Source organism: Nocardioides sp., assembly GCF_030655615.1.
Classification (GTDB): Bacteria; Actinomycetota; Actinomycetes; order Propionibacteriales; family Nocardioidaceae; genus Nocardioides.
In genome coordinates, this window is sequence record NZ_JAURVJ010000108.1 from 1 (window position 1) to 45,413 (window position 45,413).

Consider the following 45,413-nt stretch of genomic DNA (forward strand, 5'->3'; position numbering starts at 1 on the left):
CGGCCCCGCCGGACCGACCGGACCCACCGGTCCTGCCGGCCCCGCCGGACCGACCGGCGCCGCGGGCACCGGTCGTTGGCTCCTGGTCGACCGCGACGGCACAATCATCGCCCAGTCGGGTGGCTTCTCGATCCGCACGGCCTACGACCAGGTCAACAACTCCGGCGCAGCCGTTCCGGCGGGCGCGGTGGGCAACGCCTACATCGACGCCAACGAGAACCTGTCCAACAACGGGATCACCGCCACGATCGCGCTGCAGAACCAGTTCGAGCAGAACAACAACGGCAACGTCAACGGCCGCGCTGCCGGCGCCGACTCCAACCCGGAGTTCTCCGGCGAGATCACCGCGACCGCCTGCGCGATCACCGGCGTGGTGGCCTGCGCCCCGACCGGTGCCAACACGCGCAACACGTTCGTGGTCAGCCCCCGCAACAGCGACGGCTCGTTCACCCAGACCGGTGCCATCCCGGCCGACGTGACCAACCCCAACACGCACAAGCGGTTCTACGTGATCATCACCGGCGACTCGAGCGACTACGTCGCCCCGACCCCGGCGATCCCGGCGGTCCCGCTGCCCGCCTCCTGACCGGCGGCACCAGCGCGACCAGCGACACCTGAGCGGGTGCCGGGCCCCATGGGGGGCTCGGCACCCTTTCGCCGTCCCGGGAGGAATGCCGGCCGTCGCGCCCCGGTTGTCGAGGAGATGACCTCCCTGCCTGCGCTCTCCGTCCTCGACCTCGTCCCCGTGCGGTCCGACCAGACCAGCGGCGACGCCGTCCGCTCGTCGCTCGCCCTGGCACGGGTGGCCGACGACCTCGGCTACCGCCGCTACTGGGTCGCCGAGCACCACAACATGCCGGCCGAGGCGGCCACCAACCCGCCCGTCCTCATCGCGATGATCGCCGGCGCGACGGAGCGCATCCGGGTCGGCAGCGGGGGCGTCATGCTGCCCAACCACGCACCGCTGGTCGTCGCCGAGCAGTTCGCCCTCCTCGAGGCCGCCCACCCCGGCCGGATCGACCTCGGCATCGGCCGCGCGCCGGGCACCGACCCGGTCACCGGCTACGCGCTGCGCCACGGCGCCGGCGGGGTCAGCGACGACAACGTCACGAACTTCCCCGACTACGTCGACAACGTGATCGCGATGATGGACGCCGACGGCGTGGGCCTGCGGGTCCAGGGGCGCACCCACGTGCTCAACGCGACCCCCCGGGCGACGAGCGTCCCGATGATCTGGCTGCTCGGCAGCAGCGACTACTCGGCGCAGCTCGCGGCCGCGAAGGGCCTGCCCTACGTGTTCGCCCACCACTTCTCCGGCTCGGGCACCGCCGAGGCGCTCGACCTCTACCGCTCGCGCTTCCAGCCCTCGCCCGAGCTGGCCGAGCCCCGCACCTTCCTCACCGTCAACGCGGCCGTGGCGCCCACCGACGAGGAGGCCAGGCGGGTCGCCCTGCCCAACCTGCTCACCATGCTCGCCCTGCGTTCCGGGAAGCCCCTGCACGCCCAGGAGCTCGTCGAGGAGGCCGAGAAGCGCGAGCTGACGGCCGCCGAGCAGCAGCTGGTCGACACGATGGTCGCCCGCTGGGTGGTCGGCAGTCCCGACAGCGCCCGCGAGCAGCTGCTGGCCCTCGCGGCGGCCCACGGCGTCGACGAGGTGATGGTCAACCCGGTCGCCGGCGCCCACGTCGGCACCGAGCCCGACGCGGCTCCCGCCCGCGAGGAGACCCTCCGCCTCCTCGCCGGGTGAGCACCGTCCCGGCAGATTCGTGTTTCAGGGCCGCCAGACCCTAAACTGGTGTGTCGGCCCAACATGGGTCTGTTTCGTGACGCCTCGCGGCTGCTCGAGCCAGTGGTGACCACTCCAGCCAGAACGTTGGCAGAGGTGTTCAGCGCTGCGCCCGGGAGTGGCGTCCTGGGACGGCTGCATGAGGTCCACGGCTCCGCCGGAGTCGAGGTTCCCGGGTCGAACGGTAGAACACCACGACGCGATCGGATAGTGAGGCCATGCCAAAGAAAGAAGGCGTGATCGAAATGGAGGGCTCCATCACGGAGGCCCTTCCCAACGCGATGTTCCGGGTCGAGCTCAGCAACGGCCACAAGGTGCTCGCGCACATCAGCGGCAAGATGCGTCAGCACTACATCCGGATCCTCCCCGAGGACCGGGTGGTGGTGGAGCTCTCGCCCTACGACCTCACCCGTGGTCGCATCGTCTACCGCTACAAGTAGCCAAGCAGCCGAGAACAGAAGGTCCTGACATGAAGGTCAAGCCGAGCGTCAAGAAGATCTGTGACAAGTGCAAGACGATCCGTCGTCACGGCGTCGTCATGGTGATCTGCGAGAACCCGCGTCACAAGCAGCGTCAGGGCTGACCCAGCCCCTCGCTGCTGCACCACAACTCAACACACACCACCAACGCGATCGCTAGGCAGGTCCTGACCTGCCGAACCACCTCCGGAGCAGACGGCCGGAGCTGGGCCCCCACGAGGGGGAACACCCCAGACGCATCGCGCACGAAACCGCTGCAGAATCCGAAAGGCCATCACATGGCACGCCTCCTCGGCGTCGACCTCCCGCGCGACAAGCGCGTCGAGATCGCGCTCACCTACATCTACGGCATCGGCCGTACCCGTTCCCAGCAGCTCCTCGAGCTCACCGGTGTCGACCCCAACACGCGGGTGCACCAGCTGGGTGACGACGAGCTGGTCAGGCTCCGCGACGAGGTCGAGCGCCTGGACTTCAAGATCGAGGGTGACCTCCGTCGCGAGGTCCAAGCCGACATCCGTCGCAAGATCGAGATCGGCAGCTACCAGGGTCGCCGCCACCGCCAGGGACTCCCTGTCCGTGGACAGCGCACCAAGACCAACGCGCGCACCCGCAAGGGCCCCAAGCGCACGGTTGCCGGCAAGAAGAAGGCCAAGTGACGCGTCGCCCTCTGCCTTCGCAGGGTGCGCCCGCACTGCCCTCTCACCTCACAGACCAGCTCACAAGGAGATAATCGATGCCTCCCAAGGCTCGCGCGGCCGGTGCCAAGAAGGTCCGCCGCAAGGAGAAGAAGAACATTGCTCAGGGCGAAGCCCACATCAAGAGCACGTTCAACAACACGATCGTCACGATCACCGACCCCACCGGGGCGGTGATCTCGTGGGCCTCGGCCGGCACCGTCGGCTTCAAGGGCTCGCGCAAGTCGACGCCCTACGCCGCCCAGATGGCCGCCGAGGCCGCTGGCCGTCGCGCCATGGACCACGGCATGAAGAAGATCGACGTCTTCGTGAAGGGTCCCGGCTCGGGTCGTGAGACCGCGATCCGCTCCCTCGGTGCCATCGGCCTCGAGGTCGGCACCATCCAGGACGTGACCCCCGCCCCGCACAACGGATGCCGCCCGCCCAAGCGCCGGCGCGTCTGACCCGAGACAGAACAGGAGACTGACCCATGGCCCGTTACACCGGACCCATGACCCGGAAGTCGCGCCGTCTCGGTGTCGACCTCGTCGGTGGCGACGCAGCTTTCGAGAAGCGTCCCTACCCGCCCGGACAGCACGGCCGCGCCCGCATCAAGGAGAGCGAGTACCGCACTCAGCTGCAGGAGAAGCAGAAGGCTCGCTTCACCTACGGCGTGATGGAGCGCCAGTTCCACAACTACTACGTCGAGGCCTCGCGCCGCACCGGCAAGACCGGCGAGAACCTCCTGCAGCTGCTGGAGTGCCGCCTCGACAACGTGGTCTACCGCGCCGGCTTCGCCCGCTCGCGCCGCCACGCCCGTCAGCTCGTCGTCCACGGACACTTCGTGGTCAACGGTCGCAAGGTCGACATCCCGTCGTTCCAGGTGACGCAGTACGACATCATCGACGTCCGCGAGAAGTCGCTGCAGATGACGCCGTTCATCGTGCAGCGCGAGACGTTCGGCGAGCGCATTGTCCCCGCCTGGCTGCAGGTGCTCCCCGAGCGGATGCGCATCCTCGTGCACTCCGTCCCGGTCCGCGCCCAGATCGACATGCCGATCACCGAGCAGCTGATCGTGGAGTACTACTCCAAGAAGTGATCCACCCAGGCCCGTCGCGCGGTGATCCCGCGCGGCGGTCCTGAACCTTCCGTCACCACCGGCAATTGCAATCTGGGCCCTCATATAGCGGTAGGCCCGGGAAGGAAACAAACAAGTGCTCATCGCACAGCGCCCCACCCTGTCGGAAGAGACCGTCGGCGACTTCCGGAGCCGGTTCGTCATCGAGCCCCTCGAGCCTGGCTTCGGCTACACGCTCGGCAACTCGCTGCGCCGTACCCTCCTGTCGTCGATCCCCGGTGCCTCCGTCACCAGCATCAAGGTCGACACCGTCCTCCACGAGTTCTCGACCATCGAGGGCGTCAAGGAAGACGTCACCGAGATCATCCTCAACCTGAAGGGCCTCGTCGTCTCCTCCGAGCACGACGAGCCCGTCACCATGTACCTCCGCAAGTCCGGTGCCGGTGACGTCACGGCCGCCGACATCGCGCCCCCGGCCGGTGTCGAGGTCCACAACCCCGACCTCAAGATCGCGACCCTGTCCGACAAGGGCAAGCTCGAGATGGAGCTGGTCGTCGAGCGTGGCCGCGGCTACGTCTCGGCCGTCCAGAACAAGGGCAACGACAACGAGATCGGCCGGATGCCGGTCGACTCGATCTACAGCCCCGTGCTGAAGGTGACCTACAAGGTCGAGGCCACCCGTGTCGAGCAGCGCACCGACTTCGACAAGCTCGTCATCGACGTCGAGACCAAGCCGTCGATCCTGCCCCGCGACGCCATCGCGTCGGCCGGCAAGACGCTGGTCGAGCTCTTCGGCCTCGCCCGCGAGCTCAACGTCGAGGCCGAGGGCATCGACATCGGCCCGTCGCCCGTCGACGAGCAGCTCGCCGCCGACCTCGCCCTCCCGGTCGAGGACCTGCAGCTGACCGTCCGGTCCTACAACTGCCTCAAGCGCGAGGGCATCCACACCGTGGGCGAGCTCATCAGCCGCTCTGAGCAGGACCTCCTCGACATCCGCAACTTCGGTGCGAAGTCGATCGACGAGGTCAAGGCCAAGCTCGTCGAGATGGGCCTGTCCCTCAAGGACAGCGCTCCCGGCTTCGACCCGCACGCCGCCCTCGCCGCCTACGGCGACGACGACGACGACGCCTTCGTCGAGGACGAGCAGTACTGAGCTGAACTGCGCGCCGGACTGGTCGGCGGGGCCCGCCGACCAGCCGTCGCGCTGAGATCCCCGAGGGTCACCTCGGGTCGGTCTCGACCACATCCGCACCACCACCTCTAGCCCGGGTACCTCGTACGGCCCGGGAGGATCGAGAAGCACGATGCCCGCACCCAAGAAGGGCGCCCGTCTCGGCGGCAGCCCGGCCCACCAGCGCCTCATCCTGGCCAACCTGGCGACCCAGCTCTTCGAGCACCGCCGGATCACGACCACCGAGGCCAAGGCGCGCACGCTGCGTCCGCACGCCGAGAAGCTGATCACCAAGGCCGTCAAGGCGCACAAGGGCGACAACCCGCTCCACCAGCGTCGCGAGGTCCTCAAGGTCATCCGTGACAAGGGCGTCGTGCACGAGCTCTTCACCGACATCGCGCCCGTCTTCGCGGAGCGTCCGGGTGGCTACACCCGGATCACCAAGCTCGGCCCCCGCAAGGGCGACAACGCGCCGATGGCCGTCATCGAGCTCGTGACCGAGGCCTACGAGCCGAAGGCGTCGAACAAGAAGGCCAAGCCGGCCGCTGCCGCCCCGGCCCCCGTGGTCGAGGAGCCCGTCGAGGACGAGGCCGTTGAGACCGAGGCTCCGGCCGAGGAGACGACCGACGAGGCCGCCGCCGAGCCGACCACCGAGTCGACCGAGGCGACCGAGGACGAGCCGAAGGCCTGACCTCACCGCACCACCCGGTGCCCCGCAGCACCCGAGGGCCCCGTCACCAGCAGGTGACGGGGTCCTCGTGCGTCTACGGTGTCGCCATGAGCCTGGCCGACCACGCTGCGGCCCGGGACGCCGCGACGTTCGTGGGCCGTACGGGCGAGCTCGCCGTGCTCGAGGCGCTGCTCGCCGACGTCTCCCCCCACCGCGTCGCGGTGGTCACCGGCGCGGCCGGGATGGGCAAGACCGCCCTGCTGCGCGAGCTGGCGCGGCGCTCCGACCGCGACGGGTTCGACGTCACCTGGCTCGATGCCCGCGAGCTCCGGGGCGGACGCACGACCGAGGACGCGGTGGCGGCTGCGGCTGGGACGTCCCGACCGTTCCTCGTCGTGGACTCGGCCGAGGAGCTGGGGACCGACGAGGCCTGGCTGCGCGAGCACGGCCTCGCGGTCCTGCCCGCCTCCGCCCGGGTCGTGCTGGCCTCCCGTCGCCCCCTCGAGCCCGGCTGGTGGGGCTCGGCGTGGGCCTCGTCCCTGGTGTCGGTGCCGGTAGGACCGCTGGTCCCGGCGGCCGCCACGACCTTCCTCGCTGCCCGGGGGATGCCGGCGGGGCCGGAGCGCGACGGGATCGTGGCCTGGGCCGAGGGGCACCCGCTGTCGCTGACGCTGGCGACCGCCGTACGCGGGTCCCGCGGCGCCATCGGGCCCGGCGAGCTCGCGGACCTCGAGACCGACCTGCTCGACCTGCTGACCGGGGGCCGTCTCGCCGGCCCCGACCTGGTGGGCGACGACCGGCTGGTGCTGGCCGTGGCGGCCATCGCCCCCGCCGTCGACGCCGACCTGCTCGACGCCGTCATCGGCCGCGGGAGCGGTGACCGGGCCGAGCGCTGGCTGCGGACGCTGCCGTTCGCCGAGCGGCTCGGCCACCGGGTGACCCTGCACCAGCGCGTGCGCCGCCTGCTGTCTTCCCGCCTGCGCGACACCGAGCCCGAGGTCGAGCGGGCGCTGCGGCTCCGGGTCATCGACCACCTCACCGCGCCAACCCGTGGGTCGCGCCCGCAGCTGGTCCTCGACGTGCGCGAGCTTCTGGCCCCGCCGCAGGACGGCGGCGTGACGCCGTCGCGGGCCCTGGCGTCGCCGTGGCGGGTCACCGACGCCCAGCCCGACGACCTCCCGAGGCTGGCGACGCTGCTGGCCGGCCAGGACCCGGCGTACGCCGCCTGGGTCGCGCGCTGGGTGGCCGAGGCTCCCGAGCACGTCGTGGTCGTGCGCGACCCGGTCGACGCCGACGTCGTCGTGGCCGTCTCGGTGTGGGCGACCGACCAGCGGGTGCCGGCGGCGCTCGCCCACGACGCGGTGCTGCGGCCCTGGCTCGACGCGACCCGCTCCTGGCGGGGCGGCACCCTCCTCAACCCCGTCACCGAGCTCGCGGTCGCCGGCCCCGACCTCGCCGAGGTCTCGGCGCTGGTGCTGCACACGGTCGTCCAGCGCTGCGGGCTCGCCGACTTCCGCCGGTGGGTGGTGCCGCGCAAGCCGCCGGCCCCCGACCCGTCGCACTGCGGTGGGGTCGCCGACCCGTCCCTCGACCTGGTCGTCGGCCGGCTCCGGCTGCCCGTCCACGTGATCGACTACGGCCCCGGCGGGGCGGTCGGCGCGATGCGCGACGAGGCGCGCGAGGTGCTGGCCCCGCCGGAGGCGCCGGTGTCCGCGCTGCCGGCGTCGCCCGCCGCGGAGGCGACGACCGAGGACGTCCGCGAGGCGCTGCGGCAGTTCCACGACCCCGTCGCCCTGTCGCGGTCGCCGCTGGCACGGGGTGTGACGCCCGCGGACCGGGCGGCCTCCGTGCGTGACCTGCTCCGCGCGGCCATCGCCACGGCGTACGGCGACAGCCCCGACGCGCGGCTCCTCCGCGAGGTCCTCCAGCGCGGCTACCTCGACCCCGACGCCAGCCACACCCGGGCCATGCACGCCCTCCACCTCAGCCGGACGACGTACTTCCGCCGGTTGCGCGAGGCCACGGGGACGCTCGCCACGTGGCTCGCGGCGACGCCGCGTCGATGACGGGCAACCATCGGACTGGTCCGGGTCGTAGACACCGACATGACCACCGACACGGCGCTCACGCCAGCGTCACCGAGGAGCGGGGACCCCGTGCCGGCCGGGGGTGAGCGGCGTGTCGACTTCGACGAGTTCGTCGTCGCCCGGTCCGGCGCCCTGCTGCGGACGGCGTACCTCCTCACCCGTGACCACCAGCTCGCCGAGGACCTGCTCCAGGCCTCGTTGACCAAGGCGTGGTTCGCCTGGGGCCGGACCCACGGCAACCCGGAGGCCTACGTCCGCAAGATCATCGTCAACACCTACAACTCGTGGTGGCGGCGCAAGTGGAACGGCGAGCTCGCCACCGAGGAGCTGCCCGAGGCCGGCGTGCCCGACGGCACCGCCGCCGTCGACGCCGGCAACGACCTGTGGGAGGCGATGGGGCGACTGCCGCGGCGGCAGCGGGCCGTCGTCGTGCTGCGCTACTTCGAGGACCTGACCGAGGCCCAGACCGCCGAGCTGCTGGGTTGCAGCGTCGGCACGGTCAAGAGCCAGACCAGCAAGGCGTTCGCCAAGCTGCGGATCGACCCGGCCCTGGCCGACCCGGACCACCCCACCGCCGACCTGGAGGAGACGTCATGAACGGCCTCGACGACCTGCGCACCACGCTCGAGACCCACGCCGCCGACGTGGCCCAGGGCGACACCACCGTCCGGCGTACGGCGATCCACCACCGGATCGGGGTGGTCCGGCGCCGCCGGCGCGTCGTGGCGTCGGGCGCCGTGGCCGCCGTCGTGGCGGTGGTCGGCGCGGTGTCCCTGCTGCCCGGGGACGACGCGGCCGGGCCGGACGCCGCCGCCCCGTCGGTCTTCGGGGTCGACGTGCCGCGCGAGATCGACTCGCTCGGCTTCCCCTACGACTACCAGGACCACTCCGCCGGCGAGGGTCGCACCACGCTCGAGCTCGGCGACTCCGACCGGCCGCGGCTGATCTCGTGGGGCACCTCGACGGCCGACCGCGTGGAGGTCGCGGTGGGGGAGGGCGACGCGCCGCAGGTCTTCGACGGGTCCGACTTCACCGACTGGACCTACCTGGCCCCCGGCGACGCGGTCGAGGTGACGGCCCGGGTGGCCGACGGCTCGGTGGCGCTGGCCGTCTACACGCTCGGCGAGGGCCGGCCCGACGGCGTGACGGCCGACGGCGTGACCTTCCGCGCGACCCGGGCCGGTTCGCCGCTGCTGGGCGCGACCATCGGCGAGCCGGGGCAGAACGACATCGTGGTGGAGCCGACCGAGCGCGCCGACCGGGTGTTCTACGCCTACTACTGCGCCGGCGGTCCGGCCGACGCCTGGGTGACCGTCGAGACGGGCAGCGGCGGGTTCGCCCAGGGTGCGTGCGACGGCAGCGTGCCCGTCGACCCGGCTGCCCTCGGCGGCATCGGGAGCCGGGTCCTCCCCGAGGAGAGCATGACGACGCGTCTCTACGTCACCGACGGCGAGGACGGGCCACGGGTCGAGAGCGACACGCTCCGGATCGGGCTCGGTGTGTACGCCGACCCGGCGGGGCGAGACGTCGGCGACGGGGTCCGACTCGCCGGGACGGTCGAGCACGGCGGGCACACCTGGCGGCTGGTCGACACCGTGGTCCCGGCCCTGGACCCCGACGGCGCCGTCGTCCAGGTGCCCGACCGCGAGGAGCGGATGATCGCCCTGGTCACCTCCCTGCGGACCCGCCAGACCCTGGTCTCCTACGCCGTCGACGGCGACCAGAGCAGCGGCACCCAGTCCGTCGGGGGCGGAACGTTCACCGTCGACCTCCCGGTCGACGCCCAGGAGGTCGCGTTCGAGCGCCGGGGTGGCGCCCCGCTCTCCGACCGGGCCGCCGTCGGGTTCGGCTTCTACGTCAGGGCCGACTGACCCCGAGCTCGGCCAGCAGCCCCGCCGCGGACACGGTCTGCGGCGGGGCTGCTCGGCGTACGAGGTCGTTGACGGTGCGCCGGGCCAGCTCGTTGGCCGGCGTCAGTAGGCCGTGCAGCCGGCCGAGCAGGACGATCTCGCCGTTGAGGTGGTCGGCCTCGACGTCGCCCGTGCCGCGCTGGACGCTCTGCCACGACGAGGAGCCGACGCCGTCGCGGTCGACGAGGGGACGAAGCAGCTCGCCGCGCCGCTCGCGGTCGTCGGCCTCGCCGGTGACGGGGATGCCGGCGGCGGCGAGGACGCGCTCGCCCTCGTCGCGGACGAGGCGGACCAGCTCGGTCGCCTCGTCGCCGGGCGGGCAGGAGGCGTTGACGGCGTTGCCGAGGTTCATCAGCAGCTTGCGGTGCTTCCACGCCATGACGTCGTCGCGCGGCACGCTGGCGAAGCCGGCCCTCTCGAGGTCGGCCGCGACAGCGCGCGACGTGTCGTCGACGCCGGACGGGAACCGGCCGACGTCGAGCAGCCCCGGCTTGCCGGCGGAGTGGATCGTAACCCGACCGGGCGACAGGTGGCTCGCCGGCATCATCACCACGATGCCCTGGACGTGCTCGACGTGGCGCAGGAGCGTGCGCTCGTTGGAGACGCCGTTCTGCAGGGAGACCACGGGCGTCGCGGGCGGCAGGTGGGGCGTCAGGTCGGCGAGGGCCGCCGCGGTCTGCTGCGACTTCACCGCGAGCAGCACGACGGTGTCGTCGTGCCAGACGACCTCGGCCGCCGAGGCCGCGGTCGGCACCGTGAGGGCGACCTCCCCGTCGTGGCCCACCGTGAGGCGGAGCCCGTCGTCGCGCAGCGCGGCGAGGTGGTTGCCGCGCGCGACCAGGGTCGTGTCGATCCCGGCGCGGTGCAGCAGGCCACCGACACCGCCGCCGATCGCGCCGGCACCGTAGACGACGTATCTCATGAATCCACTGTCTACCAGTGCCTCTCGTAGACTCGGCCCATGACCACCGACGTCGGCATGCCCGCGATCCTCAGTCCCGAGGAGGCCGAGCGCGCCGTGCTGCTCGCCGCGCCCCGCGGCTACTGCGCCGGCGTCGACCGCGCGGTCGTCACGGTCGAGAAGGCGCTCGAGCTCTACGGCGCCCCCGTCTACGTCCGCAAGCAGATCGTGCACAACAAGCACGTCGTCGCCGACCTCGAGTCGCGCGGCGCCGTCTTCGTCGAGGAGATCGCCGAGGTGCCGCACGGCGCCACGGTCGTGTTCTCGGCCCACGGGGTCTCGCCCGAGGTGCACCGCGAGTCGGCCGAGCGCGAGCTCAAGACCATCGACGCGACCTGCCCGCTGGTCACCAAGGTCCACCACGAGGCCAAGCGGTTCGCCGCCGACGACTACGACATCCTGCTCATCGGCCACGAGGGCCACGAGGAGGTCGAGGGCACCGCCGGCGAGGCGCCCGACCACATCCAGCTCGTGCAGAGCCCCGCCGACGTGCCCGGCATCGTCGTCCGCGACCCCGCCCGGGTCGCCTGGCTGTCGCAGACCACGCTGTCGGTCGACGAGACGCTCGAGACCGTCGCCGCGATCCGCGAGCGCTTCCCCCTGCTGCTCGACCCGCCCAGCGACGACATCTGCTACGCGACCCAGAACCGACAGCTCGCCGTCAAGGAGATCTCGCCCGGCGCCGACCTGGTGATCGTCGTCGGCTCCGCCAACTCCTCCAACTCGGTGCGCCTCGTCGAGGTCGCCCTCGACGCCGGCGCCCTGGCGTCCTACCGCATCGACGACGTCTCCGAGATCGACGAGGCCTGGCTCGACGGCGTCAGCACCGTCTCGGTCACCTCCGGTGCGTCCGTCCCCGAGGCCCTGGTCGACGGCGTCCTCGCCTACCTCTCCGAGCGCGGCTACCCCGACGCCCGCGCCGTCCACTCCGCCGAGGAGTCGCTGATCTTCTCGCTCCCCAAGGAGCTCCGCCGCGACCTGAAGGCCGCCGGCCGCTCCTGACCACCAGCGTCGGTCAGGCGGTGGCGGCGGTGGTCGCGGGCCAGACGACGTAGCGGTAGGCCGCGAAGTTGGCGACGAACGAGACGCCGATCGAGAGCACCTTGACGACGAGCAGCTCGTCGGCCACCTGGAGGAACAGGTGGATGAAGAGCGGCTGCAGGGCCCACATGACGGTTCCGGTCGTGGCGAGGAACAGCGCCGCGTGGCGCAGGGTCAGCCGGCCGGCCTTGAACGTGACCAGGCCGTTGACCACGAAGCTGAACGTCATGCCGGCACTCGTGGAGACGAAGTTGGCGAGCACGATGCCCAGGGCGTCGTGGAGCAGCAGGAACAGCCCGAGGTCGAGCAGCGTGTTGACGACGCCCACCCCGGCGAACCGGACCACGGTGGGCGACAGGGTCGGCCTCAGCGCCGGCCCCGTGGGGTCGCGTCGCCGTCACGGGGCCCGCGGGCGGTGAGGGCCAGCGAGTAGAGCGGACGGTCCTGGGCCTCGACGTAGACCCGGCCGAGGTAGCTGCCGATCACGCCCATCATGATCAGCTGGAGACCGCTGAGCAGGAACATGCCGACCCCGAGGAACGCCCAGCCGGGCACGGACTCCTCCGGCCGGAAGATGCGTACGCCGAGCACGTAGACCGCCAGCAGCACCGAGAACGCCGAGATCGCGAAGCCGAGCCGCGAGATCCACCGCAGGGGAGCGGTCGAGAACCCGACGATGCCGCTGGCGGCGAACCGGATCATCTTGCGCAGCGGGTAGCCCGTCTCGCCGGCGAAGCGCTCGTCGCGGTCGAAGAGCACCGCCTCCTGGCGGAACCCGACGTGGGCGACGATGCCGCGCAGGAACCGGTCCTGCTCGCGGTAGCGGGAGACCTCGGCGACGACCTTGCGGTCCATCAGCCGGAAGTCGCCGACGTTGCGGGGGATCTCGATGTCGGCCATCCGGTCGAGCAGCCAGTAGAAGCCGAAGGCGGTGGCGCGCTTGAAGCGCGAGTCGCGACGGCTGCGGCGCTGGGCGAAGACGACGTCGACGCCGTCCTCCCACATCTCCACCATCTCCATGCTGACCCGGGGCGGGTCCTGGAGGTCGGTGTCCATGACGACCACGGCGTCAGCGGTGGTGCAGGCGTCGAGCCCGGCGGTGACCGCGACCTGGTGCCCGAAGTTGCGCGAGAAGCTGAGCACGGTCACCCGGTCGTCGTCGCCGCGCAGCTTGAGCAGGTGGGCGAGCGAGTCGTCGCGGCTGCCGTCGTCGACGTAGACGAACTCGTAGTCGAGGTCGGCGCGGGTCGCGGTCGCCTCGACGAGCGCGGCGTGGAACGCCGCGATGTTGTCCTCCTCGTTGAAGACCGGGAGGACGTAGGCGACGGTGGCGCGCCCGGCGGCGGGGGTGTGGGTCACGCTGCTCCTCCTCGTGCGGTCCGGCGGGACCGTGCTGCACCTGTGCTACCACCGGACGTCCCGGCGTCAACTGTGCATCACCCAGGTGTCGGCTGGGAAACCGGGACACGCCCGCCCTGCGGCCCCGTCTGGAAGGATCGGGACATGGCCAGGTTTGTCGACATCCACCCCGAGAACCCGCAGCCCCGGTTGATCCGGCAGGTGGTCGAAGCCCTGCACGACGACGCGCTGATCGCCTACCCCACCGACTCGGGCTACGCCCTCGGGTCGCGGATCGGCAACCGCGACGGTCGCGACCGGATCCTGCGGATCCGCGGGCTCGACGAGCGGCACCACTTCACCCTCGTCTGCAAGGACTTCAGCCAGCTCGGGCAGCTGGTCCACGTCGACAACGCCGCCTTCCGCGCCATCCGGTCGGCGACGCCCGGTCCCTACACGTTCATCCTCCCGGCGATGCCCGAGGTGCCGAAGCGGCTGCTGCACCCCAAGAAGCGCACGGTCGGCGTCCGCATCCCCGACCACCGGCTGGTGCAGCTGCTGCTCGAGGAGCTGGGCGAGCCGTTGCTGAGCAGCTCGTTGATCCTGCCGGGTGAGACCGAGCCCCGCACGCAGGGCTGGGAGATCAAGGAGGACCTCGACCACGAGGTCGACCTGGTCGTCGAGGCCGGTGAGACCTCGGCCGAGCCCACGACCGTCGTCGACTGGTCGAGCGGGACCCCCGAGGTGGTCAGACGGGGAGCCGGCGACCCGGACCGTTTCGAGTAGCGACCTCGGAGCCGTCGACGTCGGGCTCGAGCGGCGGGCCGACCTCGTCGCGCACGCGGGCCACGCGCTGGCGCACGGCGAGCACCCCGAGCGCCAGGACGTAGGACAGCACCAGGGCGATGCTGTGGTGGGACAACCCGGACACGACCGCCTGGAGCAGACCGTCCTCGGCCTGGGCGATCGCCTCGGAGCGCGACATCGCCAGCAGCAGGAACGTCGACAGCATGAGCAGCGGCGGCAGGACCCCGACGGTGAAGAAGTCGGTCAGGCGTACGGCGAGCGCGAGGCCGACGCACAGGGCGACGAAGGCGAGGTCGAAGAGGACGCCGACGCGGCCGGTCAGCAGCAGGTCGACGGCAGCGGCGGTCAGGGCGAGGGCGACCCCGAGCGAGGCCACCTCGCGGCCGGGCTCGTGACCTTCCTCCCACAACGTGCGGTTGCCAGGCAGGCTCACAGTCCGACGGTACGGGGCGGAGGGGGCTCGCGGGCGTCGGCGCGCCGGGGGAGCGCGGACCCGTCGGTGCGGTCCGGGCGCTCGTCACGGTCGACCGCGCGCAGTTCCACCGCCCGGGGCGGGGTGAGCGGGACGGTGGCCGGTCCGGTGACCCCGAGGTCGTCGAACCGGCGGGCCTGGACCAGCACGCGTGACTCCAGCGACCCGACGGCGCTGTTGTAGTGGCCGACGGCCGCGTTGAGGGAGCGACCGACCTGGTCGAGGTGACCGCCGAACGTCGCGAGCCGGGCGTGGAGCTCGCGCCCGAGCCGGTGGATCTCGTCGGTCTGGGCCGACAGCGCCTCGTGGCGCCAGCCGTGGCTCACCGTGCGGAGCAGGGCGATGAGGGTGGTGGGCGTCGCCAGCACGACCTCGCGGCCCGCGGCGTGCTCGAGGAGCGACGGGTCGGCCTCGAGCGCGGCGGACAGGAACGACTCGGCCGGCACGAAGAGCACGACGAACTCGGGGGAGTCGGCCAGCGACCGCCAGTAGGCCTTGCCGGCGAGGACGTCGACGTGGGTGCGGAGCTGCCGGGCGTGGCGAGCCAGGTGGGCGTCGCGGGCCTCGTCGTCGTCGGAGGCGGTCGCGTCGAGGTAGGCGTCGAGGGGGACCTTGGCGTCGACCACGACCGAGCGCCCGCCGGCCAGGTGCACGACGAGGTCGGGCCGCAGGGCGCCGTCGTCGAGCCGGACCTGCTCGGTGAAGTCGCAGTGCCCGACCATCCCAGCCAGCTCGACCGCCTTGCGCAGGTGGAGCTCGCCCCACCGACCCCGCACCTGCGGCCGGCGCAGCGCGGTCGAGAGCGACCGCGTCTCACGTCCGAGGCTGTCGGTCGAGGCCCGCATGTCGAGGACCTGCTGGTGCAGCTGGCTCTGCCAGGCCACCCGACCGTGCTCGAGGTCGCGCATCTGGTCGTGCAGCCGCTCGAGGCTCTCGCGCACGACGGCCTGCTGGTCGAGCGCGTCGGCGATCCGGTCGTCGGCGGCGACGGGCTCGGGCGCCGGGACGGGTGTGCGCAGCACACCCGCGGCGTAGCCCACGGCCGCCCCGGCGGCGAGGCCGATCAGCAGCCCCAGGGCCAGGGTGAGAGCGGTCGAGATGTCCATGCCGCCCACTCTGACCTTCACCACCGACAGTTTCGCGGAGGTGGTTGGTGGGAGTTCTGTCGGAGGAGGTGGAGATTCACCGCCTCAGCGGAGGATTTCCACGCGGTGCGGCGCCGAGGGTTCTGGGACGGAACTCCCGCTTCTGGGCCGAAGTTTCGTCGGAGAAGGAGGAGATCCACCGCTGCAGCGGTGAATCTCCACCGCATCCCGCGCCGCTCACCCCTCAGGCAGGTACGTCGGCCCCTTGGCGGCCAGGTGCGCGAGGACCGACTCGGCCGGGGCGGGCGGGGCGAAGTAGGTGCCCTGGGCGAGGACGAGCCCGGACTCGCGGACGGCCTCGAGCTCGGCGGGGTTCTCGACGCCCTCGGCGACCGCGGTGCGATCGAGGTCGGCGAGCATGTGGGCGACGTGGCCCAGGACGGTGCGGCCGCCCTCGGTGCCGGCGTCGGCGACGAGCGCGCGGTCGACCTTGACCCACTCCCAGTCCCAGCCGGTGAGCAGGCTGATGGCGGAGAAGCCGGTGCCGAAGTCGTCGACGGCCAGGCCGACCCCGGCGTCGGCGAGCTCGGCCGCCATGGCGCGCTGGGCGGGGCTCCAGCGGGCGACGTGACGCTCGGACATCTCGAGGATCAGGTGGACGCCGCTGCCGCGGACCCGGTCGGGCAGCGAGCGCAGCAGCCGGCTGTCGGCGCGGAGCTGCTCGAACTCGATGTTGACGCTGAGGGCCACCTCGCGCCCCAGCTGGGCGGCGGCCGAGCCCATCACGCCCATCGACGCCTCGAGGACGACCTCGGTCAGCTCGTCGAGCATCTGGAGCTTGGTGGCCGCACCGACGAGCATCATCGGCGAGACGGGCCCGAACTCGAGGTGGCGGCCGCGCACGAGGGCCTCGTAGCCCAGGGCCTCGCCGACCCGCAGGTCGACGATCGGCTGGTAGGCGACCTCGACGCGGCCCTGCTCGAGCATGTCGCGCAGCACGGTGCGGTCGTCGTACCAGCGGGGCGGGAGGGCGTCGGGGCTGCGCGAGCGCTTGGCCTGGCGCATCCGGCGCTCGGCCTCGCGGAGCAGGTCGTCGGGGTCGTCGGCGCCGGAGACCGACAGGGACTGACCGATGCTGACCTCGATCGAGACCATGTTGTCGTTGACGGTCACGGGCTCCCGGAGCGTCTCGTGCAGACCGGCGACGATGCGGTCGAGGTGGCCGGCGTCCTCGAGGTGGCGTACGACGACGGCGAACTCGTCGCCGCCCATCCGGGCCGCGAACGACCCCTCCGGGAACACGTCCGAGCGCAGCCGGCTGCCGACCTCGCGCAGGACCTCGTCGGCGTCGAGGTGGCCGAGGTGCTCGTTGAGGCGCTTCATCCCGTCGACGTCGAGGAACAGCACCGCCAGCGTCTCGCCGAGGCGGGTCTCGGCCACCGTCTCGAGCAGCTCGCGGAAGTAGGCGTGGTGCCAGAGGCCGGTGAGGTCGTCGGCGTGCGCGGCCAGCTGCAGCCGGGCCTCGCGACGCGCGGCGTGCCGCGACGCGGTGGCCATCGTCGTCAGCGCCGCCAGCAGCCGCCGGTCGAGGTCGCTGAACGGCGTGTCGAGGAGCGAGCGACGGGCGACGAGATAGGTGCTCGTCCCGAACATCAGGCTCACGTCGGGCGGCGGCGCGGGCAGCATGCTGACCGAGACGTGGCCCTCGACCGCGCGCCGGGCGTAGCGGACCAGCCACTCCTCGATGGAGTCCTCCGGCCACGGCATCTCGATCGCGGCCTCGGTGAGGACCTCGATCAGGACCTGCTCGTCGCGCGTCATCCGTGGTCCCCACCGTCGAGATCGAGGTCGACCACCACCGGGGCGTGGTCGGAGGCGCCGGTGCCGGCGCGCTCGTCACGGTCGACGAACGCGCCCGTCACGCGCCCGGCGAACGGCGGCGAGCCCAGCACGAAGTCGATGCGCATGCCCCGGTTGCGCTCGAAGCGCTGCCGGTAGTAGTCCCAGTAGGTGTAGACCCCCGGGCCGGGTGTGTGGGGCCGGACCACGTCGGCGTACCCGTCCTCGAGGAACGCGGCGAACGCCGCCCGCTCGGGCGGGGTCACGTGCGTCGAGTCGGCGTAGGCCGCCACGTCGAACACGTCCTCGTCCTGCGGCGCGATGTTCCAGTCGCCCACGAGGGCGGTCGGGGTTTCGGTCCAGGTCGAGGCGGCCTCGCGCAGCCGCCCGAGCCAGTCGAGCTTGTAGAGGTAGTGCGGGTCGCCGACCTTGCGGCCGTTGGGGACGTAGAGCGACCACACGCGTACGCCGCCGCAGGTCGCCCCGATCGCCCGCGCCTCCGCCGCTGCGGGGTCGCCCCAGGTCGGCATGTCGGGGAACCCGACCTCGACGTCGTCGAGCCCGACCCGGCTGATGACGGCGACACCGTTCCACTGGCTGTAGCCCGCGGACGCGACCTCGTAGCCCAGGGACTGCAGGCCCATCAGCGGCAGCTGGTCCTCGCGGGCCTTGGTCTCCTGCACCGCGAGGACGTCGACGTCGTGGCGCTGCAGGAACGCCTCGACCCGGTCGATGCGGGCGCGCAACGAGTTGACGTTCCAGGTGGCCAGCCGCATCCGGCAACCGTATCGGCTGGGGTCGCTCGTCCGGGACGTCGTCCGGCCATGTCGCGCGCGGGGACCGCGAGCTCACGCGCGCGGCGTGAGCAGCTCCTCGAGCTCGGCGGCGGGGGTGCCGATCTCCTTCATCCGCACCGCGTAGGAGCGGTAGGCGCGACGGGCCTCGCCGTGGCGGCGCGCCTCGTGCAGGGCCGTGATCAGGTGGTGGTGGGACGGCTCGTCGTAGGGGTCGTCGGCGATGAGGCCGACCAGCCAGGGGATGGCGCGCTGCTGGTCTCCGCCGGCGATGAGCGCCAGCGCGAGCTCGCGCTTGACCTCGAGCGACAGCGAGAGCAGCTCGTCACGCACGTCGACGGTGAAGTCGCTGTAGGGGTCGTCCTCGAGGTAGTGGCCGGTGTACATCGCCGCCGCCCGCTCGAGCTCCTCGACGGTGCCGGGCTCGGTGTGCTCGCCGTGGTCACCCGACCGCAGCGCCCGCAGCGCGCTGGTGGCGGTCTGGGTGAAGACGACGGCGTCGACCTCGACGTGGTCGGTGTCGAGCCGCACGGCCTCGCGGTCGGCGCGCAGGTAGTGGTCGGACGGCTGGGCCTTCTTCGGGTCGAGCACGGACCGCAGGGTCGAGAGGACGACCGACAGGCGGTTGCCGCTGCCGTCGGAGTCGGGCCACAGGTGCTCGGCCAGCGCGTCGCGGGTGATCGGCCGCCCGCGCTTGCCGGCGAGGATCTTGAGCGCGTCGCGCGACTTGCGGGACTGCCAGGCCGACGCCGGCACCGGCTCGCCGTCGCAGAGCACGGCGAACGCGCCGAGCGTGCGGATGCTCACCCGGGCGCGGTCGGCGGTGCCGAGGGCCTGGAGGGGACCGGCGATCCGCGTGGCGTCGTCGCGTACGCCGAGCGCGCGCAGCCGCCGCCGGGCCGCCTGCTCCTGCACCGTGTCGCCGGTGGCGCGGGCCCGCAGCGCCTGGTTGGTCGCGATCCCGACCGCGTTGGCGGTGCTGCGCCACAGGGTCCCGGCCTCGTCGAGCAGGTCGAGGGCGCGGGGGCCGGTGATGAGCAGCGACTGCAGCTCGAGCGCCTCGGCGAGCCCGCGCGCGTCGTGGCGGCGTCCGGCCTCACGGACCGCCAGCCGGGAGAACTCGCCCGCGTCGTCGCGGTTGCCGATCGCCAGGCACACCCAGCCCGCGGCCAGGAGTGGGTCGACCTGGCCCACCGCGGCGGGCTGGTCGAGCGCCCGCTTGACCAGCCCCAGGGCCTCGTCGACGTCGTCGACCACCAGGGCCCGGGCCAGGCCGGAGGTGGCGGGCACGGCGATCTGCGCGTTGCCGGTGCGCTCGGCGATGACCAGGGCCTCGCGGTAGGCGATGGCGGCCTGGGTGGCGTTGCCGCAGAGCCGGTTGGCGTCGCCGATGCCGACGACCGCCAGGCCCAGCAGGGGACTCTCGGAGGTGCGGGTGAGGGCGCGGGCGAGGTGGAGCTCGGCGAGGCACTCCTCGACGCGACCGAGGCCGAGCAGCGAGTCGGAGCGGGTGATCAGGCTGAGGGCCCGCACCGGCGGCGGCGCGGAGACCGACTCGGCGAGGGCGATCGCCCGGTCGAGGTGGGGGAGCGCCTCGGTGTAGCGACCCTCGGAGTTGCAGCGCGAGCCGAGGTTGTTGTGGACGCGGGCCTGGGTGAGCACGTCGCCGGCGCGCTCGGCGGCGGCCAGGCCCTTCTCGTAGGCCACCAGGTTGGCGTCCAAGTCGCCCTCGAGCACGCAGACCAGTGCCTGGCTGACCCATGCGGCCGCGACCGCCGCGTCGTCGCCGCAGGCCTGGGCCGCGGCGAGTGCGGCGTCGGTCGCGGCCCGGCTCGCCTCGGCGTCGCCGGTCGCCCAGAGCGAGGACGCCTTGCTGGACAGCAGGAACGCCCCGTCGACGGGGTCGGGGTCGGGCTCGTCGTGGTCGGCGCGCGCATAGACGACCAGGGCGGCGGCGAAGCTGCCCGACTGGTGGAGGGCGTAGCCGAGACGCCACGCGAGGGCGACGGGAAGGGGGCCGCCGTCGGGGGCCACGAGGGTGGCCGCCCGATCGAGGAGAGCGACCTCGCCGGGGCGGAGCGACTCGTCCGAGGGGCCGGAGACCGCACGCAGCACCGCGTCGACGTCGCCGTCCGCGACCGCCCGCTCGAGCCCGCTGCTGGTCATGACCGTCCCGAAGATCCAGGTGAGATGGCGCTGGTGCCCCCGCCACAGACTAGGCGAGGACGTCGGTCCCGCCAGTGTTTCTCCGGCTACTTCACGAGTTCGTCACCTGTTGCCAGCCTGTGCCCGAGGTGTGCCCGGGGCCGGGTCGACCGGCGCCGGACCCGCGGGGCCGGACGGCGGGTACGACCGCCGTAGACTCGCCCCCCGTGGCACTCACCATCGGCATCGTCGGCCTGCCCAACGCCGGCAAGTCCACCCTCTTCAACGCGCTGACCAAGAACGACGTGCTCGCGGCCAACTACCCGTTCGCGACGATCGAGCCCAACGTCGGCGTCGTCGGCGTACCGGACGAGCGGCTCCCCCAGCTCGCCGAGGTCTTCAGCAGCGCCAAGATCCTGCCTGCGACCGTGGAGTTCGTCGACATCGCCGGCATCGTCAAGGGCGCCTCCGAGGGGGAGGGGCTGGGCAACAAGTTCCTGGCCCACATCCGGGAGTCGTCGGCGATCTGCCAGGTCACCCGCGTCTTCCGCGACGAGGACGTGACCCACGTCGACGGCGAGGTCAACCCCGGCAGCGACATCTCCACCATCCAGACCGAGCTGATCCTCGCCGACCTGCAGACGGTCGAGAAGGCCATCCCGCGGCTGGAGAAGGAGGCCCGGACCCGCAAGGACCTCGCCGCCAACCTCGACGCCGCCAGGCAGGCGCTGACCGCGCTCGAGGGCGGTACGCCGATCATCTCGACCTCCATCGACCGCGACCTGATCCGCGAGCTGTCGCTGCTGACGGCCAAGCCCTTCATCTACGTCTTCAACTGCGACGCCGACGAGCTCGCCGACGAGGCGCTCAAGGACCAGATGCGTGCCCTCATCGCGCCGGCCGAGGCGATCTTCCTCGACGCCAAGTTCGAGGCCGAGCTCGTCGAGCTCGGTGACGACGCCGAGGCCCGCGAGATGCTGGCCGAGATGGGCGTGACCGAGCCGGGCCTCGACACCCTGGCCCGCGTCGGCTTCGACACGCTCGGCCTGCAGACCTATCTCACCGCCGGCCCCAAGGAGTCGCGTGCGTGGACGGTCAGGAAGGGCGCCACCGCCCCCGAGGCGGCCGGCGTCATCCACACCGACTTCCAGCGCGGCTTCATCAAGGCCGAGATCGTCTCGTTCGACGACCTCATGCAGCACGGCTCGATGCAGAAGGCCAAGGAGGCCGGGCGGGTCCGCATGGAGGGCAAGGACTACGTGATGGCCGACGGCGACGTCGTGGAGTTCCGCTTCAACGTCTAGGCACGCCCAGACCTGCCAGGCACGACGCCGCTAGCGTTGCCGGGTGATCCCGGCTCCCACCGCACGTCTCCGGTTCCGCGAGATGGCCGACACCGACCTCGACCGGATGGCCGACCTGCTCGGCGACCCGGACGTCATGCGGTTCTACCCCCGGACCAGGACGCGCGACGAGGCGCTCGCCTGGATCGAGTGGAGCCAGCGCAGCTACGCCGAGCACGGCTACGGACTGTGGATCGTCGAGACCCACGCGGGCGAGTTCGTCGGTGACTGCGGGCTCACCTGGCAGCCGGTCGGCGGCCGGCAGGTCCTCGAGGTCGGCTACCACACCGTCCCGGCGATGCAGGGCCGTGGCTACGCGAGCGAGGCGGCACGGACGTGCGTCGACCTCGCGCTCGGGCCGGTCGGCGAGACCCACGTCGTCGCCATCATCAACCCCGCCAACGTCCCGTCGCGGCGGGTCGCGGAGAGGATCGGCCTGCGGGTCGAGCAGGAGACCGAGGTCCGTGGCCTCCCCGTGGTCGTCTACGGACGCGTGACTGACTGACGTCGTGCTCGTGGGTGAAGACCCACCGGCGTCGCACCTGCGAGGCTCGGGCCACCGCGGCCGACCCCCGGCGACGTCGTGGTCAGGTAAGTTGACTGGTTCGCACCAGATATTCGGGTCCCAGGCAGGCGGAGCAGTGACAGCACAGACAACGAGGTCGTGGCTCGCACGAGCCGCAGCGCTGGTGATCGTCGTCCTCGGCCTGGCCGTCGTCGGTACGCCGGGCGCGACGGCTGGCGACGAGCAGGACCGGCCGGTGCTGCGGGTCGGCACCGAGGGGACCTACCCGCCGTTCAGCTATGAGGACGGCGGTGACCTCACCGGCTACGACATCGACGTCATGAAGGCCGTCGCGGACGAGGCCGGCTTCGACGTCGAGTTCGTGGAGGCGCCGTTCGACGCGCTCTTCCCGGCCCTCGACTCCAAGCGGATCGACGTCATCGCCAACCAGGTGACGATCAACGACGAGCGCGAGGCGCGCTACCTGTTCACCGAGCCCTACACGTTCTCGCGCGGCGTCATCGTCACGGCGACCGACACCGACGACATCACGACCCTCGACGACATCGAGGGCAAGGTCGCGGCGCAGTCCGAGACCAGCAACTGGGCCCAGGTGGCGCGCGACGCCGGCGCCGAGGTGCAGTCGGTCGAGGGCTTCGCGCAGGCCGCCGAGCTGCTGGTGCAGGGGCGCGTCGACGTCGTCGTCAACGACAACATCGCCGTGCTCGACTACCTCGCCTCCACCGGCTCGACCGAGATCGAGATCAAGGGCCAGGTCGACGACGAGATCAGCAAGCAGGCGCTGGTCTTCCGCCAGGCCGACGGCGACCTGCGCGACCGCGCCGACGCCGCGCTCAAGAAGCTCGCCGCCGACGGCACGCTGGCCGAGATCTCCGAGGGCTACTTCAAGGCCGACGTCTCGGTGGAGGACGGCGGGGACGTCGAGGTCGAGGGCTCGGGCGGTGGTCGCAGCACCTGGGAGGTCCTCCAGGACACGGCAGGCCCCATGCTCGTGGGCGTCCTCAAGGGCACGATCCCGCTCACGATCATCAGCTTCGTGGCCGGCCTGGCCATCGCCCTCGGGGTCGCCCTCGCCCGGATGTCGTCGGTCAAGGCCCTCCGCCTGCCGGCGCGCTTCTACATCTCGCTCATCCGCGGCACGCCGCTCCTCGTGCAGCTGTTCGTCATCTTCTACGGGCTCCCGCAGATCGGCATCAAGCTGCCCGGGTTCCCCGCGGCCTGCCTCGCGCTGAGCCTCAACGTCGGCGGCTACGCCGCCGAGATCATCCGCGGGTCGATCCTGTCGGTGCCGCGCGGCCAGTTCGAGGCGGCGACGACGATCGGCATGCCCTACCGGCAGCTGATGCGCCGGATCGTCCTGCCGCAGGCCGCGCGGATCGCCGTACCGCCGCTGTCCAACACCCTGCTGTCACTGGTCAAGGACACCTCGCTCGTGTCGGTCGTCCTCGTCACCGAGGTGCTCCGCGAGGCCGACAAGGCCGCCTCGCTGACCGGCGAGTTCCTGCCGCTCTACTGCCTGTCGGCGCTCTACTTCTGGGTCATCTGCTTCGCGCTCTCGATCGGCCAGGACAAGCTCGAGAAGAAGCTGGGGAGGTATGCCGTATGAGCACCACCGGACACCTGATCGAGGTCGAGGGCCTCCGCAAGTCCTTCGGCGACACGGCCGTGCTCGAGGACGTCGGCTTCACCGCGTCCTCCGGGACCTGCACCGTGCTGCTCGGGCCGTCGGGCTCGGGCAAGACCACGGTGCTGCGCTCGCTCAACGTGCTCGAGACGCCCGACGCCGGTGTGGTCCGGATCGGCGAGGCGGCGGTCGACTTCGGCGAGCTGCCTCGCGACAAGGGCCTGCGCCGCAAGGAGATCCGCGACCTCCGGGCGCGCAGCGGCATGGTCTTCCAGAGCCACAACCTCTTCCCCCACAAGACCGTGCTCGGCAACATCGTCGAGGGTCCGGTGCAGGTCCAGGGCCAGTCGCCGGAGGAGGCCGAGGCCGAGGCGCGCCGCCTGCTCGAGCAGGTCGGGCTCGCCGGCCGCGAGACGGCCTATCCGGCCCAGCTGTCCGGCGGCCAGCAGCAGCGCGTCGGCATCGCCCGAGCGCTGGCGCTCAAGCCCGACGTCGTGCTCCTCGACGAGCCCACCTCCGCCCTCGACCCCGAGCTCGTCGGCGAGGTGCTCGCGGTCATCCGTGACCTGTCGCAGCAGGGCTGGACGATGGTGATCGTGACCCACGAGGTGCGCTTCGCCCAGGACGTCGCCGACCAGGTCCTCTTCCTCCACTCCGGCGTCGTCGCCGAGCGCGGAGGCGCCGAGGTGCTCACCGACCCGCAGCAGGAGCGGACGCAGCAGTTCCTGCGGCGCGTCCTCGAGGCCCGCTAGCGAGCGGGAATGCCTGCCCCGCCCGGGTGTTGAGGTGACATGACGCCGTACGAGCTCTACCACCGTGCCGACCGCCAGTTCGACCTGCGGGACTACCTCGGTGCCGCCAAGACGCTCGAGACCCTGCTGACCGACCTCGCCGCCGACGACGAGGGCCCCGGCCACGGGACCGCCCACGCGCGGCTCCTGCTCGCCCGTGCCTACTACCACTCGGCCCAGCTGGGCCGGGCCGAGACCGCCGCGCGAGCAGTGCTCGCGGAGTCGCCGACCGACGCCTACGCCGCCCTGCTCCTCGCCCGGACCCTCGAGCGCGGCTCGCGCCACGACGGGGCGCGCGACGCCCTGCGTCTCGCGACCGCGCTGGGTGCGCCCGGCACGTCCACCGACGCCGCCTGAGCGCCGCTGCCAGCCGTTGCCAGTCGTGCGCGACCACACCACACTGGGCGGATGAAGGTCCTCGCGGGGCTGGTCGTCGTCCCGCTCCTGCTGGCGCTGGCCGCCTGCGACGGCGACGAGGGGCCCACCGACGTGGAGGCACCGTCACAGACGGCGGTCGAGACCGCGACCGCCTCGGACGCCCCGAGCGACCCCGCCCTGCGCGACGAGCTGGTGGCGATGCTGCAGCGCGACCAGGACGAGCGCACCGGCATCGACTCCGACGACGAGACCGACCAGGACCGCGCCGACCGGCTCGAGGAGATCATCGCCGAGCGGGGCTGGCCGGGCTACGACCTCGTGGGCAAGGAGGGCGCCGAGGCGGCCTGGACGATCACGCAGCACGCCGACCTCGACCCGGCGTTCCAGGCCCGGGCCGCCGGGCTGCTGCGCGCGGCCGTCGAGGCCGGGCAGGCCGCGCCCGGCAACCTGGCCTTCCTCGAGGACCGGGTCGCGGTCGCGCGGGGCAAGGCGCAGACCTACGGCACGCAGGTCGACTGCGGGCCCGACGGACCCACGCCGGCGACCCCGGTGCGCGACCCCGACCAGGTCGACGCGCGGCGTACGGAGGTGGGTCTCGGCACCTACGAGGACTACCTCACCGAGATCTCCGAGGCCTGCGCCTCCGGCAGCTGAGCCGTCAGGACGCGAACACCGCCAGCGCCGGGAGGTACGACGCCACCGAGGCCGCGCCGGTCTCCGAGGACGCGGTGATCGCGGCGTCGTCGAGGTGCCCCGGGCGGAAGAACGTCTCGACGTAGACGGCGTTGCCGACGCGGGCCACGGTGACGAACGGGTCGCGACCCGAGGTGTCCTCGCCGCCGACGTCCTCGCTGAGCTCGTAGGCCTGCCAGGCCTCGTCGGCGCCGTCGACCGTGGCCGTGCGGACGAACCACTCCACGGGCTCGCCGGTGTGCGACTGCGGGCCCGCAGCGCCACAGGTCGCGGTCGCCTCGCGCCAGTCGGCCACCGCCTCGGTCGCGGCCGCCGGGTCGGCGTACACCCCGAGGGACTCGCTGGGGGAGGCGTCGGTGCCGTACTCGTAGAACGCCCGCCCGTCGGTCGGCGCCGGGTCGCGCAGACGCTGCGGCGGGTCGACGCAGATGCCGGGCATCGGGGACAGGTCGTCGCCGTTGCCCTTGACCTCCCAGCGGCCCTCGTGCGGCAGGCGGAGGTCGTCGGGGATGGTGGTCGGGACGGCGCTCCCGGTGGCGGGGGACGTCGGCTCGGCGGCGACCGGACGCGTGTCGGGCTCGGCGCCGGACCGGGTGTCGGTGCTGCTCCCGCAGCCGGTGACGAGCAGGGCGATCGCGGGCAGGGCCAGGAGGGCGTGCTTCGTGGTCTTCATGCCACGTGTGATGCCGCGCGGAGCCGGACGGTTGCGGGGATCGGGGATCCGCGGGTCAGGACGGCCGTTCGAGCGAGACCCCGGGCGGCCAGCCGGTAGGGGTTGGTCGCGACCAGCGCACCGACCACCCGCCGCAGCCGGGAGACCTCGGCCCGGGCGGTGACGACGTGCTCGGCGTCGCCGTAGAGCGCGGTGCTGAGGGCCGCGGCGCCGACGCCGGTCGGCCCGGCGGTGGCCAGGATGCCGAGGATCTGCGCGTGCCGCCGGGTCAGCGTGGTCCGCCAGGGGGCGTGGTCGCCCGAGGTGACCTCGAGGACGCCGTCGGCGCCCAACCGGGCCACGATGCCGATCGGACCGGACGCCGGCCGCACCAGCCAGCCGTGGGCGAGGCGCTCGGGCAGGCACAGCCCGAGGCCGGGTACGGCGACCGCCCGGTCGGCCTGGGGCGCCTCGATCCGGTCGCGCGCGGCCACGCCCGACTGGTGCGCGACCCACCCGTGGTCGTCGACGACGAGCAGCGGGCCGTTGCCGACGAGCGGGGCGGCCTCGCGGCGGAGCCGGTCGAGCCCCTCCTGGTGGTGGCGCCACAGCGCGGCCTCGGCGAGGCGTACGGCGCTCTCGACGAGCACCACGAGCGCGGGGTGCAGCGTCAGCGCCGGCCCGCTGACGTCGACGACGCCGAGCAGGTCGCCGGTGCGCGGGTCGTGGATCGGGTGGGCGGTGCAGTACCAGGGGTGCTGCTGCTGCTCGAAGTGCTCGGCGGAGAAGAGCTGGACCGGGGCAGCCTCGGCGAGGGCGGTACCGATCGCGTTGGTGCCGACCCGCTCCTCGGTCCAGGTCGCGCCCTCGGAGAAGCCGAGCCGGTCGGCCTCGAGCCGCACCCGCGCCGCACCCTCGCGCCACAGGATCACGCCGTCGGCGTCGCAGACGACCATCAGGAACAGCGACGCGTCGGCGACGCTGGTGAGCACCCGGCGCAGCTCGTCGGCGACCAGCCCGAGCCGCGACTCACGGCGGCGGCGCTCGATCTCGTCGACGGGGAACGGGTCACGAGCGTTGCCGCCCTCGGGGTGGATGCCCATCGCGAGCACCCGGCGCCACGACCGCGCGACGACGTCGCGCGGCTTGTCGCCGCTGCTGCCGCCGAGGAACGCGTCGTGCACCCGCACCAGCTCGCGGGCGCGCACCGACAGGTCGATGCCGGGCTCGACCGCGCCGTACGCCGCCATCAGACCTCCCCCGGTGCTCACCCCTACGAGTGGTGTTCGTCACATCATGCTCGCCCTCTCCAGGTTGCGGAACCGTTGGGAGGTGCGGGACGCAATCGCGTGCAACGGTTCCGGCCGGGCGCGGATGGGTGTGCCCTGGCTCACATGACGCAGACGATCGACGCTCCCGTGACCACGGACGACCCGCAGGCCCGCGCCGCCGCCTGGTTCGCCTCGTTCGAGGCGGCGCTCGCCGCCCGCGACGTGCCGGCCGCCGCCGGCCACTTCGCCACCACCAGCTTCTGGCGCGACCTGGTCGCCTTCACCTGGAACATCGTGACGGTGGAGAACCCCGAGGGGGTCGCCACGATGCTCGACGAGGTGCTCGACCGGGTCGACCCGAGCGGGTTCGGTCTGGCCGAGCCGGCCGACGAGGCCGACGGGGTCATCACGGCGTGGTTCGACTTCGAGACCGCGGTCGGCCGCGGCCACGGGCTGGTGCGGCTCGTCGAGGAGGACGGCGACACCAAGGCGTGGACGTTCCTCACCACGCTGCCCGAGCTCAAGGGTCACGAGGAGCCGCGCTCGGAGCGCCGGCCGATGGGCGCCAAGCACGGAGCCGACAAGGACCGCCAGACCTGGCTCGAGAAGCAGCAGGCCGAGGCCGAGTCGCTCGGGTCGACGACGCAGCCCGAGGTGCTGGTGATCGGCGGCGGCCAGGGCGGGATCGCGCTCGGCGCCCGCCTGCGCCAGCTCGGCGTACCGGCCCTGGTCATCGACAAGCATCCGCGACCGGGCGACCAGTGGCGCAGCCGCTACAAGAGCCTCTGCCTGCACGACCCGGTCTGGTACGACCACCTGCCCTACCTGAAGTTCCCCGACAACTGGCCCGTGTTCGCGCCCAAGGACAAGGTCGGCGACTGGCTCGAGTCCTACGTCAAGGTGATGGAGGTGCCGTACTGGTCCTCGACGACCGCGACGTCGGCCTCCTACTCCGAGGAGGCGGGGGAGTGGACCGTCGAGGTCGAGCGCGAGGGCAAGCCGCTCACCCTGCGGCCGAAGCAGCTCGTCCTCGCGACCGGCATGTCCGGCAAGCCCCACGTGCCGGAGCTGCCGGGGCAGGACGTGTTCCGCGGCGACCAGCACCACTCTTCGGCACACCCCGGACCGGACGCCTACCGCGGCAAGAAGTGCGTGGTGATCGGCAGCAACAACAGCAGCTTCGACATCTGCGGCGCGCTCTGGGAGAACGACGCCGACGTGACGATGGTGCAGCGCTCGTCGACCCACATCGTCAAGAGCGACTCGCTCATGGACCTCGGGCTCGGCGACCTCTACTCCGAGCGGGCGCTGGCCGCCGGGGTCACGACCGAGAAGGCCGACCTGATCTTCGCGTCGCTGCCCTACCGGATCCTGCACACCTTCCAGATCCCCGCCTACGAGGCGATGGCCGAGCGGGACAAGGACTTCTACGAGCGGCTCGAGGCGTCAGGCTTCCGCCACGACTGGGGCGACGACGGGTCGGGCCTGTTCATGAAGTACCTGCGCCGCGGCTCGGGCTACTACATCGACGTGGGCTCGGCCGAGCTCGTGGCCGACGGCCAGGTCAAGCTCGCCCACGGCCAGGTCGACCACCTGACGGAGGACTCCGTGGTGCTGGCCGACGGCACCGAGCTGCCGGCCGACCTCGTCGTCTACGCCACCGGCTACGGCTCGATGAACGGGTGGGCCGCCGACCTCATCAGCCAGGAGGTCGCCGACGCCGTCGGCAAGGTCTGGGGCCTCGGCTCCGACACCACCAAGGACCCCGGCCCGTGGGAGGGCGAGCAGCGCAACATGTGGAAGCCGACCCAGCAGGACGCGCTGTGGTTCCACGGCGGCAACCTGCACCAGTCGCGCCACTACTCGCTCTACCTGGCGCTGCAGCTCAAGGCGCGGTACGAGGGGATCCCCACGCCGGTCTACGGCCTGCAGGAGGTGCACCACCTGTCCTGAGCCGGCCCGAGGGCGCTGAGGGCGGTGCTCAGGGCAGTGCTCAGGGCAGGGCACCGGGGAGCAGGTGCTGGGACACGTCGCCGACCAGGTCGAGGTGGGCCTGGCGGCTGCGGAACCACCAGGCGCCGTCGAGGCGGTGGAAGGTGTCGCGGTAGCGGCCGGCCACGATCACCTGCAGCGGCAGGATCTCGGTGGCCTGCAGCACCTGGAAGCGCGAGCGGCACGACGCGGTGCCGGCGGGCTCGTCGACCTCGACGACCGCGTTGGTGACGACGTGCTGGGTGAGCGGGGTGCCCGGGCCGTGCGGGCCGTCGGGGCCGTCCGTGCCGGCCACCGGGTGGCGGCGCGTGGTCTGCTCGAAGAGCGCCGCCACGGCGTCGGCACCTGCGACGCCGAAGAAGGCGCCGTGCTCGAAGAGCGCGCCGACCCCGGCGAAGTCGCCCGCGTCGACGCGCTCGGCGTACGTGTAGAGGAGGTGCTCGATCGCGCGGGCGCTGTCCACGGCGTCAGCGTAGGAGCACCGGGGTCGGGCGGAACCCGGGTGGACCCCTCGCGCGTCCACCAGTCATGAGCACCGACCGCAACGCCGAGTTCGGCGACTACGTCGCCGCCCGCTGGCCGCGCCTGGTGCGGGCCGCCGTGCTGCTCGGCTGCTCGCCCCACGAGGCCGAGGACGTCGCCCAGACCGCGCTGACCCGCTGCCTGGTCAAGTGGGGCCAGGTACGCCGGGCCGACGACCGCGACGCCTACGTCCACCGCGTCCTCGTCAACAGTTTCACCGACTCCCGACGCCGGCGCTGGACCGGGGAGCGGCCGACCGACGCGCTGCCCGACCACGGTGAGCAGGCCACGGACGAGACCGAGCAGGTCGACCTCCGCGACGGCGTCGGCCGAGCGCTGGCCCACCTCTCCGACGACCAGCGGGTCGCGGTGGTCCTGCGCTACTACCTCAACCTCACGGAGGTCCAGATGGCCGAGACCCTGCGGGTCGCGCCCGGCACGGTCAAGAGCCGGCTGTCGCGGGCACTCGCCGCCATGGCCGTGGACCCCGTCCTCACCGACGTCGCCGACAGCCAGACCGGAAGGGGAGCCTGATGAACGAGCACGACCTGGTGGACGCGCTGGAGGACCACGCGGCCGACGTCACCGTCGGCCCGGCCCCGGTCGACTCCATGACCCGCACCGCCACCCGCACCCGGCGCCGCCGCGGCGCCCTCGGTGGGCTCGTCGCTGCGGCCGTCGTGGCGGTCGCCGCCGCTGGCGCCGTGCAGGTGCTGCCCGACGACGGGGCCGGTCGGGACGCGGGTCGCGACACCGGACGTGACGCGGCGGTGCCACCGGCCGACACCGACGTCCCGCCCGCGGGCCACGTCTACGTCGGCATGGGTGGCGCCGCGATCGCCGTACCCGAGGACTGGGCGGCCGGCGACGTCGAGTGCAACGGCGTTCCCAGGCAGAGCACCTACGTCGTCGACCCGCCCCTCGCCCAGTGCATGATGTTCTCCGTCTTCCCGGACGACACGGACACGGTGTCCCTGAGCATGGGCGGCGTCGACACCAGGGGCTGGACTCCGGTGGAGGTCGACGGCACCGAGGCGCTGCGCTCGCCCACCGAGACCGGTGAGCCCGACCCGACCACCGGCGGCGGTCCCGTGACCGGGGCGAGCGTCTTCCTGCCCGAGCAGGGCGTGGTGTTCCGCGCGCAGTCGACCGTGTCGCCGGCCAGCGTCGACGACCTGCTCGCCGGGATCGTCGTCCTCCACGACCACGCCGGGGTGCCCGGGTTCGCCGACCTCGCGACGGTGTCGAGCGACCCGCGGACCGACGGCCGCTACCTGCAGCGACTCGACGACGCCGGCCTGGTGGCCGAGGTCGTCCGACGGTCCGACCCTGCTGCCGCGCCGGGGACGGTGCTGGGCGTCGAGCCGGCGCCGGGCACGGTCGTCCCGGCTGGCTCGACGGTGCGGGTCGAGGTGTCCGACTAGGGCGGGGCGGTCAGGCGAGGACGGCGTCGAGCGCGGCCTGCAGGTCGCCGGGCCGCAGCGGTCGATCGACCACGACGACCGGCGCCACCCCGTCGTACGACGCCGCGAGACGGGCCTCGGCGACCACCACGTCGTGGGGCTCGGCGGGGTCGGTCACCACGACGTGGCCGAGGTGCTCGACGATCCCCTCGGCCACGAGCTGGTTGACGTGGCCGTCCTCGACCACGAGAACGCGTGGCGGCAGCACCTCCGCCACGCGCTCGAGCTCGAGGTCGAACCAGAACCGGCTGCCCCGGCCGAGGACGCTGGTGACCTGCAGGGTGCCGCCCATCGCGGTGACCAGCCGGTGGCTGATCGACAGGCCGAGCCCGGTGCCGCCGTACTCCTGCGTGGTCGAGGCGTCGGCCTGCGCGAACGGCTCGAAGACCCGGTCGAGGTCGCCCTCGGCGATGCCGATGCCGTGGTCGCGCACCTCGAAGCGGACCGTGGCGGTGTCGTCGGTGGCCGTGTCGGTGTTCGCGTCGTCGGACCCGACGGTCGCCGACAGCAGCACCTCGCCGCGTGACGTGAACTTCACGGCGTTGGCGGCCAGGTTGATCAGCACCTGACGCAGGTGCGCGCCGTCGCCCAGCACGCGCCCGACGTCGCACGTCACCCGGATCCGCACCTCGTCGCTGCGCTCCGGGTCGACGACCAGGGCCGCGACCTCGTCGAGCAGCCGGCGCACGTCGAGGAGCGTGCTCTCGGTGTCGATGCGGCCGGCCTCGATCTTCGAGAAGTCCAGGAGGTCGTTGATGATCGTCATCAGGGCTCGCCCGGTGCTCTGGACGCCCTCGGCGTAGGTCCGCTGTCGGTCGTCGAGGTCGCTCGCCAGGAGCAGCGACGTGAGGCCGAGGACGCCGTTCATCGGGGTGCGGATCTCGTGGCTCATCGTGGCCAGGAACTCCGACTTGGCCCGCGACGCGGCCTCCGCCTCGTCGCGGGCCCGGGCCTCGGAGCGCAGCAGCCGGGCGGTGCGCGTCACGGCGAGCGCGAGCAGCGCCACGGTCGCGGCGAGGATCGTCGGGCGCGTGACGTCGGTGCCGGAGTGGTCGAAGAGCAGCAGGGCCGGCGGCACCGAGAGCGGGAGGATCGCGACCATCACCCGTCCCACCGTGGTGCTGTGGGACGAGCTGGTCTCGGGCCCGTGCTCACCCGGCGGCCACGGCGCCTGCGCGAGCAGGACGGCGCCGAGCATCCAGCCCAGGTTGAGCCACCGGTCGTCGGCGTTGACGGCGACCTCGAAGAGGACGAGCACGTCGGAGACGAGCCAGCAGCCCAGGCCGGCGACCACCCAGAGGCCGCCCCAGGCGTGGCGGCGCCGGGCGAAGGCCACCCGCAGCAGCAGCCCGAACGAGACCGCGTCGAGGACCGGATACATCGTGAGCACGACCTGGCCGAGCCCGCCGGCCCCTCCGCCGCCCGGGACGAAGCGCTCGTGCAGGTCCCACAGGACCAGGGCGGCGACGACGATGACGCTGAGCGTGTCGATGACGGCGTCCACGTCGCGTCCGCGGCCTGGCCCCTGGGTCGCCGCCAGGAAGAGCGCCGACGCGAGGACCATCACGCTGACGACGTAGAGCGCATCGGCCGGCGAGGCGTCGGGGACCGTGCGCCGGGTCGCGTCCCAGGCGTAGACGAGGTCGCCGCAGGCACTCAGGGTGAGTCCGGCAGCGACCAGCACCGCGACGACGCGCTCGGGCCCGCTGCGCCGCCGCGCTCCGATGATGCCGAGGACGGCCGCGCCGCCGTTGACAGCGGCGTAGACCGCGTTGCGCCAGCCGTCGCCCAGGTGGGGCATCAGCGTCGTCACCACGGCCGGCACCAGCAGCACCAGGCCGACCACGAGGGGCAGGCGGCTGCGCTGGGCAGGCAGGACGGCGGACACTGGTTCTCCGGTGGAGGGTGGGGGGACGGCGCCCCAGTCTGACCCACCGGGCGCGCCCGCCGGTCGCTATCCCAGCAGGACGACGGCCAGCCCGAGAGCGGTGCCGACCAGCCCGGCCGTCACGACCAGTCCGAGCGTGAACGCCGGCAGCGGCTCGTGCAGCCGCATCGCGCGCTCGATGCGGGCCCAGCGCAGGAACGCCGACACCGTCATCACGACCCCGAACAGGAGCAGCGCCAGCACCAGGACCGTGCGCACGTCGTCCCGCTCCGGCAGCTGCAGCGACTCGAGCGCCACCGCTCCGGCGACCACCGCGAGGGTCGTGCGGACCCACGCCAGGAACGTCCGCTCGTTGGCCAGCGAGTAGCGCGGGTCGATCTCCTCGCCCACGTAGACCCAGCGGGGCCGTCGCGTCTCGCGGTCCGTCACGACCACTAGCGTGGCAGAGGTGACCTCCGTCTTCGATGCCGCCACGGCCGTGACCAGCGACGACAGCCACCAGGGTCGCTGGGACGCCGACCTCAGCGACGGCTGGCTGATCGGCGGCGGCCTCAACGGCGGCTACCTCCTCGCCACCGTCGGGCGCGCCGTCCGCGCCGCCCTCCCCGGCAAGCCCGACCCGCTCGCGATCAGCGCCCACTACCTCTCCGCGTCGCGCCCCGGCCCGGCCGAGGTCGACGTCCGCGTGCTGCGCGAGGGCGGCTCCGTCGCCACCGCCGCGGCCGAGCTGCGCCAGTCCGGCGCGACCCGGATCAGTGCGCTCGCGACGTACGGCGACCTCGCCCGGCTCGCGGCCGGCGCCGACGACGTCCGCACGACCGCCTCGCCCCCCGACCTGCCGCCCCCCGACGACTGCGTCCCCAACTCCGTCGCCCCCGTCGACCTCGAGGCCGCGTCGCTGCTGCAGCGCTTCGACATGCGCTTCCACCCCGACGACGTCGGCTGGGCCGTCGGAGAGCCCAACAACAGCGGCGTCATGCGGGCGTGGTTCCGCCTCGAGGACGACCGCGAGCCCGACCCGCTGTCGCTGCTGCTCGTCCTCGACGCCCTGCCCCCGGTCACCTTCACCTACGGCGCCATGGGCTGGGCCCCGACCATCGAGCTCACCGCCCACGTCCGCGCCGTCCCCGCCCCCGGCTGGCTCCGCGTCACCCACGCCAGCCGCAACATGGCCGGCGGGCTGTTCGAGGAGGACTGCGAGGTCTGGGACTCGGCGGGACGGCTCGTCGCCCAGTCGCGGCAGCTGGCGCGGATGCCGCGTCCGGTTGGTTGAGGTGTCGCGCGGCGACCCGACGCGGGGGTGCGTGAGCCACCGTTCCGGGCAGTCGGAGGGCCTTGTTCGGTGGCTGACGCACCGCCGGCCGGGGTCGGGAGGAGTTCGAGGCGACTTCCTCACCGGCAGCACGACTTACCCGCCCGAATACGGGCGGGTAAGTCGCACCAACGGTGAGGTAGTCGCGTCCGGCCGCCTCGACCTCCGTTCTCGCCGATATCCGGACCAAGACCGCGTACCAGGCCCGCAAGGTGAGGTTCTACGACGAAACTCCCGGTTCTAGCCCGAAGCTTCGTACGAGAACCGGGAGAAACGTCGGGTCAGCGTGACGGGTGGGACACGTGAGGGCTGTCTGCGCATGGACGAGGGCGCGGCGGAGCCCGCCCTTGTCTGCGCCATCAAGCATCCCGGGAGAGGCTCGCTGTCAGGATCGCGCAGCGACCGCGTAGCGGCGCCGAAGGCGTCCTTGACAGGGAGGCCCGGGATGCTAAGCGCGCGGACAGCCCGACCCCGAATGACTCAAGGCCAGCAAGGACCGTGCCGAACGGGACGACCAGGATCAGATCTCAGTCGAACCAGGACCGCTTCATGGTGAACAACCACCGCACCATCGGGTGCTCGGAGACCGAGTAGAGCAGGTCCTCGTCGGGCCAGTAGGCGATGTCCTCGTTGCCCATCGGGGTGGCGTGGGGGTGGTGGGTGAAGTCGTCGGGGGTGCCGGCATAGACCGAGCCGCGCTCGCGCCGGCCCTGCGAGACGGTGAGGTAGAGGCGGCCGTGGGCGTGGACGGCGCCCTGCATCCGGCGGGGTCCGTCGCCGAGCGTCTGCAGCACGGCGCGGTCGTCGTCACCGGTCTCGAGCAGGCCGGTGGTCGGGTCGATGGCGAAGCGCGCGAGGCGGCGGGTGCGGGTGGGGTCGTTGGTGTACTCGCCGGCGAGCAGCGCCGGCGGCTCGCAGCCGCGGTCGAGGGAGAGGAACGAGTAGCGGAAGCCCTCGAGCCCCTCGTCCTTGCGCGCCTGGTAGTGCCACCTCGCGGGCAGCACGTAGCGGTAGCCGTAGGCCGCGTCGCGGCCGCGCACGCGGAGCAGGTCGTCGATCCGGAAGGTGTACATGCCCTTGCCGGTCGCGGCGACGTGGAGGTGCTCGCCGTGCCAGACGACGCCGCCGGCGTGCACGTGCAGCGGCTCGAGCCCGCCGTCGGCGGTGGGACGGACGAGCAGGACGTGGCGGTAGGCGAGGGAGTCGAGGTCCATCACGGTCACCCGTGAGCCGTGCTTGGTGTCGTCCCACGGCAGCTTCTTGGCGTACGACGACATGACGACGAGCCGGCGGCCGTGGGTGTCGTCCCTGCCGGCGTCGGCGGCGGTCGTCACGCCCTGCGGCCACCACCGCAGGTCGAGCTGGTCGCGCAGGTCGAGCCGCCACGCCTCGTGCACGGCGCGCCCGGGCGCCCAGGAGCGGGTCAGCCTCCGGGGCAGGTCGCCGAGCAGGCCGTCGAGCCCAGCCCGGCCGTCGCTCCGTGCGACGAGCGCCTCGATGGCGTCGGCCTGGTCGTCCACGCGCTGGAGGTAGAGGCCCCTCGCCTCGCCACCTGCCTCACCGCTCGTCGGGCTGGTCATCGGGCTAGTCTCGCCGACGTGAGCAGGAGGGTCGTCGTCGGTGCCGCGGTGCTGCGTGAGGGTCGGCTGCTCGCGTGCCGGCGTACGACGCCCGCGGCCGCCGCCGGCCGGTGGGAGCTCCCGGGCGGCAAGGTCGAGGACGGCGAGACGCGCGACGCCGCGCTTGTCCGCGAGGTCGCCGAGGAGCTCGGGGTCGACGTCAGCGTGACGGGCTGGCTCGAGGGCAGCGCCCCGATCGCCGACACCCACGAGCTGCGCGTCGCGACCTGCACGGTCGCCGTGTGGACGCCCTACCCCGTCGAGCACGACCGCCTGCGCTGGCTTGGCGCCGCCGACCTCGACGAGGTCGACTGGCTCGAGCCCGACCGGCCCTTCCTCGGCGAGCTCAAGGGGCTGCTCCCGTGATCGGCCCGACCCGCGGCCGGGGCATCTTCTTCGACGAGGACGACGCGCGTGCGGTGGCCTCGCGCCTCACCGCCGAGGGCTACGCCGTCGACGTGACGCGCGAGCGGCTCGCCGGCGAGGACGACGACGAGGACCACCCGTGGGCCGTCGTCACCGACGCCCCCGCGGTCGTCCTGGAGCTGCTGGTCGACGAGCACGACGGCTGGTACGACGTCGAGGAGCCTTCCGAGCCGGCGCTGCCGCCGCTCGTCCTGCCGACAGCGCCGAAGCGGCTCAAGCGCGACTGACCGGCTCCCCGGAGAGCCGGGTCAGGGCGTGCAGGCCAGGAAGCCGTCCTGCTGCTGGGCGGCGGCCAGGCTCGCGGTCGGTTCGTCGAGGTCGAGGTCGACCCGGACCACCGAGCCCTCGCGGGAGAGGTCGAACGAGCCGAGGTCGGACACCGGCTCGCCGGTGGCGGCGAGGTCGCCCTCCTCGAGATAGGTACGGCGGGCGTCGAGGTCGGCCTCGGCGGCGTCGTCGTCCTCGAGCTCGATCCGGGCGCGCAGCTCGGCGTCGTCGCCGGACACCACGAACGCCGTGGCCTCGGGGGTGCCCAGGTCGGCCACGCCCGCGGCCTCGAGCTGCTCGGGGGTGGCGCGGGTGGAGCCGCAGGCGGGCGGCCGTCCGACCAGGGCGTACTGCACGTCGCCGGCGTCGTCGAGGAGGTCGTCCAGCGCGTCGGTGTCGGCGAGCGACTCGGCCTCGTCGTCGACGACCCGCAGGATGCCCTCGGCCGAGCCGACGACCAGCAGGTGCTCGTCGGGGTCGACCGTCACCTCGAGCCAGTTCGACGGGTAGAGCCCGCTGGCGTCGTCCGACGCGTCGAGGACGAGGTGGCGCCGGCCGCGGAGGTCGCTCTCGGCGTAGCCGGAGTCGGCGAGGGCGTCGGCCACCGCGCCGAGGTCGACCTCGTCGTCGAGCCGGTAGGCCGTGAACGCGCCATCGTCGTCGAGACCGCCCACGCTCCACCGGACGTCGAGCTCGCTCATCTCGGCGTCCTGCATGGCCACGACGAACTCGGTGAGCAGGTCCTCGGCGTCGGTGGGGTCGCCGTCGACGGCCTCTGCGTAGCGCCGCAGGTCGTCCTCGCTCGCGCCGTCCTCGACGTCGTCGACCCCGAGCCGCTCGGCGATCGCCTCGCGGTCGCGGAACACGAGCCGGGTCGCGCTGTCCGGCGTGATCTCGAGGGCGTCCCCCAGGTGGTCGTCGCCGCCGAGCAGCGCGCAGGAGGTGAGGGACGGCACGACGAGCGCGAGCGCCACCGACGTCGCCAGGACTCTCCGCATGGGCCCATCATGTCCCGCGCCGCGACCGCCGGCGGGACGAGGGTCGGGACCGTGCGAGCGGCCGTGCGCGGCGTCATTACGCTGGAGGACATGAGCGAAACCCCGGCACAGCGTCTGCTCCTCGTGCACGCCCACCCCGACGACGAGTCGATCGGTCAGGGCGCCACGATGGCCAAGTACGCCGCCGAGGGACGTGGCGTGACCCTGGTGACCTGCACGGCCGGCGAGATGGGCGAGATCCTCGTCCCCGAGCTCGAGCACCTCGCGGCCGACAAGGAGGACAAGCTCGGCGAGCACCGACGCGGTGAGCTCGACGCGGCGATGGCCGAGCTCGGCGTCACCGACCACCGGTTCCTCGGTGGGTTCGGGCGGTTCCGTGACTCCGGGATGAAGTGGCACGACGAGGGCTACGCGATCGCCGCCGACGACACCCACGACAACGCCTTCTCGCGGGCCGACCTCACCGAGGCCGCCGACCTGCTGGTCGCGGTCATCCGCGAGGTGCGCCCGCAGGTGCTCGTCACCTACGACGAGTTCGGCGGCTACGGCCACCCCGACCACATCCAGGCCCACCGGGTCGCGACCTACGGGGCCGCGCTGGCCGCGGTGCCGTCGTACAAGCCGGAGCTGGGGGAGGCGTGGGACATCGCCAAGATCTACTGGGGTGCGATGTCGGAGAGCCGGATGCGGGCCGGGCTGCGGGCGCTGCGCGACGCCGGTGACACGACGAGCTTCGAGGGCATGGACCCCGACGGCCCGCTGCCCCACTTCGTGACCCCCGACGAGAACCTGTCCGCGGTCGTCGACGCCGGCGACCACGTCGACCAGAAGATGGCGGCGCTGGCCGCCCACAAGACGCAGATCACCATGGACGGCCCGTTCTTCGCGCTGTCCAACAACGTCGGCTCCAACGCGTGGGGCGCCGAGTTCTACCGGATCGCCAAGGGCGACCGCGGCCCGGTCGGCGACGACGGCCTCGAGCCCGACCTCTTCGCCGGGCTGGCGATCTGAACGGGACCACCGCGCTGCACCTGCTCCGGGGGCTCGGCCTGGCGGTGCTGGGTGCGCTGGTCGGGTCCGCCGCGGTCCTGACCCACGGGCGCCCGACCGGGCTGGTGCTCGGCCTGGTGGCGAGCGCGGCCGGGGCGTACGCCCTGCGCGGCGGGTGGTCGCTCCGCTTCTCCTTCACCACCGGGTGGGTCGCCGTGCTCGCCTACGCGCTGCTGCCGCGCGCCTCGGGCGGCTACCTCATCGGCTCCGACGCCCGCGGCTACACGCTCCTCGTCTTCGGCCTCGTCCTGATGCTGTTCGGCATCGTCACCGTTCGGCCCCTGCGGCCCCCCGCGGCCACCACGGCCGGCGGTAACACCAGATCCCTAGACTGACGCGGTGGAGAACCGCGACGAGCGACCCGAACGCGCCCGGGGCCGCGTGGTCCTGGTGGTCGCGCTGGTGCTCGTCCTGCTGGTCGGGGGCGGGTACGCCGCCGCCTACGGGCTCGCCGGCGACAAGCTGCCCCGCGGTGCGTCCGTCGCGGGCGTCGACGTCGGCGGGCTCTCGCCGGCCGCGGCCGAGGACGCCCTGCGCGACGGCCTCGCCGACCGCGTCGCCGGGCCGATCGAGGTCTCCGTCGAGGACCGCACCGGCGAGGTCGACCCGGCCGAGGCCGGCCTCGAGGTCGACTACGCCGCGTCCGTGGCCGCCGTCGGCGGGGGTCGGTCGTGGAGCCCGGGCACCCTGTGGGACCACTACGTCGGCGGCGAGGACGACACCGACGCCGTCGTCCGCGTCGACGACACTGCGCTCGACGCCGCTGTCGCCGAGCTCGCGACCGGGCTCGGCACCGACCCCGTCGACGGTGCGGTCGCCTTCGAGAGGGGCCGTGTCGTCGTCACCGACCCCGTGCCCGGACGCGGTCTCGAGCCCGACTCCACCCGGGAGGCCCTCGTGGCGTCCTACCTCACCGGCGAGCGTGCCGACCTCGAGATCACCCAGCTGACGCCCGACATCGACGACGGCGACGTCGAGGAGGCGGTCACCGCCTTCGCCGAGCCCGCGCTGTCGGGCCCGGTCACCCTGCGCATCGGCTCGGCCGGCGTACGGCTGCGCCCACGCCAGTACGCCCGGGCGCTGTCGCTCGTGGCGACCGACGGGGCCCTGGTGCCGACCGTCGACGCCGACGTCCTCGTGCCGCTCGTCGAGCGGGCCACCGCCGGCGAGGGCGCTCCGGTCGACGCGCGCATCGAGCTCGTCGACGGGCGGCCCCGGATCATCAAGGCCAAGCCCGGCGTGACGTTCGAGCCCGACGGCGTGGCCGACGCGTTCCTCGAGGCCGTCGTCAAGTCCGACGGCGAGCGCACGGCCAAGGTCGCGGGCACGGTCCAGCAGCCCGACTTCACGACCAAGGACGCCCGCGCGCTCGGCGTACGGCGTCAGGTCTCGGAGTTCACGACCTACTTCCCCTACGCCGACTACCGCAACGTCAACATCGGCCGGGCCGCCGAGATCGTCGACGGCACCCTGCTCAAGCCCGGCGAGGTCTTCTCGCTCAACGACGTCGTGGGGGAGCGGACCGTCGAGAACGGCTTCACCGAGGGCACGATCATCAGCAACGGCATCTTCGTCAAGGACCTCGGCGGCGGCGTCTCGCAGATGGCGACGACGACGTTCAACGCCATGTTCTACGCCGGTCTCGAGGACATCGAGCACAAGCCGCACTCGGTCTTCATCGACCGCTACCCGGTCGGCCGCGAGGCCACCGTCGCGTTCGGCTCCGTCGACCTGCGGTTCCGCAACGACACCGACTACGGCGTCCTCATCAACGCCGAGCTGACGCCGTCGACCCCGTCGTCGCAGGGCGTGCTCACCGTGCGGATGTTCTCGACCAAGGTCTGGGACATCTCCGAGGTCACCTCCGACCGCTACGCCTACGTCTCGCCGGGCACGCAGACCCTCGACACCACCAACTGCGTCCCCAACACCGGCTACTCCGGCTTCCAGGTCGACGTCACCCGGATCTTCAGGCGCCCGGGCTCCGACGAGGTGGTGCGGCGCGAGAAGTTCCACACCGACTACATCGCCAACGACACGGTCATCTGCCGCCCGCCGGGCTCGCTGCCCTGACGCGGCGCGTCGCGGAAGCCACGAGAACGGGTGGGCTCCGGTGTCGGTGGCCCGGTCTACAGTCCCGTGACATGCGCCACACTCTCGGACCCCTCGTCGTCGTCCTCCTGCTCGCGGCCGGTCTGACCGCGACCGCCCCCGCCCCGGCCACGGCCCTGCCGACGCTGCCGACCTCGCCCCTCGGCGACCCGCCGGGGGCCAACGACTGGAGCTGCCGGCCGACCGCGTCCCACCCGACGCCGGTGGTCCTCGTCCACGGCACCGGCGGCGACCGCACCAACCTGCTGCAGCGGCTCTCCGCCGGCATCAAGGCGGCCGGGTTCTGCGTCTACTCCCTCGACTACGGCAACCGCGGGCTCGACGACATCGCCGCCTCCGCCGGCGAGCTCAAGACCTTCACCCAGCGCGTGCTGCGCTCGACCGGGGCCCGCAAGGTCTCGATGGTCGGCCACTCGCAGGGCGGAATGATGCCGCGCTACTACATCAAGTTCCTCGGAGGCGACAGCGTGATCGACGACCTCGTCGGTCTGTCTCCGTCCAACCACGGCACCCGCATCACCGCGGGCGACAACGCGTTCACGCGGCTCGTCGGCTTCGCCTGCACGTCGTGCGTCCAGCAGGGCGCCGGGTCCCCGTTCCTCACGCGCCTCAACGCCGGCGACGAGACCCCCGGTGCCGTGAGCTACACCCAGGTCACCACCCGCTACGACGAGGTCGTCGTCCCGCACACCTCCGGCTACCTCGCCGCCGGACCCCGCACCACCAACATCACCCTGCAGAGCAAGTGCCCGCTCGAGCTCACCGAGCACCTCGGCACCCCGCTGGCGACCCCCTCGCTGTCGATCACGCTCGACGCGCTGACCCACGTCGGTCCGGCCCGACCGGCCTTCCAGCCCCGCTGCCTCTGAGCGCCGGCACCCGCCGTAGCGTCATGGCGTGACGCAGCCACCCGCCGACGCCCAGCCCGAGGTCGACCAGGACGTCAAGCAGGACTCGCTCGTCACGGTCGTGGTCGCCCTGGTGGCCAACGGTCTGCTGGCGATCGCCAAGACGGCTGCCGCCGCCCTGACCGGGTCGGCGGCGATGGTGGCCGAGGCGGCGCACTCCTGGTCCGACACCGGCAACGAGGTCTTCCTGCTCGTCGCCGAGCGCCGCGGCAGCAAGCCCCGCGACGCCTCGCACCCGCGCGGCTACGGCCGGGCGACCTACACCTGGTCGCTGGTCGCGGCGTTCGGCCTCTTCTCGGCCGGCGCGGTCGTGTCGGTGTGGCACGGGCTCACCGAGCTCACCGCCGAGGCCGGCGAGGAGAGCTTCACCGTCAACTACGTCGTCCTCGGCATCGCATTCCTGCTCGAGGGCACGTCGTTCCTGCAGGCGACCCGCCAGGTCCGCGGCGCCGCGGGCCGGATCGGCCTGCACCCGCTGCGCTACGTCTCCCGCACGTCCGACCCGACCCTGCGCGCCGTCTTCCTCGAGGACTTCTCCGCGCTGCTCGGCATCCTCCTCGCCGGCACCGGCATCGGCCTCCACCAGCTCACCGGCGACCCCGTCTGGGACGCCGTCGGGTCGATCGCGGTCGGCGTCCTGCTCGGCGTGGTCGCCGTGTTCCTGATGCGCCGCAACATGGAGTACCTCGTGGGCGCCGGCACCAGCCCCGAGCTCCAGGACCGGGTGCTCACGCTGCTGCTCGGCCACACCGAGGTGCAGCGGGTGACCTACCTGCACCTCGAGTACGTCGGCCCGCGGCGGCTGTTCGTCGTGGCCGCCGTCGACCTGGTCGGCGACGACACCGAGGACCACCTGGCCGTCCGCCTGCGCCGCGTCGAGAACGACACCGAGAAGGACGACCTCATCGAGGACGCCGTCCTGACCCTGTCTCAGCCCGACGACGCCGACCTCGTGCCCGCCGGCACGAGGTAGCGGTAGCGGTGGTGGGTGCGGAAGCCCAGCCCCGCATAGAGAGCGAGAGCCGCGGCGTTGTCGCCCAGCACCTGCAGGTAGGCCGTCGTCGCGCCCCGTTCGGCACCCCACCCGAGCAGGGCGGCCATCACCTGCAGCGCGAGCCCCTGGCGCCGGTGCGCCGGGTCGACCTCGATCGAGCGGAAGCCGACCCAGTCGTCGGCGTAGGCCGCCACGCCCGACGCCCGGTCGCCGACCCGCGCCGTCACCAGGCCGCCGTCCTCGACCAGGGAGACGCCGGCGTCGTCCACCGAGCGCACGGCCCGCGCCACCTGGGCGGTGCCGGCGACCTGGAAGAGCGTGTCGGACTCGTGCGACTCCGGCACCCAGCCCATCCCGGTGAGCAGGGCGTCCTCGTCCGACCCGGCCAGCACGGCGGCGACCGGGCGGCGGTAGTGCGCGACCACCTGCTCGACCGCGTCGCCCACCCCGGCCGGCCCGAACGCCAGCACCGAGTTGGCTCGTCGGGCCGTCGCGGTCGCGGAGTCGCGCAGCACCCAGTCGCCCAACGGGGCCGTGACCAGGTCGGGGAAGAGCGCGAACCCGCGAAGCTGCGCCTCCCGCGCGGGCACCCGGTCGCGCACCGACGGCCGGGGCGGGACGGGCTTTCCGGACACGACGTCAGCGAACGGGATCGCGACGGGAGGCCCCGTCTCGGGCCGCACCACGACCACGCCGTCGCCGAACGCCTCGCAGACGCCGAGGAGGTCGGTCAGCGCCGGCCCCCCGCTCGGCCCGGTCTCGCCGCGCACCAGACGGCGCACGACGATCCGCTGCCCGACGACGTGCGGACCGAGGCCGTTGCCCACAGTGTGGGGTTCCTGCGCCTCGGCCACACCCACACACTAGGCTGAGCGTGCTCTCGCACCGACCTGCTGGACCCATTGGAGGAACCCCGATGACCTACGTCATCTCGCAGCCCTGCGTCGACCTCAAGGACCGGGCCTGCGTCGACGAGTGTCCGGTCGACTGCATCTACGAGGGCAAGCGGATGCTCTACATCCACCCCGACGAGTGCGTCGACTGCGGCGCCTGCGAGCCGGTGTGCCCGGTCGAGGCCATCTTCTACGAGGACGACGTCCCGGAGGAGTGGAAGGACTACTACACCGCCAACGTCGGCTTCTTCGAGGAGCTCGGCTCCCCGGGTGGCGCCGCCAAGATGGGCGAGATCGACCACGACCACCCCATCATCGCTGCCCTGGACCCGGTCGAGCACGACCACTGAGCGTCTTGGTCGCTTGCCGCCGGCCTCGCGCGTGAAGGCCGGCTGGCACGCGGGGGTTGCTGCTCTTCGCGCGCGGGCGGCGGCCTCCGGGCTCCCCGTCGTCGACCTGTCGGTCGGTGCGCCCGTCGACCCGACCCCCGAGGTGGTGTCGCGGGCGCTGATCGAGCACGCCGACGCGCCGGGCTACCCGCTCACCATCGGGCAGCCGGGTCTGCGGGAGGCCCACGTCGGCTGGCTGGAGCGCGTGCACGACGTGCCCGGGCTGGCTCCCGAGCAGACACTGCCCACGGTGGGCAGCAAGGAGCTGATCGGCACCCTGGCGCTGCTCGCCCTCGACTCCGAGCGACCCGGACCGGTGGCGATCCCGGCGCTGGCCTACCCGACGTACGCCGTGGGCGCCCGGCTGGCCGGTCGTGAGGTCGTGGCCGTCACCGGCCTCGACGACCTCCGTGCGCTGCCCGTCCCGCCCGCGCTGCTGTGGCTCAACTCGCCGAGCAACCCGACCGGGCAGGTCGTCCCGGTGCCGGAGCTCGCCGCGATCGTCGAGCACGCCCGCGCACACCGGACCCTCGTGGTCTCCGACGAGTGCTACCTCGACCTCGGCTGGGAGGTCGAGGCGGCCACGGTGCTCCACGCCGACCTCAACGGCGGCTCGACCGACGGGCTGCTCGCAGTCCACTCGCTGAGCAAGCGCTCCAACCTGGCCGGCTACCGCTGTGGGTTCGTCACGGGCGACGCCGCGATGATCGCCCGGCTCACGGCCGCCCGCCGCGACCTCGGCCTGATCCTGCCCGCCCCGCAGCAGGCCGCGGCGATCGCCGCCCTCGGCGACGAGATCCACGTCGCCGAGCAGCGCGCCCGCTACGGCGCCCGCCGCGAGGTGCTGCGCACCGCGCTGGCGGCCGGCGGGTTCCGCGTCGACCACAGCGAGGCCGGCCTCTACCTGTGGGCGACCCGCGACGAGCCGAGCGACGAGACCACCGGCTGGCTGGCCGACCGGGGCG

At 72.8% G+C, this 45,413-nt stretch carries 48 protein-coding genes and 1 pseudogene; 33 read left to right on the forward strand and 16 right to left on the reverse strand.

The annotated features are described in order from the left end of the window. From Q7T52_RS08760 to Q7T52_RS08815, 12 genes and pseudogenes are all read left to right on the forward strand, one after another. A pseudogene (locus Q7T52_RS08760) lies at positions 1-586 on the forward strand (hypothetical protein); the annotation flags it as partial. 117 nt (positions 587-703) lie between these two features. After that, positions 704-1,747 (forward strand): LLM class flavin-dependent oxidoreductase, encoded by a 1,044-nt coding sequence (locus tag Q7T52_RS08765; RefSeq protein ID WP_304801494.1) that lies wholly within the window; start codon positions 704-706, stop codon positions 1,745-1,747. A 257-nt stretch (positions 1,748-2,004) separates the two neighbouring features. After that, positions 2,005-2,226, forward strand: a complete 222-nt coding sequence (infA, locus tag Q7T52_RS08770; protein WP_134765350.1) for a translation initiation factor IF-1 — start codon at positions 2,005-2,007, stop codon at positions 2,224-2,226. 29 nt (positions 2,227-2,255) lie between these two features. Continuing rightward, complete coding sequence (rpmJ, locus tag Q7T52_RS08775; protein ID WP_304801500.1) at positions 2,256-2,369, forward strand: 50S ribosomal protein L36; 114 nt, start codon at positions 2,256-2,258, stop codon at positions 2,367-2,369. A gap of 174 nt (positions 2,370-2,543) precedes the next feature. Next, positions 2,544-2,921, forward strand: a complete 378-nt coding sequence (rpsM, locus tag Q7T52_RS08780; protein ID WP_304801502.1) for a 30S ribosomal protein S13 — start codon at positions 2,544-2,546, stop codon at positions 2,919-2,921. Between the two features lie 77 nt (positions 2,922-2,998). Continuing rightward, positions 2,999-3,403 carry a 30S ribosomal protein S11 gene (rpsK, locus tag Q7T52_RS08785; protein WP_304801504.1) on the forward strand — a complete coding sequence of 135 codons (405 nt, stop codon included), beginning with the start codon at positions 2,999-3,001 and terminating at the stop codon, positions 3,401-3,403. Between the two features lie 26 nt (positions 3,404-3,429). After that, positions 3,430-4,038 (forward strand): 30S ribosomal protein S4, encoded by a 609-nt coding sequence (gene rpsD, locus Q7T52_RS08790; RefSeq protein WP_304801506.1) that lies wholly within the window; start codon positions 3,430-3,432, stop codon positions 4,036-4,038. A 115-nt stretch (positions 4,039-4,153) separates the two neighbouring features. Then, positions 4,154-5,170: a DNA-directed RNA polymerase subunit alpha gene (locus Q7T52_RS08795; protein ID WP_304801508.1), complete on the forward strand. Its 1,017-nt coding sequence runs from the start codon at positions 4,154-4,156 to the stop codon at positions 5,168-5,170. Positions 5,171-5,321: 151 nt separating this feature from the next. Continuing rightward, positions 5,322-5,879 carry a 50S ribosomal protein L17 gene (rplQ, locus tag Q7T52_RS08800; protein ID WP_304801510.1) on the forward strand — a complete coding sequence of 186 codons (558 nt, stop codon included), beginning with the start codon at positions 5,322-5,324 and terminating at the stop codon, positions 5,877-5,879. Between the two features lie 86 nt (positions 5,880-5,965). Next, the gene (locus tag Q7T52_RS08805) at positions 5,966-7,924 is read left to right on the forward strand and encodes an ATP-binding protein (RefSeq protein ID WP_304801512.1); all 1,959 of its coding nucleotides are present in this window, start codon (positions 5,966-5,968) and stop codon (positions 7,922-7,924) included. A gap of 39 nt (positions 7,925-7,963) precedes the next feature. Continuing rightward, positions 7,964-8,542 (forward strand): SigE family RNA polymerase sigma factor, encoded by a 579-nt coding sequence (locus Q7T52_RS08810; protein ID WP_304801514.1) that lies wholly within the window; start codon positions 7,964-7,966, stop codon positions 8,540-8,542. Further along, positions 8,539-9,816, forward strand: a complete 1,278-nt coding sequence (locus Q7T52_RS08815; RefSeq protein ID WP_304801517.1) for a hypothetical protein — start codon at positions 8,539-8,541, stop codon at positions 9,814-9,816. Before Q7T52_RS08810 ends, Q7T52_RS08815 begins: the two co-directional genes overlap by 4 nt. Here the strand turns inward: Q7T52_RS08815 and Q7T52_RS08820 are convergent. Continuing rightward, positions 9,803-10,777, reverse strand: a complete 975-nt coding sequence (locus tag Q7T52_RS08820; protein ID WP_304801518.1) for a ketopantoate reductase family protein — start codon at positions 10,775-10,777, stop codon at positions 9,803-9,805. The genes Q7T52_RS08815 and Q7T52_RS08820 overlap by 14 nt on opposite strands. Positions 10,778-10,816: 39 nt before the next feature. Between Q7T52_RS08820 and Q7T52_RS08825 the strand changes: the two genes are divergently transcribed. Continuing rightward, entirely contained in the window at positions 10,817-11,818 is a 1,002-nt protein-coding gene (locus tag Q7T52_RS08825) for a 4-hydroxy-3-methylbut-2-enyl diphosphate reductase (RefSeq protein ID WP_304801520.1), read from the forward strand. A 13-nt stretch (positions 11,819-11,831) separates the two neighbouring features. Here the strand turns inward: Q7T52_RS08825 and Q7T52_RS08830 are convergent, their stop codons facing one another. Continuing rightward, complete coding sequence (locus Q7T52_RS08830) at positions 11,832-12,203, reverse strand: GtrA family protein (protein WP_304801523.1); 372 nt, start codon at positions 12,201-12,203, stop codon at positions 11,832-11,834. Between the two features lie 20 nt (positions 12,204-12,223). Beyond that, positions 12,224-13,216 carry a glycosyltransferase family 2 protein gene (locus tag Q7T52_RS08835; protein ID WP_304801525.1) on the reverse strand — a complete coding sequence of 331 codons (993 nt, stop codon included), beginning with the start codon at positions 13,214-13,216 and terminating at the stop codon, positions 12,224-12,226. 144 nt (positions 13,217-13,360) lie between these two features. On the opposite strand from Q7T52_RS08835, the gene Q7T52_RS08840 reads away from it, so the two are divergent. Continuing rightward, on the forward strand, positions 13,361-13,981 hold the full coding sequence (locus Q7T52_RS08840) for an L-threonylcarbamoyladenylate synthase (protein ID WP_304801528.1): 621 nt from the start codon (positions 13,361-13,363) through the stop codon (positions 13,979-13,981). Here Q7T52_RS08840 and Q7T52_RS08845 read toward each other — a convergent pair. The 5 genes from Q7T52_RS08845 to Q7T52_RS08865 all read right to left on the reverse strand — a co-directional run bounded on the left by Q7T52_RS08845 (position 13,944) and on the right by Q7T52_RS08865 (position 20,358). After that, the gene (locus tag Q7T52_RS08845; protein WP_304801530.1) at positions 13,944-14,435 is read right to left on the reverse strand and encodes a DUF6542 domain-containing protein; all 492 of its coding nucleotides are present in this window, start codon (positions 14,433-14,435) and stop codon (positions 13,944-13,946) included. The genes Q7T52_RS08840 and Q7T52_RS08845 overlap by 38 nt on opposite strands. Beyond that, complete coding sequence (locus Q7T52_RS08850; RefSeq protein WP_304801532.1) at positions 14,432-15,580, reverse strand: DNA recombination protein RmuC; 1,149 nt, start codon at positions 15,578-15,580, stop codon at positions 14,432-14,434. The genes Q7T52_RS08845 and Q7T52_RS08850 overlap by 4 nt, the downstream gene beginning before the upstream one ends. 216 nt (positions 15,581-15,796) lie before the next feature. Beyond that, positions 15,797-17,380: a bifunctional diguanylate cyclase/phosphodiesterase gene (locus Q7T52_RS08855; protein ID WP_304801535.1), complete on the reverse strand. Its 1,584-nt coding sequence runs from the start codon at positions 17,378-17,380 to the stop codon at positions 15,797-15,799. Continuing rightward, positions 17,377-18,174, reverse strand: a complete 798-nt coding sequence (locus Q7T52_RS08860; RefSeq protein ID WP_304801536.1) for an exodeoxyribonuclease III — start codon at positions 18,172-18,174, stop codon at positions 17,377-17,379. Before Q7T52_RS08860 ends, Q7T52_RS08855 begins: the two co-directional genes overlap by 4 nt. Before the next feature lie 72 nt (positions 18,175-18,246). Then, positions 18,247-20,358 (reverse strand): BTAD domain-containing putative transcriptional regulator, encoded by a 2,112-nt coding sequence (locus Q7T52_RS08865; RefSeq protein WP_304801538.1) that lies wholly within the window; start codon positions 20,356-20,358, stop codon positions 18,247-18,249. A gap of 206 nt (positions 20,359-20,564) precedes the next feature. On the opposite strand from Q7T52_RS08865, the gene ychF reads away from it, so the two are divergent. From ychF to Q7T52_RS08895, 6 genes are all read left to right on the forward strand, one after another. Next, on the forward strand, positions 20,565-21,641 hold the full coding sequence (gene ychF / locus Q7T52_RS08870; protein WP_304801540.1) for a redox-regulated ATPase YchF: 1,077 nt from the start codon (positions 20,565-20,567) through the stop codon (positions 21,639-21,641). Between the two features lie 43 nt (positions 21,642-21,684). Beyond that, positions 21,685-22,185, forward strand: coding sequence for a GNAT family N-acetyltransferase (locus Q7T52_RS08875; protein ID WP_304801542.1), 501 nt, complete (start codon positions 21,685-21,687; stop codon positions 22,183-22,185). A gap of 184 nt (positions 22,186-22,369) precedes the next feature. Continuing rightward, on the forward strand, positions 22,370-23,812 hold the full coding sequence (locus Q7T52_RS08880; RefSeq protein ID WP_304801544.1) for an ABC transporter substrate-binding protein/permease: 1,443 nt from the start codon (positions 22,370-22,372) through the stop codon (positions 23,810-23,812). Further along, on the forward strand, positions 23,809-24,582 hold the full coding sequence (locus tag Q7T52_RS08885; protein WP_304801546.1) for an amino acid ABC transporter ATP-binding protein: 774 nt from the start codon (positions 23,809-23,811) through the stop codon (positions 24,580-24,582). The genes Q7T52_RS08880 and Q7T52_RS08885 overlap by 4 nt, the downstream gene beginning before the upstream one ends. Before the next feature lie 39 nt (positions 24,583-24,621). Further along, complete coding sequence (locus Q7T52_RS08890; protein WP_304801548.1) at positions 24,622-24,978, forward strand: hypothetical protein; 357 nt, start codon at positions 24,622-24,624, stop codon at positions 24,976-24,978. Between the two features lie 51 nt (positions 24,979-25,029). Further along, a complete protein-coding gene (locus Q7T52_RS08895) occupies positions 25,030-25,653 on the forward strand; it encodes a DUF6624 domain-containing protein (protein WP_304801550.1) in 624 nt (207 codons plus the stop codon). A gap of 4 nt (positions 25,654-25,657) precedes the next feature. On the opposite strand, the gene Q7T52_RS08900 is transcribed toward Q7T52_RS08895, so the two are convergent. Together Q7T52_RS08900 and Q7T52_RS08905 are read right to left on the reverse strand one after the other, a co-directional pair. Next, on the reverse strand, positions 25,658-26,365 hold the full coding sequence (locus Q7T52_RS08900) for a hypothetical protein (protein WP_304801552.1): 708 nt from the start codon (positions 26,363-26,365) through the stop codon (positions 25,658-25,660). Beyond that, positions 26,362-27,615: a GAF domain-containing protein gene (locus Q7T52_RS08905; RefSeq protein ID WP_304801555.1), complete on the reverse strand. Its 1,254-nt coding sequence runs from the start codon at positions 27,613-27,615 to the stop codon at positions 26,362-26,364. The genes Q7T52_RS08900 and Q7T52_RS08905 overlap by 4 nt, the downstream gene beginning before the upstream one ends. 123 nt (positions 27,616-27,738) lie before the next feature. Between Q7T52_RS08905 and Q7T52_RS08910 the strand changes: the two genes are divergently transcribed. After that, complete coding sequence (locus Q7T52_RS08910) at positions 27,739-29,568, forward strand: NAD(P)/FAD-dependent oxidoreductase (protein WP_304801558.1); 1,830 nt, start codon at positions 27,739-27,741, stop codon at positions 29,566-29,568. A 40-nt stretch (positions 29,569-29,608) separates the two neighbouring features. Here Q7T52_RS08910 and Q7T52_RS08915 read toward each other — a convergent pair whose 3' ends face one another. Further along, a complete protein-coding gene (locus tag Q7T52_RS08915; RefSeq protein ID WP_304801560.1) occupies positions 29,609-30,070 on the reverse strand; it encodes a nuclear transport factor 2 family protein in 462 nt (153 codons plus the stop codon). 65 nt (positions 30,071-30,135) lie between these two features. Between Q7T52_RS08915 and Q7T52_RS08920 the strand changes: the two genes are divergently transcribed. Further along, positions 30,136-30,663: a SigE family RNA polymerase sigma factor gene (locus Q7T52_RS08920; RefSeq protein WP_304801562.1), complete on the forward strand. Its 528-nt coding sequence runs from the start codon at positions 30,136-30,138 to the stop codon at positions 30,661-30,663. Next, entirely contained in the window at positions 30,663-31,553 is an 891-nt protein-coding gene (locus Q7T52_RS08925; RefSeq protein WP_304801564.1) for a PASTA domain-containing protein, read from the forward strand. Before Q7T52_RS08920 ends, Q7T52_RS08925 begins: the two co-directional genes overlap by 1 nt. A gap of 10 nt (positions 31,554-31,563) precedes the next feature. On the opposite strand, the gene Q7T52_RS08930 is transcribed toward Q7T52_RS08925, so the two are convergent. Then, positions 31,564-33,480 (reverse strand): ATP-binding protein, encoded by a 1,917-nt coding sequence (locus Q7T52_RS08930; RefSeq protein WP_304801566.1) that lies wholly within the window; start codon positions 33,478-33,480, stop codon positions 31,564-31,566. 66 nt (positions 33,481-33,546) lie between these two features. Continuing rightward, positions 33,547-33,909 carry a YidH family protein gene (locus tag Q7T52_RS08935; RefSeq protein WP_304801567.1) on the reverse strand — a complete coding sequence of 121 codons (363 nt, stop codon included), beginning with the start codon at positions 33,907-33,909 and terminating at the stop codon, positions 33,547-33,549. A gap of 19 nt (positions 33,910-33,928) precedes the next feature. Between Q7T52_RS08935 and Q7T52_RS08940 the strand changes: the two genes are divergently transcribed. After that, positions 33,929-34,753, forward strand: coding sequence for an acyl-CoA thioesterase II (locus tag Q7T52_RS08940; RefSeq protein ID WP_304801570.1), 825 nt, complete (start codon positions 33,929-33,931; stop codon positions 34,751-34,753). 566 nt (positions 34,754-35,319) lie between these two features. Here Q7T52_RS08940 and Q7T52_RS08945 read toward each other — a convergent pair. Then, on the reverse strand, positions 35,320-36,372 hold the full coding sequence (locus tag Q7T52_RS08945; protein WP_304801573.1) for a hypothetical protein: 1,053 nt from the start codon (positions 36,370-36,372) through the stop codon (positions 35,320-35,322). An 18-nt stretch (positions 36,373-36,390) separates the two neighbouring features. Here Q7T52_RS08945 and Q7T52_RS08950 point away from each other — a divergent pair, with 18 nt between their 5' ends. Both Q7T52_RS08950 and Q7T52_RS08955 read left to right on the forward strand, forming a co-directional pair. After that, positions 36,391-36,777 (forward strand): (deoxy)nucleoside triphosphate pyrophosphohydrolase, encoded by a 387-nt coding sequence (locus Q7T52_RS08950; protein WP_304801576.1) that lies wholly within the window; start codon positions 36,391-36,393, stop codon positions 36,775-36,777. Beyond that, on the forward strand, positions 36,774-37,064 hold the full coding sequence (locus tag Q7T52_RS08955; protein ID WP_304801578.1) for a hypothetical protein: 291 nt from the start codon (positions 36,774-36,776) through the stop codon (positions 37,062-37,064). The genes Q7T52_RS08950 and Q7T52_RS08955 overlap by 4 nt, the downstream gene beginning before the upstream one ends. A 21-nt stretch (positions 37,065-37,085) precedes the next feature. On the opposite strand, the gene Q7T52_RS08960 is transcribed toward Q7T52_RS08955, so the two are convergent. Next, positions 37,086-38,102: a hypothetical protein gene (locus tag Q7T52_RS08960; RefSeq protein WP_304801580.1), complete on the reverse strand. Its 1,017-nt coding sequence runs from the start codon at positions 38,100-38,102 to the stop codon at positions 37,086-37,088. 90 nt (positions 38,103-38,192) lie between these two features. Between Q7T52_RS08960 and mshB the strand changes: the two genes are divergently transcribed. The 5 genes from mshB (at position 38,193) to Q7T52_RS08985 (ending at position 43,145) form a co-directional block, all read left to right on the forward strand. Further along, positions 38,193-39,113, forward strand: a complete 921-nt coding sequence (gene mshB, locus Q7T52_RS08965) for an N-acetyl-1-D-myo-inositol-2-amino-2-deoxy-alpha-D-glucopyranoside deacetylase (RefSeq protein WP_304801582.1) — start codon at positions 38,193-38,195, stop codon at positions 39,111-39,113. Between the two features lie 44 nt (positions 39,114-39,157). Beyond that, positions 39,158-39,487, forward strand: coding sequence for a hypothetical protein (locus Q7T52_RS08970; RefSeq protein WP_304801584.1), 330 nt, complete (start codon positions 39,158-39,160; stop codon positions 39,485-39,487). A gap of 4 nt (positions 39,488-39,491) precedes the next feature. Beyond that, positions 39,492-41,225, forward strand: a complete 1,734-nt coding sequence (locus Q7T52_RS08975; RefSeq protein WP_304801586.1) for a VanW family protein — start codon at positions 39,492-39,494, stop codon at positions 41,223-41,225. 71 nt (positions 41,226-41,296) lie between these two features. Next, the gene (locus Q7T52_RS08980; protein WP_304801588.1) at positions 41,297-42,133 is read left to right on the forward strand and encodes a triacylglycerol lipase; all 837 of its coding nucleotides are present in this window, start codon (positions 41,297-41,299) and stop codon (positions 42,131-42,133) included. 28 nt (positions 42,134-42,161) lie between these two features. After that, complete coding sequence (locus tag Q7T52_RS08985; RefSeq protein ID WP_304801590.1) at positions 42,162-43,145, forward strand: cation diffusion facilitator family transporter; 984 nt, start codon at positions 42,162-42,164, stop codon at positions 43,143-43,145. On the opposite strand, the gene Q7T52_RS08990 is transcribed toward Q7T52_RS08985, so the two are convergent. Beyond that, positions 43,103-44,020 carry a GNAT family N-acetyltransferase gene (locus Q7T52_RS08990; RefSeq protein ID WP_304801593.1) on the reverse strand — a complete coding sequence of 306 codons (918 nt, stop codon included), beginning with the start codon at positions 44,018-44,020 and terminating at the stop codon, positions 43,103-43,105. The genes Q7T52_RS08985 and Q7T52_RS08990 overlap by 43 nt on opposite strands. Before the next feature lie 62 nt (positions 44,021-44,082). Between Q7T52_RS08990 and fdxA the strand changes: the two genes are divergently transcribed. Continuing rightward, positions 44,083-44,409 (forward strand): ferredoxin, encoded by a 327-nt coding sequence (gene fdxA / locus Q7T52_RS08995; protein WP_304801595.1) that lies wholly within the window; start codon positions 44,083-44,085, stop codon positions 44,407-44,409. Positions 44,410-44,422: 13 nt separating this feature from the next. Next, positions 44,423-45,413, forward strand: a 991-nt coding sequence (dapC, locus tag Q7T52_RS09000; protein ID WP_304801597.1) for a succinyldiaminopimelate transaminase, incomplete at its 3' end; no start/stop codon positions are given.

Bases quoted from the DNA above. Each gene is read 5' to 3' on its own strand.
- Q7T52_RS08820 (WP_304801518.1), bottom strand. From the start codon at position 10,777: ATGAGATACGTCGTCTACGGTGCCGGCGCGATCGGCGGCGGTGTCGGT.
- Q7T52_RS08900 (WP_304801552.1), bottom strand. From the start codon at position 26,365: ATGAAGACCACGAAGCACGCCCTCCTGGCCCTGCCCGCGATCGCCCTG.
- infA (WP_134765350.1), top strand. From the start codon at position 2,005: ATGCCAAAGAAAGAAGGCGTGATCGAAATGGAGGGCTCCATCACGGAG.
- Q7T52_RS08910 (WP_304801558.1), top strand. From the start codon at position 27,739: ATGACGCAGACGATCGACGCTCCCGTGACCACGGACGACCCGCAGGCC.
- rpmJ (WP_304801500.1), top strand. From the start codon at position 2,256: ATGAAGGTCAAGCCGAGCGTCAAGAAGATCTGTGACAAGTGCAAGACG.
- Q7T52_RS08865 (WP_304801538.1), bottom strand. From the start codon at position 20,358: ATGACCAGCAGCGGGCTCGAGCGGGCGGTCGCGGACGGCGACGTCGAC.
- Q7T52_RS08810 (WP_304801514.1), top strand. From the start codon at position 7,964: ATGACCACCGACACGGCGCTCACGCCAGCGTCACCGAGGAGCGGGGAC.
- Q7T52_RS08980 (WP_304801588.1), top strand. From the start codon at position 41,297: ATGCGCCACACTCTCGGACCCCTCGTCGTCGTCCTCCTGCTCGCGGCC.
- Q7T52_RS08815 (WP_304801517.1), top strand. From the start codon at position 8,539: ATGAACGGCCTCGACGACCTGCGCACCACGCTCGAGACCCACGCCGCC.
- Q7T52_RS08895 (WP_304801550.1), top strand. From the start codon at position 25,030: ATGAAGGTCCTCGCGGGGCTGGTCGTCGTCCCGCTCCTGCTGGCGCTG.
- Q7T52_RS08850 (WP_304801532.1), bottom strand. From the start codon at position 15,580: ATGGACATCTCGACCGCTCTCACCCTGGCCCTGGGGCTGCTGATCGGC.
- Q7T52_RS08920 (WP_304801562.1), top strand. From the start codon at position 30,136: ATGAGCACCGACCGCAACGCCGAGTTCGGCGACTACGTCGCCGCCCGC.
- Q7T52_RS08925 (WP_304801564.1), top strand. From the start codon at position 30,663: ATGAACGAGCACGACCTGGTGGACGCGCTGGAGGACCACGCGGCCGAC.
- rpsM (WP_304801502.1), top strand. From the start codon at position 2,544: ATGGCACGCCTCCTCGGCGTCGACCTCCCGCGCGACAAGCGCGTCGAG.
- Q7T52_RS08945 (WP_304801573.1), bottom strand. From the start codon at position 36,372: ATGACCAGCCCGACGAGCGGTGAGGCAGGTGGCGAGGCGAGGGGCCTC.
- Q7T52_RS08855 (WP_304801535.1), bottom strand. From the start codon at position 17,380: ATGACGCGCGACGAGCAGGTCCTGATCGAGGTCCTCACCGAGGCCGCG.
- mshB (WP_304801582.1), top strand. From the start codon at position 38,193: ATGAGCGAAACCCCGGCACAGCGTCTGCTCCTCGTGCACGCCCACCCC.
- rpsD (WP_304801506.1), top strand. From the start codon at position 3,430: ATGGCCCGTTACACCGGACCCATGACCCGGAAGTCGCGCCGTCTCGGT.
- Q7T52_RS08825 (WP_304801520.1), top strand. From the start codon at position 10,817: ATGACCACCGACGTCGGCATGCCCGCGATCCTCAGTCCCGAGGAGGCC.
- Q7T52_RS08860 (WP_304801536.1), bottom strand. From the start codon at position 18,174: ATGCGGCTGGCCACCTGGAACGTCAACTCGTTGCGCGCCCGCATCGAC.
- rpsK (WP_304801504.1), top strand. From the start codon at position 2,999: ATGCCTCCCAAGGCTCGCGCGGCCGGTGCCAAGAAGGTCCGCCGCAAG.
- Q7T52_RS08805 (WP_304801512.1), top strand. From the start codon at position 5,966: ATGAGCCTGGCCGACCACGCTGCGGCCCGGGACGCCGCGACGTTCGTG.
- Q7T52_RS08885 (WP_304801546.1), top strand. From the start codon at position 23,809: ATGAGCACCACCGGACACCTGATCGAGGTCGAGGGCCTCCGCAAGTCC.
- Q7T52_RS08890 (WP_304801548.1), top strand. From the start codon at position 24,622: ATGACGCCGTACGAGCTCTACCACCGTGCCGACCGCCAGTTCGACCTG.
- Q7T52_RS08840 (WP_304801528.1), top strand. From the start codon at position 13,361: ATGGCCAGGTTTGTCGACATCCACCCCGAGAACCCGCAGCCCCGGTTG.
- fdxA (WP_304801595.1), top strand. From the start codon at position 44,083: ATGACCTACGTCATCTCGCAGCCCTGCGTCGACCTCAAGGACCGGGCC.
- Q7T52_RS08765 (WP_304801494.1), top strand. From the start codon at position 704: ATGACCTCCCTGCCTGCGCTCTCCGTCCTCGACCTCGTCCCCGTGCGG.
- Q7T52_RS08960 (WP_304801580.1), bottom strand. From the start codon at position 38,102: ATGCGGAGAGTCCTGGCGACGTCGGTGGCGCTCGCGCTCGTCGTGCCG.
- rplQ (WP_304801510.1), top strand. From the start codon at position 5,322: ATGCCCGCACCCAAGAAGGGCGCCCGTCTCGGCGGCAGCCCGGCCCAC.